The sequence below is a fragment of the Occallatibacter riparius genome (genome assembly GCF_025264625.1).
GTDB lineage: Bacteria > Acidobacteriota > Terriglobia > Terriglobales > Acidobacteriaceae > Telmatobacter > Telmatobacter riparius.
On record NZ_CP093313.1, the window covers coordinates 4,201,131 to 4,258,801 of the forward strand.

A 57,671-nucleotide genomic window follows, 5' to 3' on the forward strand; every position below is an offset into this window, starting at 1 on the left:
CATCGTAGTTGCCGGTCTGGACTTTGAACTCCTGGATGGTGTCGGGCGCTGGCACCGCAACGCCGACCTCTTCGCCATCCGATGCGGCAGAGTTCTGCGCCAGGTTGTTCGCGTCCACTCCGTTGAACTGGATGTTGTTGGCGGTCGTCTTACCTCCGTTCGCAATCACATCCTGGGTGCCGCGCCCGGGCTGGGTGGCGTCAGGCAGACCTACCGTGACGCCGGGCGAGAGGGAGAGAATCTGCGTGAAGTTGCGGTTTGAGAGCGGCAGTGCTGTGATTGCCTGCTCGTCGACGGCGCGCCCAAGAGCGGAGCTTTCGGTGGTGGCGATCTGTTCGTTGGCGGTGACTTCTACGGTCGCTTTTGCCGCTGCGAGCGCGAGCCGGATCTCAACGGAGCTTGTTTCGCTGACCACCACGGCGATGGCCTGGGAGCGGCTCTGCGCGAATCCATCAGCGCTGACGCGGACTACGTAATTCCCTGGCGCCAGTAGAGGAGCCTCGAAGGCGCCTGCCGCATCGCTGATCGTGCTGCGAAGCGCATGCGTCGCTTGCTGTTCCACGCTCACCGTCGCGTTCGGCACCGTGCGCCCTGCGGGATCGTAGATCATTCCGCGGATGGCGCCAGTGCCGGGGGCCTGGCTGTTTCCGAGGGCGCTCAGAAGCAAAATGCACGACAACAGGAAGCCACGCTGCCAATCGATCAGTCTCATGGGTCTTGTTCCTTTTCAACGACTGGCGACAGCATACGAAGGGCGCAACCGTCTGTTTGTCAGCGACTTGTCTTTCATTTGTCATTTCGGTTTGGCTGCGAGAGCGGCGTGTTTTGCCGGTTAGAGACCTGGGGCGGCGCGCTTACGACATTCACGGGCATTCGCGCATCTAAGTTCCTGTCTTTCTATCTGAAAGGGGAGTTTACGAATGCCCGAAAAGAAAGCCGATCAGGATCGCAAGAAAGCGATTGAGGATCTTATCAACGACTTGAACGAGGATCTCGCACGCGAATACCAGGCGATCATCGCCTACACCGTCTACAGCAACGTGCTGAAGGGCGCGCAGTGGATGTCGATTGCGGCCGAGTTGAAACTGCATGCTGCCCAGGAGTTGCAGCATGCATTGATCATTGCGGACCAGATTGACTATCTGGGAGGGATGCCTACCAATACGCCGAAGCCGGTGAAGCTGAGCGAGAAGCCCGAGGACATGATCCGCTTCGATCTCGACAACGAGACTGAGACGATCAAGAACTATCGCCGCCGCGTGAAGCAGGCAGAGGGTCTGGGCCACTATGCGCTGGCTGAGCAGCTGCGCACCATCATCTCTCAGGAGCAGGAGCACCAGCACGATCTGGCGACAGCTCTTGGCATCGATGTGCCTGACGTTTTCTGCGAAGGCGCCTAGCGGCGGGATTCGCGGCTGATCTCGTGACGCGCGGGATCAGCCGCGATGATTTTCAGGCCACGCGTGCCTTGGATAACGGCGCATGAGTTCGCGGCGTACCTGCGGATAGAGGCGCTCCCAAAATCCGGCGAGGTCGGTTGTTGTCTGCACCGGTCGCTGATTGGGCGCAAGCAGATGCAGCACTACCGGCACGCGGCGCGGGCCGATGCGCGGAGTTTCATCCATGCCGAAGAAGTCCTGCAGGCGGGATGCGATCCACGGGGTCTTGCCGGGCTCATAGTGGATCTTCACCTGGCGGCCGCCTCTGAGGCGCAGAGTGCGAGGTGCGTTTTCACGCAGGATGTGCGGTTCGAATCGCTGCTCGAGCCACGGCACAAAGCTCGCGCCATCTTTCTTTAACTCGGCAAAGCTGCGGCGGCCCACGCAGAACGCTCTGAAGCTCTGCTGGATTTCCGCAGGAGCAACGCCGGCGAACTCGAGTCGTCCGGCAAGGTCTTCGATGAGGTCCGCGTCGACGAAGCGGCCGATTCCTGCTTCCATGGCTTTGTCTGCCAATAGCGTAGCTGCTGCATCGGCATCTGGCGCGGCGATCGATTCCTGCAGAATTAACTCGTCATAGAGGAGCCGGCTTGCTGCATCTACGCGCTCTGCCTGGCGGTTCCAGATGACCGCTGTTTCGTCGCGAACATGCTCGGGAAAGTAGTCGAGAAGCCACTCGGGCTCTATGCGGGCGAAGAGACGAACCTGCGGCAGAGGCTTCTCGGTGCGGTCCTCTACGTCGAGCGCAACCAGCAGTTGAGAGGATGGCGGTTTGCCGACGATCTCCGCTGCTTTGCCGCTCGCGAGCATGACCTGGTTGCCGCCTTTGTGCTGCGCAACGCGATCTGGAAAGCCAAGCAATACGGCTTGCAGCAGCGGATTGTCGTCGTGCGTGTTGGGCCGGTGCGGCTTGGCGATCCGCAACAGATGCCGCAGTTGCTGCTGGGCTGCACTGCCGAGCGGCTCATCAAGGGCATCGAGAAGATCGTTGTGCTGAACGCGCTCGCCGGAAGCCAGTATCGCAGCAGCAATGCAAGCAGGGCGGCCTGCACCTCGCTCGGAGGCGGCTTCGATCATGCGCGATAAGCGCGGATGGAGGGGCAAGCGCATGAGTTCGCGCGCATCTGCCTCTGTGGCTGCAAGGCGCTCCAGCAGCTTCTCGGCGTGATCGATTGCTTCGGCGGGAGGTGCATCCAGCCATGCGATGTCGTTTGGATCACGAATCCCCATGGCGCGCAGGGCTAGGCACATCTGGGTCAGATCGCTGCGCAGGATTTCGGGAGTATCGAAATCGGCGCGCCCCTGGTAGTCCATCTGGGAGTAGAGCCGGATGACACGGCCTGGCGCCGTCCGTCCGGCGCGCCCAGCGCGTTGGCGAGCAGAGGCTTTGCTCACGCGACCCACTCGGAGAGTCGGCAGGCCGGTCCACGGTGAGTAGCTGGCCATGCGGGCCAAGCCGCTGTCGATTACGGTCTGCACGCCATCGATCGTGATCGAACTCTCGGCAACGTTCGTCGAGAGAATCACCTTGGCCTGTGTTGCGGGAGCCACTGCACGATCCTGCTCGGACGTGGGCAGGTCGCCGTAGAGCGGCAGCAACAGGCGGTTGCATGCGCGGGCAACAGGCTCACATCCCGCGGCGGCTCGGCGGATCTCTGCCGCGCCTGGAAGGAAGACGAGGACCTCGCCCGCATCCGGCTCGCGAAGGACTTGTTCCAACGCATTCCGCACCTGCTCGTGCAGCGGCGCGGCGGAGTAGTCGGTATGTTCGATAGTTAGATCGAAGACCTTTCCGCTTGATTTGAGGACCGGGCAGCCACCGAGAAACTGCGCAACGGGGCCGGTGTCGAGCGTAGCCGACATCACGACAATGCGAAGATCGGGCCGACGCTGTTGCAGCCGCCGCAGCAGAGCCAGGGCGAGGTCGGTTTCAAGATGCCGCTCGTGGAATTCGTCGAGAACGACGGCGTCCACGCCTTCGAGTTCTGGGTCGGAGAGAAGGCGACGCGTCAGCACCCCTTCCGTCAGGAAGTGGAGTCGGGTTTGCGGGCCTGCAATGCGCTCGAAGCGGACCTGAAAGCCGACTGTCTGGCCCAGCTCTTCGCCCAGTTCCCATGCCACGCGCTTTGCGGCCAGCCGCGCGGCGATGCGCCGCGGCTCCAGGACCAGCACGTCGCCGGTGACCGCGTTGAGCAAGGCTGGCGGAACGCGCGTCGTTTTGCCGGCGCCCGGCTCCGCCTCCAGGACGAGGTTTGGCGTGCGCGCGAGCGATGCGACGATTTCAGGGAGAAGGGAATCGACAGGTAAAGGAAGCTGGCGGGAGGCCATCGAGCGCGTCGGCGTCAACAGCCCTTTTTACAGCGAGCCATGATTGCGGCGTGGAGCCGCTCGCGCAACCCGGCAGGCATCTCGTAGATCTGCTGCGAACGGTAGATCTGGATGGTCTTTCGGGTGGTGTTGAGGGTGACTTCGCAGTGATCACAGGACTCGAGGTGCTGCTGCAGTTCCTGGCGCAGCTCGGGCCTGATGGCGTCGTCAAGCATATCGTCAAGCAGGGCAAGAAACTCTGAGCAGGTCATTTCTCTACCCCTTCCGTCCATCGGAGGATGCGGCCGCCCGCTTCCGCTTGAAGTAGCGGGTGAGCCGTTCGCGCAACTGAAGCCGTGCGCGTAAAAGTCTTGATTTCACTGCGGGAATACTCAGTCCCAGCGCTTCGGCGGTCTCCTCTGTGGAGAGACCCTGCACGTCGCGCAACTCGAACACGACCCGGAAGCCCGGGGGCAATCCCTTGATGGTCTTGTCGAGGATCTTGTTGAGCTCGGCCTGGCTGTAGTTCTGCTCCGGATCGGGCGCCCAGTCGGCCAGATCGCGCGGCACGCTGCCCTCTTCCGTCTCGACGTCCTCGTCGATAGAAACCATCTTGCCGGTGCGTCGCTTGCGCAACCGCATCAAGCTCTCGTTGACTGCGATTCTGACCAACCATGTGTAAAACTTCGAGTTCCCCTGAAACTGATCGAGCTTCTCGAACCCCTTCACGAACGTGTCTTGCGTAACGTCTTCGGCGTCCTCCCGGTTCTGCGTGATGCGCATCGAAATCCGGAAGATCTGCCGCTCGTACTTACGGACAAGCGTGTCGTAGGCCGAGACATCACCGGCGCGTACCCTTTCTACCAGGGCAATGTCGGGGTGCTGCTCGTTCTCTGCTATGGGTTGGATGGTCGCCATGCGAGTTGGTTGCGTAATTCCGCGGTACGGTTCACCGCAGGGGGCCGCTAGGTCCATTCTAAAGGACGGAGCTGGGGCGGGCAGGCGCATTCCGGCTGAAATGGGCAGGGAACCCACATCCCAAACCCCGCGGAAGTGACTGCGGTGATGCATGCCGCTGTCATGGGGGACGAAACCGGCATACATTGATTGTATGAGGGTGCTGATTTCCCCATTTTTCCCCTCCAGGCTCGGTAAGGCCTGCCTGGTTGGATTGATTTGTCTGCTGGTTGCCGCGGTCCCCATCTCAGGACAAGGCTCGAGTAGTGCTGGTTCGCACGGTTCTTCGAGTTCGACCAAAAAGAAGCATACTTCCACAACATCCAAGAAGAAGGCGACGGCCCGCAAGTCCCGCCATCGCGGAACGCCGGCGGAACGTCGCGCCCGGACAGCCAGGCTGAAGCAGGCGTTCGTGGCGTCGTCGGAGTTGCGGCCCATGGCCACGCAGCTCCAGACCATGCGCACTCCGGCAGCCTACGCCGGGGTGACGAGTTATGCCCAGCGCCACAGCGGGGATGCGGCGGCGGCGGCGTATCTCTCGCTGGGGCGTGCCTACCAGAACGACAAGCGTTTTGGGGATGCCGTCTCGGCCTTCACGCAGGCCAAAAAGAACGGCGACCAGCTCGACGACTACGCCGACTTCCTGGCTGCCGAGTGCTTGCACGCGCAGCAAAACGATTCGGCAGCCGAGGGGCTGCTGAAGGGTTTCAACAACCGGTATCCGGACAGCGTTTTCGAAGTGGAGGCGCCGGAACTTGAGGCCAACGTGCTGCTGGCCCAGGGCGACCCCACGGCCGCCCAACGCGCGCTTTTGACGATCGCCGACATTGCCAAGGACAAGCCGAACTACGAGCTGACTGCCGCGAAGATCGCGTTTGCGATCCAGCAGAACGATGAGGCTCTGCGGCTGTTTAAGCACCTTTTGCTGAGCCATCCGCTGACTCCAGAGGCGGAGGTGGCGCGCGCTCGCCTGACAGCCATGGGCGCTGAGAGCAGCCTGACTCCCGCCGAACTGCGCAGCCTGGGCGATGCCTATTACAACGCAGGGCGGTACCAGCTTGCGTCAGAGCAGTACCACGCATTGGCACGCAATACGCAGATCGATGCGAACCTGCGCAACAGCTTCGCGGTGGCCGCGGCAGCGTGCGATCTGAAGCTCAAGCGGCTGACCGAGGCACAGGCGCGAGCACTTCCCGACAGCAACGATGACAACGGCGCCCGACGGCTGTATCTGATGATGGAGCTGGCTCGCAGCGCGCAGAATGATGGCGAGCAGCAGCAGCTGGTTGAGAACCTGAAATCGCGCTTCCCGCAAAGCCAGTGGCTGGCAGAGGCTCTGTTCTCCAGCGGCAACATGTATATGTTGCGGCGCGATTATCCGCAGGCAATCAACTACTACTCCTATCTGGCGACGCACTTCCCGTCGAACCACAACTCCGCCGCCGCGCACTGGCGCGCCGGGTGGCTGCTCTATCGCCAGGGGAACTTTACGGATGCAGCGCGTATCTTCGACGAGCAGATCAAGCTTTTCCCGGACGATACGGAACGCGCGGCAGCGCTATACTGGCGGGGCCGGCTTTACGAGATGCAGGACAAGAAGCCTGCGCAGGCCGCGGCGAACTATCGTGCCGTGGTCTCTCGTTACCAGCACTACTTCTATGCGCAAATGTCGCGTGAGCGACTTAAGGTGCTCGGCCAGCCGGAACTGGTGTCGCAGCAGATGGATGGCTATGAGCCTCCACCGGTGCCGCACCTGGTGGATACGTTCCCGGCCGATTCACCGCACATCGCCAAGGCTCGCCTGATCGCGAATGCCGGGCTGAACGAGTTCATCGGGCAGGAACTCGCGGCTGACCCTGACTACGCTTCATGGGGCGCGCTGGCCGAGGCGCAGATTTACGCTTCGTTCGGCGAGACGTATCGAGCGATGCGCTCGCTGAAGAAGGCTCTGCCGTATGCCACTTCGGCGCCTATCAAGTCCATCCCGCTGGCGTACTGGCGAATTCTTTTCCCGGAAGCGTGGTGGGACACGGTGAAGACAGAGAGCGCGAAGAACGGGCTGGACCCGTATCTGGTAGCTTCGCTGATCCGGCAGGAATCAGAATTCAACCCATCGGTGATCTCCTACGCCAACGCATACGGGCTCATGCAGATTGAGCCCAGCGTGGGTAGGTCTCTGGCGCGGCAGGAAGGCATCTCGGGTTTCCAGACATATCAACTCCTGAACCCCGAGACGAATATCCGGCTGGGCACACGCTACCTTCGGCAGATGCTGGACAAGTTCGGTGGCGTACAGGAGTACGCGCTGGCAGCGTACAATGCCGGTGACTCGCGGGTGGTGGACTGGCAGGCAGCCGGACCATATCGCGGTATGGACGAGTTCGTTGAGTCCATCCCGTTCACGCAGACCCGTGATTACGTGCAGGCGATTCTGCGCAACGAGGAGATCTATCGCGGGATCGACGCTGCTGCCGCGGCGCAAGCCAAAATTGGCATCGCTTCGCGTAAGCAGTGATTTTGAGTCTAAGGAAACAAAAGGGGCCGCGGAGAGCGGCCCTTTATCTGCTCCCAAAGTTGAATATCCGACATAGGAACCCACCTCAGTAACTTCCCTGATGCGATTCTGATTGACGAACCGTTCGGCACCGGGCAACACTGTTTTCGACCCGGAGGCGTCCAATACTCCGGGTTGACTCTCGCAGCTGCTCGTGTTGCCTCAACGGAGTCGGAGCGGATCATCGCATCGGCTTGCTCGCATCTCAACCCTTAGGGAGGGCAGGATGTCAGCCGACTTGCAGTTCCTGGAAGAATGGATCCCCGAGAGAATGGACCCCGGCACGGTTTTCGTTCTCGAAAACCAGACCTCGCTGGGGAATGCCCAAAACCCTTACGTCGCCGTCATGTCCTGTCCGCGCTGCGGAACCATGGGGCTGATTACCCGCCGGCAGCTTTGCGGCGGCGAGCCCATGATCTGCGGCGGCGACTTCTGCTCCGCGGAGTACCAGCTTCGCGGCGAGAATATTTGTTATCGCAATCCGCAATAAAGCAGTTGTCGGTTTTCAGTTGTCAGTTTTCAGCCGTCGGCGAATCAGCTTCGCCGGCGGCTCAGTTCAGAGGCGCGGGTTGCCGACCAGTTTCGCAGGATCCGCGATGCGGTCGAAGTCTTCGGCGCTGATGAACCCGCTTTTCACCGCCGCTTCGCGCAGACTTAGATTCTCCTCCATGGCGCGATGTGCAATCTGCGCCGCCTTGTCGTAGCCGATCGCCGGGCTGAGTGCGGTCACCAACATCAGGGAGTCGTTGACGTATTTCTGAACGCGCTCGTGGTCGAGCGTGATGCCTTCCACGCCGAACTCGCGGAATCGATTACAGGCGTCGGTCAGCAGACGCGCCGACTGAAGCACGTTCCAAATCACGATGGGGCGCATGGCGTTCAGCTCGAAGTTTCCCTGCGAGCCCGCGAAGGCTACGGCCGTGTCATTCGCGATTACCTGGATGCACACCATCACCATGGCCTCCTGCTGCGTGGGATTCACCTTGCCCGGCATGATGGAGCTGCCCGGCTCGTTCTCAGGCAGGATCAGCTCGTGGAGGCCGGCGCGCGGGCCGGAGCCGAGCCAGCGCAGGTCATTGGCGGTCTTCATCAGTGCCACGGCGAGCATCCGCAGAGCCGCGCTGGCATTCACCATCGGGTCGAGCGAGGCCTGTGCCGCGAACTTGTTGCGTGCCGTGACGAACGGACGGCCGGTCATGCGGGCGATCTCTTCGGCGACTTTCGTCCCGAACTCAGGCGGCGCGTTCAGGCCCGTTCCGACTGCTGTCCCTCCGATCGCCAGCGGGTAGAGGCGGCTGATCGAATCGTGGATGATCGCCATCGAATCCTCAAGCTGCGCGGCATAGCCGGACCACTCCTGGCCTACCGTGAGCGGCGTTGCATCCTGCAGGTGCGTGCGGCCGAGCTTCACTACGTCGATCCACTCGCGTGCCTTGGACTGGATCACGTCCTTCAGGGCTTTCACGGCCGGAATCAGCTGCTCATGGAATGCGAGCACCGTGGCAATGTGCATCGCGCCGGGGAAGGTGTCGTTCGATGATTGCGATAGGTTGACGTGCTCATTGGGATGAACGGGATCTTTGCTGCCGAGTTTGCCGTCGGCCAACTGAATTGCGCGATTGCTGATTACTTCATTCACGTTCATGTTGGTTTGCGTGCCGGAGCCGGTCTGCCACACAAACAGAGGGAACTCGGCGTCGAGTTCGCCGCGGATGATCTCGTCGCACACGCGGGCGATCAGATTCGCTTTCCATTCCGGCAGGAGACCGAATTCGCCATTGACCAGCGCGGCGGCTTTCTTGACGTAGCCGTAGGCGCGGCATACCTCAATGGGCATTCGATCGGTGCCGATGGCGAAGTGATGCAGGGAACGCTCGGTCTGCGCGCCCCAGTAGTGATCGGCAGCGACGGCGATCTCGCCCATCGAATCGCTTTCAATTCGCTTGCCAATGGCGCCGGTTCCAATCGGCAGATTCTGAATGCGCGGTTCGGATTCGTTCTGTGCCATCGGCCACCTTCTTTCACTTACATCCTAAAGATGCACGCGCAGCCGACGGGGAACTCGAACCTCGCCGCCTGTGATAACTTCGGCCCATGTCGTCTGAACCGAAGCGGCTCAAATTCGACGAGCTTTCCGTAGAGATTTATCCCACCCGCGAGGCCGCCGGTGAGGCCGCCGCGCGCGTTGCCGCCGAAGCACTGATCGCCCTGCAAGAGAGCCAGGCAGACCTCGCCGTCATCTTTGCAACGGGTGCATCGCAGATTGAAACACTTGCCGCGCTGACATCCACGGAAGGCGTCCCCTGGCCACGGATCACCGGGTTTCACATGGACGAATACATCGGTCTTCCCGTCACTCACCCAGCCTCTTTTCGACGCTACATGCGCGAGAAGCTCGCGGACCGCGTGCCCCTGCGGCAGTTCCACGAAATCAACGGAAACGCGCTGGATCCTCACCGTACCGCAGCCGCTTATGCCGACCAGCTTCGCACGGCGGCTCCGCAACTCTGCCTGCTCGGAATTGGCGAGAACGGCCACCTCGCATTCAATGATCCGCCAGTCGCCGACTTCTCTGATCCGGTCGATGCCAAGGTCGTCGAACTTGATCAGCAATGCAAGGAGCAGCAGGTTGCGGAGGGCTGGTTTGAGGGCTTGGCGGACGTTCCGGAGTCGGCGATCACGCTCACTATTCCTGCGCTGATGCGTGTACCGAGGCTGATCGCATCCGTGCCCGGCATCCGCAAGGCAGCCATCGTTCGCCGCGCTCTGACCGAGCCCGTCTCGACCGCATGCCCGGCAACAATCCTGCGAACGCATCCGGGCGCGACCTTGTTTCTGGACCAGGAATCGGCCAGCGAGTTGAGCCAAAAATAATTTTCAAAGGTTGGATGGCAGGATTTCGATTTCGCGCTAGGATATGTACGACTCGACTCGCCAAGTAAGTGACCCTCCGCGCCCGACGTCTCGTGGTTTCGCGTGTGGCCAAGCGCCCGGCCCCGAGGATGGCTATCGCCTTTACAGCCGTTCTTGCGCTGATGACGGTGTTCCTTATGCTGCGGCTCACCAGCCCCACCGGAGGCTCTCTCAGCAGCCGCACCCATCAAACTCGGACGGTACCGGCGACTGCCGCGCAATCGCGCATTGCCTGGACGGACACCTTCGGCGACGGCACACCAGACTTCCTGCGCCTCAACGATGCCGCTGACCAGGCAGCCTTCCGCCGCTGGTTCACGCTCATTGCCGAATACCAGGCCATCCGTCCGCGCAATGAAGTTCCGGCGGAGATCGTCGACTGCGCAAGCCTCCTCCGCTACTCTTATCGCGAAGCTTTCCGCCGTCATGACGAGCTGTGGTTCATGGCCACTGGGATCGAAGTCGCGCCTCCTCCCGGCGAAATCCGCGCGTGGCAATATCCCAACACGCCGCTGGGACGCGGACTCTTCCGTGTGGAGCCCGGTGATTTTCAGGATTCCGATGTTACCTCGGGCGCTTTCGCTGAATTCGCCGATGCCAAGACGCTCGTGGAGCGCAACGCCTTCTTCGTCAGCCGCGACGTGCGCGCTGCGCTTCCCGGCGACTTGCTGTTTTACCGGCAACTCGGCCACTCGTCGCCGTGGCATTCGATGATCGTTGCGCAGGCTGGCCCTGACGCTCGCGTTGTCTACGACACGGGTCCAAACCACGGCGAGGCTGGCGAGCTTCGCCGGGTTGCCATCTCGGAATTGATTGACCATCCCGAACCGGAGTGGCGCCCTCTGCCCGCCAATCCTAATTTTCTTGGTGTCTACCGCTGGAATATCCTTCGAGGAACCCAATGAACCCGCGCAAGCTGGTGGTTTCCGTGCTGTTTCTCGTCCTGTGCGCCGCCGCCGCGGCCAAGGACGCGCCCCGCTCGTTCTCTCTTTCGACCTCGCGCACGTTCTCTCCGGGCGAGAGCGTCAAGATCCAGCTTTTCTCGCGCAATGTTCCGGAGTTCGAATTCCGCGTCTACAAGGTGAACGACCTGGAGAAGTTCTTCGCCGGCCTCAAGGATCCGCACAGCTTTGGCGAACACGGCGAGTCACCCGCCGAGCAGATAGACCAGCGCACGTGGCTTGAACGCATCCACGACTGGAAGGCGCACCTCTGGTGGACGGTGCGGCACTTCTTCCGCGGCCAGTTCACTGACGGCGCGCGCGACACCTTTCGCGAGCAGCAGGGGAAACTCGGCAAGCGCAGCCGCATCGTCGGCGCTACGCAGTTCGCGCAGATCCCGATCCTGAACCAGAGCCAGCTTGTCGCGAAATGGAAACTTCAAACGCCGCCAGCCGTCGTGAGCGAAACGCAGCAGTTGCCGGTCGAGGGGCTGGGCAAGGGCGTGTACCTGATCGAGGCGACGGACGGAACCTACAAGGCCTATACGGTTGCGGTGGTCACCTCCATAGCTGTGGTGGAGCGAGGCGGACAGGGAGCAAGTCTATTTGTCGCCGATCGCAAGACCGGCGCGCCTGTGGCCGATGCCGATGTAGTGATGTGGGCCGGCGGCAAGCAGCAGTCCAGCGGCAAGACGGACAATGACGGCCTCGCGAATCTCACCATGGAGGTGCGCGGCGGCGAGCAGGGCGCCGAGCCCGAAAATGTCTGGATTCTCGCACGCCACGGCGACGACGCAGCGTTGGTCACGCCCTGGGGCTATTCGTTCCATTCGCAGAACAGCAATGATCTGGATGCGTATGTCTACACTGATCGGCCAGTCTACCGTCCCGGGCACACCGTCCATATCAAAGGCATCGTTCGCCGCGATGTGAATGACACCGTCGTACTGCCGCAAGTGCCGTCCGTCACGATGACGATTGAAGGCGGCGGCAAAACTGTCTTCGAAAAGGATCTACCCGTATCGGCGCACGGAACGGTCACCACAGACCTGAATCTGGAGTCCGATGCTGCCCTGGGGTTCTATAGCATTCGCCTCAGGATGAAGGATCAACCGGCTGGCTATGGAGGCTTCGGTTACGGAAACTTCGAGGTGCAGGAGTATAAGAAGCCCGAGTACCAGGTGACGGTGAAGCCCGCCGCGCAGCGCATTGTCCAGGGCAATACCCTGCAGGCCATCATTGAGGCTCGCTACTTCTTTGGCGAGCCGGTGCCGGGCGCGAAGGTGAAGTACGTTGTCCACACTTCAACCCACTACTGGTGGGGCGAGGAAGATGAGGGAGACGACAATGCAGGCGGAAGCGAGGGAGAAGGCTCGTATCCCGAGGAAGACGACACCTACGGCGCAACGGAGCAGCAAGAGCATGAGGGTGTTCTTGATGCGAATGGGCGGCTTGCCATAAGCCTGCCGGTTTCCCTCGATCCCAAGCATGAGGACCAGAACTTCCGCATTGAAGCGCGTGTGACGGACGCTGCTAATCGCGAGGTCAGTGGGCACGCAACTGTGCTCGCCACCTACGGCTCATTCCACATCAACGTTGAGCCGGTCAGCTATGTCGTCCAGGGCGGACAGCCGGTGCGCGTGAAGGTCACGGCGCAGGACTACGACAACAAACCTGTGCAGACCGCGGTTCACCTGGTTTCCACTCTACAGAAATGGGACAGTGTCACGCATGAGTACTCCAAAACGACTGCTGCAACGCGCGATGCAAACACCGGCGCGGATGGCACCGTGCTTGTCGATATTCCGATCGGATCGAGCGGCGACTTCAAAATCGCCGCGACAGCGCAGACTCCCGAGCAGCGCACAGTAGAAGGCGATACATGGGTGTGGGTCTGGAACGGTGCAGGACAGGCCTATCAGGAGAACACGCAGATCCAGATCGTCGCCGATAAGAAGTCGTACCAGGTGGGCGACACCGCGCATCTGCTCCTCGTCACGGGACTGAAGGAGTCCTGGGCGGTCGTCACCGTGGAGGGCAACAGCGTGCAATCGCGGCGCATTGTGCATGGCAGCGGGGATTCCGCCGCTTTCGACGTGCCCATTACCGCGCAGTCGGCGCCCAACGTGGTGGTAACGGCAATCCTTGTCCACGATGACCAGGTGGCGACCGCGCAGAAGAAGCTGAAGGTTCCGCTGACTGAGCGGACGCTTACCATTACTGCTACACCCGACAAGCAGAAGTACCTGCCCGGCGAAACCGGCACATTTGATGTCTTCACGGCCGACTCGAACGGTAACCCGGTTCAGGCCGACATTAGCTTCGGCGAAGTTGACGAAGCGCTCTACTCGGTGCGGCCCGATCAGAGCGGCGACATCGTTGGCGCGTTCTATCCTTCGCGCTACGTCTACCTGCAGACGCAGTCTTCGTTCGAGTTCTACTTCTCGGGCCAGGCCGGCACGAAGAGCCCGCTGCTCGCGGAACTGAACACCGCCGCCGGGCTCTACCATCCGCGCATGTCGCAGGTGAAACCCGGTTCCGATCTCGTAATGCCCAAGGTGCGCAAGGCATTCCCAGACACGGCTTACTGGAATCCCAACGTGCGCACCGGCCCAGAGGGCCACGCGCGCGTGCAGTTCGCGTTTCCTGATGCGCTCACCACGTGGCGCACTACCGTGCGCGCTATGACAGACGATGGCAAAGCCGGCGCGATGATTACTCGCGTGCTGGTGCGCAAGAATCTTATCGTGCGTCTCGCCGCGCCGCGCTTCTTCCGCCAGGGAGATGAGACGGTGCTGCGCGTCATCGCGCATAACTACCTCGAGTCAGCAAAGGAAGTCACTTTCGCGCTCGATATGCAGGGGCTCGACATTATCAGAGGTCAGACGCAGAAGGTTACGATTCCCGCCAAGGGCGAGAGCTATGTCGATTGGCGCGTGCGATCGAAGACTACCGGCACGGCGACCCTCACTGCGAAGGCGCTAACGAATGAAGAGTCTGACGCGCTCGAGATGACGCTGCCCATTCTGCCCTTCGGCGTGAAGCAGCGCGCGGCGGGCACCGGCGTGGTCTACTCCGGCGCAGGGCAGAACCAATGGTCGTTCGCGTATCCGGCACAATCCGATGCAGGAACTCGCGGCTTGACTGTAACGATTGCGCCTTCCGTTGCCGGAACCGTTTTCGATGCGCTCGACTACCTCACCAGCTATCCGTGGGGATGCACGGAGCAGACCATGTCGAGCTTCCTGCCGGACCTCATCGTTTCGGAGGCAGTGGACAAGCTGCACCTCAAGTCGCCCATCGATCCCAAGACGCTCAACGACATGGTTTCCGCAGGCATAGAGCGTCTGCAGGATTTCCAGCATGACGATGGAGGGTGGGGCTGGTGGCCCGATGATCCCAGTCGCGTCTTCATGACTGCCTACGTTGTGAGCGGCCTCGGCCAGGCCAAGGCGAGCCACGAGATCGATAAAGACAAGTTCGACAAAGGCCGCGCCTGGCTGGCGAAGGCTCTCGCCAATCACCCCAACATGGTTCCCGATCTGCGCGCGTATGTTGTCTACGCTCTCGCAACTACGGGAGACGCACCCAAAGAGGCGATGAACCGTGCGTGGACTGATCGCAACAAGCTAACTGATGAAGGCCTCGCGCTCCTCGGCCTCGCTTTCGACGCGGCCGGTGACGCGCGCGCGAAGGAAGCTGCAGAGCTGCTGGAAAAGAAAGCCAACGTGACAGACAGCGATGCCCACTGGGATTCGAACTACGACGGCCTGCTCGAATACTGGTACGACACGTCCAGCGAGACCACGGCTTTCGCGCTCAAGCTCCTTGTGCATCAAAAGCCGCAGAGCGGCCTGCTCAGCAAGTCGGCACGCTGGCTGGCTCAGCACCGCGACGGCGATTACTGGTATACGACCAAGCAGACCGCGCTCGTCATTGAAGGACTCACAGATTATCTTGCTCTCAGTGGTGAACTGGCCAACGAGTCCGATGTCGAGGTCCTCGTCAACGGAACCAGCGTGGGCAAGCGCCACTTCGGCCCCGCGGACGCATTTGGATCGCCATGGCGCGTCAAGCTCAGCGGAGATCAGGTTGCGAACGGCGGCCAAATCACAATCCGCAAATCCGGCAACGGCATTACATACTGGTCCGCGGAGAACTCCTGGTACTCGACTGACAAGCGCCAGTACCAGAAGGGAACTGTCGCGCTCAACATCACGCGCGACTACTACATCCTCCAGAAGAAGCAGGACAAGCCAACCGATCCCATCACCTACGATCTTGCTCCGCTCAGCGGCCCGGTGCACATCGGCGACGTGATCGCGGTGCGGCTCGCTATCGGCGGCAGCAGCTTCAGCTACGTTCTCGCGGAGGACCCGATTCCTGCCGGAACCGAGTTCGTTCCCAATGCAAGCCTCTACACGCTCAACCACAAGCCGGACTGGTGGGCCGACTGGTTTACGCGCAAGGAGTTCCACGACGACCGCGCTGCTTTCTTCAACACGGAATTCAGCGGCCGGCGCGAATACGTTTATCTTCTCAAGGTGGTGAATCCCGGCAAGTTCACCATCAGCCCCGCCGTTGCGGGTCCGATGTATCAGCCCGACACGCAAACCAGCAGCGATCCCGCGGCGCTCGAGGTGCTCCCATGACTGTCCGATTCCTCTCTACTACACGAGACCTCCTCGTACTCGGCGCGCGCCGGCTGCTGGGTGCAAGGCTGTGGGCTGCGCTGCAATTCGTTGGCATCGCCGTTCTCATCTCTATCGGATTGCTCTGGACGCGCATTCCCGAGAAGAACGCGTTTGAAGTAGCCTTGACTCTTTTCGTGCCGTTGCTCGTCGCTGCGGGATTCCTGGCATTGCAGGCCGCCTATCTCCGTTCGCTTCTGCGAGAACCCGCCGAACCGGAGCAGCACGAGGTTTCGCTGGCCCTCGGGGCACTCACGCTACTCCTGTGGATCGCGATCGGATGGATTCTCTGGAACTTCATCGACCGATTCGATGCAAACGACTATCAGTGGGCGATGTATCTCAATTCGCGTTTCGATCCCGATATGCGGTCGCGCATTCTCACTTATGATCACTTATCAAAGGGTTTCGATTACGCTGCATGGTTGCTGCGCTGGGTGCTTGTTCCCGGCGTGTTGCTGCCGCTCGGCTGCACGGCCTTTTACGGCCTTCGGCGCGGTCCCTGGCGGCGTATCCTGCGTGTCTGGATCGCGTGGCGCTGGTGGCTCGTCGTGCTCCTCCTTGCGCTCATTGGCGACGTTTTGCCCAGGTATTTCTTTGTTGGCGACCCCAAGGGCTCGGTACAGGCGCAGGTCTGGCGAGTCATTCTGAAACTGATTGCCGCTTACATCGTTTCGGTGCTCTGCTGGATTCTTGCGCTCGCGTGGTCCGCAGCGCTTGTCATCAGCCCACTGGAAGCTTCACCGTCCAGCCCCGCAGCGATCATTTCGGGCCGCCTCGAAGGCCGTCCATTACCGGTGGGCAATGCCGACGAGAACCTCAGTGGGAACGCCTGATCGCAGCCACTGAAGCACCTGATCGCGTCCGAAGCGATCGACAAGCTTCGCCGCGTAAATCGCCGCTTCACGGTGGGCAGCCTCTGACTGCGCTTCCGTATCGGAATGTCTGAGGCTCGCTTCGACTGTGTCAAAACTGAACGCTGCTCTGCGTTGACGTATCGCAGCGCCCTGGTCGGATGCTGACCACAGTTCGACCAGCCCCTCGCGCAGCCACAGCGGTGCCGCTGGTCCCGTCTGCTGCTCAACCAGAGCATGCAGAAACTCATGCCGCAGGGTTGAGGCTAGCAGATTCCGCGCAGCCAGCGTGCTGAGCGGCTGCGTCGCAATCCAGTCGCCTTCGGCAAACGCCGCTACCCAACCCGGTGCCAGCGTCTCATCGCGAAAGGCGCTGATCGAAGCGAATGCCCGCACCGTAATTGGCGCGCTCGCGTTCAGCCCCGATCGATGCGAAGCCTCTGCGCGGGCCCGTGCCACGTCATTCAGAAACCTGCGATCGTCGCCCTCCAGTGTCTCCAGCAAGAACCCTTCGCCTGCGCGCGCAATCCACGGTTTCCCAGTTGACTCGTCTGCCGCTTGCGCGCCGGGAAAATACTGCGCGAGAATCTCGGCCGCGTTCCTGCCCTTGTCTCCCATCACAGCAGCGCCGCGTTGGCAAAGGCCGACTCCGTGTCCCCATCCGCGGCCGTGGACGTGAAGCCTGTCGCCGTTCTGGCTCACCTCAAACCACGTGCTGGGAATCTTGTTCCATCCCAGTGTTTCGCCAACGGCGATGCGAAAATCTTCCGCCGCCACCGTGGTGCCGTCAAGGCGCACCGTAACCACGCGCCCCGACTCCGCGCGGCGCTCCACCGTGAGGCGCTGCCATCCCGGTGATGACAGGCCCTTCTTTGCAAGCGCGGCCGCAACCTCATCTCGCGTCAATTCCGTGGCCCACTGCTGTCCGGTACCGGTGCACCAGCGATCCACACGCGCACTCAGATAGGGAATTGCAGCAGCCTTCGGCCACACTTCGTTCATCGCAGCGCTATGGCCACCACAATCCTTGTTGAAGTACGCCAGGGCGCGCCTGCCATGAAACCAAAGCGTCTCGCCTGCCGTCTCCAACGTCGCCCGGTGCGCGACCGCCCTGCGCGGCAAAGCTTCGTTCCAGTGCAGCAACTGGCAATGAGTCGAATCGCACACATCATACTCTGCGTGTCCATGAGACTCATGCAGCGCGTACGAGCGCACCACAATTGAGAGCGCCTTCAGCGACTCCATTGTGTCGGCAGGCCCGCTCTCACTCGCCACCACCTGCTCCACGTAGCGCTCCACCGGCAGCGTGACGGCTATGCGCAGCGAGCCGCTGCTCGCGGTAATTGTCACGGGATATGGCAGCGTCTTCGTTTCCCCATGTGCCGAAAGCGTGATCGTGCCTGAGAGCCGTAGCGAGCCCATGACCTCGGTTCGATCCGCATTCGCAAGTTTGATCCGATCGGCGCCATCCACACGAACCACAAGCGGCCTTGCAATTGGCCTGCACGCTCCGTTCCCGCCGACGCAGAGGCTTGCCTTGCCCCCTGTCGTTAAATGAACTTCCTTGTCATGCCACAGCGTCCACATGCCCACATGGAGTGTTGCGCGTGCCGGCGCAGCAATCAGGCGCGGTGCGGCAGCGATTGCAAGAAGCGCACAAGCCCACCCGAGCAAGCCCGCTATCCTCATTTCCGCTCCACGGGCGCGTGCGCAAGCACTTCGCCCGCGACCGCTGCTGCATCGGCTCCATGCCCCACCGGAAGATAAACCACCACGACGAACTCCGGCGTCAGAGCCGGCGTTAGCCCGACAAACCATCCGTGCGTCTGCGGTGAATCGGCGCCCTCGGCCGTCCCTGTCTTTCCCATCACCGACGCCCCGAGAGCCGTTGCACCTTTCGCAATCCCGAAGGTCGCCGTTTTAGCCAATCCGCCTCGTACGGTTCTCGCGGCCACGCTCCCGGCGTTTGCCTCCAATTCCCGAGCGAGCCATCGATACGCCGCGGCCAATTCCAGAGGGGTCACGCGAATTCCATCCACTCCGAGCACCGTGAGCTGCGCCTCTTCAGTTGTGCGCGGTGCGCGGAACTCCGCCGTGGCCTCGCCGCTGGTCAATCCAGTCTGCGCGAGCAAGCCTGGGGTTTGCAGCATCTGGGGAAGCTTGCTCGGCACAACGGCTCGCGCCGCCTGCGCGAAATAAGTGTTGCACGACCACGCCAGCGCCTCCTGCGCATTGAACGGCCGCGCAGAGGGATGCGAGCACGCCAGCCGCCTTCCTCCGATCTCAAGATCGCCGGAGCAGGGAACTCGCTGGTCCGCACTCCACATACCAGCCGTGAGCATCTGATAAAGCACAATGGGCTTCAGCGTCGACCCCGGCGCTGCCAAGGTCCTAGCCGCCTCCTCGAGATGACGCGACGCGACCTGATGCCCATCGCTGATCCGTACCACTACGATCCGGGCCTGTGGTGCTATCCTCGCCGCGGTCTGTATTGCTGGTCGCCATGCGGGATCCTGCTGCTGTGCACAGACGAAGACGTGCGCAGTCAGAATTCCCGCGATCAGAACCGCCACCTTGAGCTTGGAGGACACATTGAGAGTATCCACCAAGCGCCCGCCGGCGGCGACATCGCGCGCCAAACCGGTGCGGCCGTTTCGCATTTCCCCCCGCCGGTTAGAATGATTGAAGATCGGCTGAGCAGACCAAATTGGCATAGAAGCCAGGCCCGGATGGCGAAACTGGCAGACGCAGCGGACTTAAAATCCGCAGGCCGCAAGGCCGTGGGGGTTCAAGTCCCCCTCCGGGCACCACTCTTCCAAGACTCGAAATTATCGAACCTGAAACTCCAAATCCACTGGAACCTGCAGTGCATTTGCCAGGGCGTTCGTCTCGGCGGCCATCCCCAAAATGGAGAGCAACTCCGCATATTGCTCATCGCTCATGCCCTTCGCGCGCGCCGCGGCCGTGTGAGAGTGGATGCAATACTCGCAGCCGTTAATTGTCGAGACCGCGATGTAAATCAACTCGCGGGTAAGCGGATCGAGCGCGCCCGGCGCAAACATCACCTGTTTGAGGTTGGACCAGGTGCGTTCTAGAACTGCCGGTTGATTGGCGAGCGCGCGCCAGAAATTATTGATGAAGTCTGATTTGCGCGTTGTCCGGATGTCGTCAATCACGGCCTTTACGCGGGGGTTAGCTGATATTTCCTCATCCGTCCAAAGCTTCGTAGTCGCCATGCAATCGTGCCTCGCCGTGCATCAGATCCCGGACCTCCGCTGTGTTCTCGCAAATCCATCCACATGCAGAGGCCCTCCGAGATTCAATCACCTGGCAACCCGCACCCGCAAGATTGTCGCTCTCTCTGGCAGTGAAACATGGCGCTCATCCCCATTGAGGCGGCGAGATGGAATCCATTTCTGTTCCTGAAACGTTCCCTCCTCAATCGAGATAAGCTGAGCATCACGCAGAGGCCCATCCAGTTCGCGGAAAGTGACATCGAATCCGGTTCCCATTACAACAAAGTCGTCGGGCGCGAGTTCGATGATCATGCCAGATGCTCTGCCCTTGGCTGGATCGAACGAGGCCGTGAAATCGATATTGGCAGCGAGCCCATCACCCACACGAATCGACTGCTTCCAATCCTCGCCGTTGCCCAGTCCCTGCAACACGGGGTGGAGCTTGCCTGTGAATTGATAGCGAGCGATCGTTGGAAGCATCGGGCGCAGTATTCGGTAGGTGTCTTCGAACCCTGCACCGATCGCCGCTCCCGTCGTGTTTCTCACAACGTCATCGATGCCGAATGGGCTAAAGCCGATGCCGTTGAACTGGCCGAAAGTGGTGTAAGCAAAACCGATGAAATAAGGGTTGAAATTCGTTTCGGGCACGAACAGCGGATTGTCTGGCCGCGTGTATTGAACGGCGACATCGTAGAACTTGGGGTAGTAGATGTCGGGCGCCAGAACGTCGATGGAAGAACCAGCCGCCTTCCAGACATCGAACGCATTGACTGTAGCGCCACCGCTTGGCCAGCGGCCGGCTCGTTCCACGCCTTCAATGAGCCACACATTCACATACATTGGCAGCGGGTACTCGTGCTTGCCGGCACCTGCGACTGTATTGACATAGTTCGAGATCATCCAAGCGCTGAAGGTCTCCGGCGCCAGATCGTCGAAGACCTGCTTCCAATTGCCGGCCTTCGTCGATTTGCTCCAGACCCTGGCCATGGGAGCCGCGAGCTGCTGATGATGACTCTCAAGAGAGCTCAACAACTCCTTCGGTACCGGTTGATTGAACTCGCGGTTGGCCGCATCTGAATAGTCGCGGTCCGTGCCAAGCTGGCCCGGCTCATTTTCCACCTGCATCATGAGGACAGTGCGTTGGGCTTCATCGACGCTCTTGATGTGGCGCATCACTGCGGCGAATGCGCGCGAGTCTGCTTCCATGGCCGCATGGCACAAAGGGGAAACGATCTCCGTCTCTTCACCATGCGAGCCCTGCACGCGTGTGTACTTCTGCTTGTCGCGCTTGACCCATTCGGGCACATAGTGGCTCTCGCCGTTCTTCCACGTGCCGAACCACAAAAACACGAGATGCAGCTCGCGCTTGCGAGCAGCCTCAATCGCGAGATCGACTGAGCTGAAATCGAATTGCCCTTCTTTCGGCTCGATCGCCTCCCAATAAATGGGTACCTCGGCAGTGTTCGAATGCCAGCTGGCGAGCACGTCGAGCGCCTTGTTTAGATCGTCATCGTTCGACGTGTCGGAGTTATGGACCTGGCCGCCAAGCATCAGGTAGGGTGCGCCGTCCACAAGAAGCCGGTAGGAATCGCCATTCTTCTGGATGGCAGGAATGGGCTTGGTAGATTGCGCTCCGCCAAGCACGGGTAAGACGAGCAGCAGACCACACATCAGGCCTGCAGTCTTTATTGATCGTGGAGAGATCATCATCAAGCGTATCCTTCGTAACTCATCAATCATCGGTCGTGGATCAGAACTCAAGCCGCATCGACACCTGGCCCGTACGGTTGCCGCCAAAGTCAGACCCGCGTGCCGAGGTGATCTTGCCGAAGTTCGGATTTGTGAAGTCCAGCAGCGGATCGTTCAGGTTCGTGTGATTCAGTACGTTCGTGAAGGTCCCTTCAGCGCGCAGGAAGACACGTTCGGTGATCTCGATGCGCTTGCTGAGGCCGCCCGACAAGTTCACGGTTCCCGGACCTTCAATATCTCCAACATGCTCGCTGCCAAAGCGTCCAATGGGACTCGACGTCACGCCCACGCCGCAGGCATTGCCCGCGTAGGACGACTCCGTGTAGCCGCTGTTGCTGGGGCAGGCAAACGCGCGCGGGTTCACCCATTGGTTTCTGTTAGGGTGCGCAGGACGAATGTTGCCGACGATATCAGGCCGCTGGTCCGCGCCGTAGAGAATGCCGGATCCTGTACCCGAGGGGTCCGCATTGCTCTGCGGAATATGAGCCGAGAGATACGGACCGGTCTGCCATAGGAAGATGCTGCTCAGTTGCCATCCCCCAATGAGCGCGTTCTCAGAGCGGTTTGCATGCGCGGCGAATGTGCGCCCGTGGCCGAACGGAAGTTCATAGACGCCTGTGCTGATCCATCGCTCGCGCCGCGTTCCGTTCACGTTGCCATAGTCCAGCATCGGGTTATGCAGATAGGTGGTCGGGCTGGAACCGCCGCCGTTTTCTGCTACGAACGACGAGGAGCCAGAGCCGGCATTGTCCGCAAGATTCTTAGCCCACGTGAATGACGACTCAAGCGTGAGACCGTGCTGAGTGCGATGATTGGCCTCCGCCTGCAGAGAGTTGTAGTTGGAGACTCCCCCCGGAAGATGCGAGTTGATCGAGCCCCAGTTCGGGAAGGGACGATCGGTCAGCGGCCGCTGCAACGCCGGAGTCGTGCTCGAATACGACATGTCGTTCAGATCAGGGGTCAGTACCAGATCGTCGGTCTTCATACCGATGTAGGAGACGCGCATTCCGATATCGCCCGGGAACTTGTGATCCACGGAAAGGTTCCACTGCATCGAATACGGATCCTGCCAGTCGATCTTGTCGGCTGTGTTGAAGCTCGACGTGCCGTAGACGGGAGCGGACGATCCGGTGCCGGGGCTGGTATTCGGCCACAGGTAGGCCAGCCCATTCTCGGTCATCGAGTTGAAGTAGTTGAGCGAGGCAGCCTGCAGCGAGTCGGTCATCGCGAAGAAAATACTGCCCAGCAGGGTCGTGTTATACATGCCAAACCCGGCCCGCACCGCGGTCGTGTCATTGTTGAAGGGTCTCCATGCGACTCCCACGCGTGGCAGGAAGCGGTTCCACTGCGAACGCCGCAGGCTGCTCGGCAGATGCGCCTCGCTGCTGGAGAGAACCGGTGTGCAATTCGCAGGAGCGGACGCGTTCGGATCGCCATATCCGCACGCATTGAAGCTGGCGAGGAAGGTCGGATCGAGCAGATCCTTGTGCCCCGCAGGATAGATGACTGACCCAGTGGTGGCCGTGCTCGGATCGAAGTTGCCGATCGCGCCGTACTTGTCGTGATACGCGGGATGGTATTCGTAGCGCAGCCCATACGACAGCGTCAGCTTGGGCGTAACGTTCCACTGGTCCTGTGCGAAGCCGCCGTAATAGGTCGTGGTCCCGGCATTTTTCGGAACCAGCGTGTAATACTGCGTCTCCACCGGGGCGCCGCCCAGCATATCCGCAAACTGTGCCACGCTGCTATTCGGAAGCAGCGCACCCGTCACCTGGCCAGTGAATGCGAACACTTCAACGTTGTTGATGCCGAAGCTTCCCAGCGTGGTGACCGCTTGCATCGAGCGAATATCGGCACCGAGCTTCGCCGTGTGCCTCCCCTTCGTCCAGGTCACGTTATCGGCATATTGATACAGATGGCTCTGCGAAGTGTTGCTGAGGTCACCGGCCTTGACCATCGTCATATTCGGGAACCACAGCGCGGCCATGCCATTGACCGGATAATTCTCACTCACCGGCTGGAAGCCCGCCGCTGCGGTGTAGGGCCTGCCGTCGATCTGATCGCGCAGACCATTCTTTTCAACCGTGAATCCGAAGCGGAACTCGTTCAGTAGAGTTGGCGAAAATACGTATACAAGCGAACTGGCTAGGATCCTGTAGTCGTCGAACGCAGTGACCGACGGAACGTTCAGGTCCTGCGGATTAAGGCTTGTGACGTTCTTGAACGTGTAGCGCGCAAAGCCCTGAAGCTTGTCAGTGAAGCGATGATCCGCGCGGGCGTCGAATTGGTTCGAGTGGTAAGCGCTGTCCCGATTGGCCGTGTAGTTGTAGCCAAGACCTTGCTCCGCCTCAATCACGGTTTTGTAGTTAGCGACGTTCGGCGCTGGGAACAGGCTCAGAAACGGATTCGCCGAAGCGTTGATCGGCGACACAACGTTGCCATCGTAAATGCCCCCGGTCGACGGATTGAACATCCACGTAGAAGGATCCGCCGGGTTGAACGGGACCTCCTGGCTGAAGTCTCCGCTCAGCATAGGCGGAGTCGGCACCAGGTTCTGAATCGTCGATTGCTTCGGGAAGTGGAAGCCCTCATACGTGCCGAAGAAGAAGGTGCGGTCGTGTCCATTGTAAAGGTGCGGAATAACGAGAGGTCCACCGGCGCTGGCCCCAAAATCGTTGCCGATTTTCTGTGGCCGCTCCACGCTTCCGGTGACGGGATCGACCGGCGTGCCGTACGCCACCGCGTCGAAAGTCCGGTTCTGGTGATACCAGAAAAGCGATCCATGCAGCTGATTGGTTCCGCTCTTGCTCACCGTCGTGATCTCGCCCACGGGGCCGAACTCGGCATTATTACTCACACCGTCCACGCGGATCTCAGCAATCGACTCCGTCGAAGGGAATGCGTCCGAGAGCGGCGAGTTGCTGTTGACGTTCTGCGTGGAAATGCCGTCGACCGACGTCTCCGACTGAAACGGAAGCCCACCCTGCACCGAGAAGTTGAGCCCGTTGTCCGACTGCACGCCCGGAAGGGCCTGAACCATGTTCAGCGGACTGGTGCTGCCGCTGGCCCGTGTGTTCACCGGCAAATTCACCACGCTCTGCGTGTCCAGCGAGGAAGCAATCGAGGGAGTCTCGGTTTCGATGGCTCCGGCGGCGCTTGCATCCACCCGGACCTCCTCCTGCGTGCTGCCGATGATCAGCGTCACATCCACGCGAAGCTGCTGGCGCGCCGAGAGCACGATATCCGAAACCCGCTTGGATTGAAAACCATCCTTCGAGATCGCAACCTGGTAATTTCCTGCGGACAGGTCCGTGGCCTGATAGTTGCCGCTCGCGTCCGTTTTGTAGCTTGTCGAGATCCCCGTATCCGTGTTGGTGATAACGACACGAGCATCGATAAGTACCGACTCCCCCTGATCCTTAACGGTTCCAAGGATGGTGGACTGTACGGATTGGGCGGTCAGTGCGACCGAGGTCAACAGGAACAGCAGAATGAGTGCAGAACAGCGCGAACGCCAGCGAAACATTACATCACCTCAACAGAATCACGCTAGAATATATGAGCGATGCTCATGTTCCGTCAAGAGCGGCCGGCTATCCAGGTTTCGATCTAGCGCTTCGAATCGACCGCCACCACTATCTTCCGCCACGCTGGAACGCAGATGGTTGATGTGGAGCAATCAAGCTCGGCTAAATTCAGCAGGCATGGAGAGGGTGCCGTGCCCGGACCGGATCAGGATTCTTTTTAGCAATCGTCGATATAAGCAAGCGACAGATTCCGCCTGCAAATGAAAGCTCATCCCATACCATGGTGTTTTGAGGTAGCCGATGCTGGAATCAGAGGACAGAACACAGGTAAAGCGGATACCCCGCCAGGAGCGCAGCCAGGCTCGATTTGAACAGGTGCTCGAAGCGTCGCTTCGCCTCTTCGCGGCCCGCGGATATGAAAGCGTCTCGATGCGCGAAATCGCGCGCGAAGCGAAGATGCCCATCGCCTCGGTCTACCAGTACTTCCCCATGAAGCTCGCAATCGTTCGCGAGATGTGGAGCCGTTACACGTCCAGCATCACGCAAGCGCTCACCGACGGGATCAAGCGTTCGCTGGCAGAAGGGGAAGACCACTCAGACGAGTTGATCGGGAGCATCGTCGACCGCATGGCGCAGCTTCAGGCCTCCAATCCCGCATTCATCGAGATATGGAGCTGTGTCGCTGCTTCCATGGAACTTCGCGAACTCAACGTAGAAGACACGCTTCACAATGCGCGCTCCATCGCGGACTTTCTGCACAAGATGCATCCGAGTGTTGCCGCCAGCTCGCTCTATGATCGCGCGTTGATCGCAATCGAAATGTCGAGCTCCACCACGCGCCTCGCTCTATGTCTGCCTGAGCCGCATCGGGCGCGCATTCTGCAGTCTCTGAAAGCCGCTATCGCATTGCTGATCAACCCTGCGACGCTCGAAACTCAAACCGGTCCTCCTCGCGGCAAGGCCAAAGCTTCCAAAAAGCCGGCGGTTTCCAATCGAAAGCCTGTCAGGAGATGAGCCACCGCAGGATGCGATCTTTCATCCCCGTGAACGGTGGGTAGCGCGCGTCGAGATCGGCGCGGAATGATCGGTGCAGAACCGCCTTTGGGCGGGAGAATGCTTCGAACGTGTAGCGACCGTGAAACGAGCCCATTCCGCTATCCCCTACTCCCCCAAATGGCAGGTCCGGGACTATCTGACTCACAATCGAATCATTCACAACGATCGTGCCTGCACTCATCGTGTTGACTACTTGGTGCTGAAGTCGCCGGTCTTTCGTGAACAGGTGAAGCTGAAGCGGCTTGGGCCTGCTCCGAACAAACGACAGCGCCTGCTCGAGACTGTCATAGCCAATCACCGGAAGTATGGGGCCGAAGATCTCGTCCCGCAGGACGGTTGCGTCGTCCGGGATATCGGTCAGCACGGTTGGAGCGATGTATCGATCCTTCTCGTCTGACTGCCCCCCGATCACAACTCGGCCTTCCTTCAGAAATTGCTGCAGCCTCGCAAAGTGCGTCGCATTCACGATGCGCCCGTACGATTCGCTGCGCTGGGGATCGCTTCCATAGAAGCGCACTATAGCCTCGCCCAGTGCTTCAATCAGCGGGATGCGCAGGCGCTCCGGAACGAGCACGCAATCGGGTGCAACGCAAAGCTGCCCGCAGTTCATGAAGCGGCCCCAGGCGATGCGCCGCGCCGTGATCTCAATCGGTGCATCCTCTGCAACGATGACAGGATTCTTCCCGCCGAGTTCCAGAGTCACCGGTGTGAGATTCGCGGCGGCCGCCGCCATCACAATCCTCCCAACTCGGCTGGATCCGGTGTAGAAGATCTTGTCGAACCGAAGTTCGAGAAGCTGCGATGCGGTCTCAGGCCCACCCGAGATGACGATCACTGCTTCCGGATCGACGTATCGCTCCAGGTGCGCGGCCATCAGCGTCGACGAATGCGGCGCGCTCTCCGGCAACTTCATCACCGCTGAATTGCCTGCAGCCAGCGCACCGGCAAGGGGTATCAGGATCTGCTGAAATGGATAGTTCCACGTGCCGAGAATGAGTGCAAGACCGAATGGTTCCGGTTGAGTCCAACTCCTCCCGGGCTGCGCTGCTAGCGGCGTGCGCACTCTCCGCGGGCGCAGCCATCGGCGCAGGTTCTTCTGCATCAGCCGAATCTCCGCCCGGACCATCGAGACGTCGGCCATCCGCGCATCTGCGCGGCAGCGGCCTAGATCGGCCTTGAGAGCCTCGAGCATCGCCTCTTCCTGCTCGTCCACGAAGCGCAACAGTCCGCCGAGCTGCGCGAGTCGCCAGGCGAGCGGGCGCACGATTCCGGAATCGACACTCTGCCGCAGTTGGCGCAGTCGCTCGTGAGGAAGACTCACGTCCTGAGCGGCAGCAGATTTAACCGTGGTGGACTCATCCATCTGCATCGTTCCTTGTCTCGCGTCAGGTCAGCGATGGCGTCATCTGCGACTCATCTACGAACCGCATCATCACAATGCCGTAGAGAGCCAGAGCAACTCCGTTCAGCACCAGGGTTGCGGTTGCAACCGCGGCGACGCCCAGAGTCGCGGCCAGCGCAGGGCCGATGCCATTCCCCAGTGTGACCAGTGCCGTGCTTGCAGCAACGGTTCGACCGTGGCGGTCCATGCGAGCGGAGAGCCCCAGTTGGTAGATCACGCACGAAAGGTTGGTGATCGCCTGCACTACGTTCGCCGCAACGTAGACCCAGTGCACAGCTATCGTGGACGCCAGATACATCGCTACAGCATTCGCGAAAAGCAGTCCGAACAGCGTTGTGAATCGGCCGTAGCGCTCCCCGGCCCATGCCGCTCCCATCGCGCCGAACAAAAGAAGCAACGTGGAGACAGCGAGAATCACGCCGATGCCATGGTCGTTGAAACCTGCAGCTCTTCCGTAGAATTCCTCCATCGACCAGAATGCCCCCTGGCCCAATTGAGTGAGGAACACAGCCGCAACAACCAGCAGGGAAGGCAGCGTATTCGTCGACATTGAGGCATGCGCTTTCCGCCTTCTGTATCGCATTCCAGGCAGGCGCAGTAGCAGCGCTGCGCCGATCAGGCCGACAATTAGCAGGCAAATATACGGAGCGCGATATCCCAGCCGGTCAACCATGTAGGGAAGCAAAGCCAGCCAGATCGCTGCATCGAGAATGGAAGAGAGGGTGACGACGGCAATGATCCTCTCCTTATCGAACGCTCGCGACAGAAAGCACGTGCCTCCCGCTCCCACCATACCCGCGCCAACGCCTGCCGCAAGACGAGACGCGATGAGGACCGTCGGCGCGGATGACGTGAGCGTTCCAAGAGCGGCAAAGACGTTCAACGTCGCGCCCGCAATGGCGAGGGACCGCACAGAATGCCGCGATGAGAATGCTGAGAGGACGACCGTGGTGATCGCAGCAACCGCCAGCTCCATGCTCACCAGCAGTCCCGCTGATCTTCCTGTGAGTCCAGCACGGCCCTTCAGCGTGTCAACCAGCACCGGCAGAAGGAACAGGCTCGTTCCGATGACGAGCTGCGCGCCGACAAGAGGTAGTACAAGGATTTGATCCCGATCGCGGGGGAAGAGCGTTCTGAGCATACACACGTTTCTGGAACACTTGAGCCGGCGGATCGTCATCGCCTCGAGCCGGCCACTGCCAATGCCATGATTTAGCAGTTGATCGCCCTATTAAAGAGGGCGCCAAATTGTACTGTCAAGCGCAGCTGAGTTAAGACCTTTTGGCCATTGCGGGAGAATTGACAAAATGTGACTGATGCTCATATTATCCCGATGAGCATAGTGTCCGGGCCCCTAGCCTGGGCTGCAACCGACCGAACCGACGAGGGAAGGACAGGAGCGATGATTGCGCAATCCGGCGAATTCGTTCTTGCGGTCGACCTCGGCACGTCGGGATGCAAGTGCGCCTTGGTTGCGCCGGACGGCACAGTCAATTCCTGGGCATTTCGACCTGTTGCGCTTCACATCGTTGATCAGCTAGGCGCCGAGCAGGATCCGGAAGACTGGTGGAACGCGCTGGTCGGCGCAGCCCGTGAGGCGCTGTCAGCTTTGCCAGCGCAGGCACGAGTTATCGCGGTCTGCTGTTCCAGTCAGGGCGAGTGCACCGTTGCCGTCGACAAATCAGGCAAGCCCCTGCATCGCGCGATGTTGTGGCTCGATATGCGCGGAGCCCAGCAGATCAGGCGCCGAGCAGGCAGCGGGCTCCTCTCCATCGCCGGATACGAGCCACTCAGACTGATGCGCTGGATTCATCGCACCGGCGGAGCGCCTGCGCTGTCCGGAAAAGACCCTGCAGCACACATGGCCTTCATTCAGGAAACGCGTCCAGAGATTTACGAGAAGACCTACAAATTCCTGAATGCTCTTGATTATCTGAATCTCCGCCTCACCGGGCGCTTCGTCGCCACCGTCGATTCCATCTTGACCTCATGGGTAACGGACAATCGCGACATTGCCAACGTCCACTACGATCCCAAGCTGATCCGTCAATCCGGAATCGACGCAGACAAATTTCCCGAGATTGTCCGCTGCACCGATCTGCTCGGCCCGCTCACGCCGGAAGCTGCGCAACAACTCGGTCTGCCGCAATCCACGCCCGTGGTCGCAGGAGCAGTCGACAACTCAGCAGCTGCCCTGGGCGCCGGCACCATCGTGGATGGCGAAACGCACATCTACATCGGCACATCCTCCTGGATCGGCGCGCACGTTCCCTTTAAGAAGACCGACCTCTCCGCGCAAATCGCATCCGTCCCTTGCGCCCTGGACGGCCGCTATCTCGCAACGGCCCTGCAATCCTCCGCCGGCTCCAACCTTTCATATCTATCGAACAAGCTGCTCTTTCCCGACGATGAGTTTGGCACTCCGCAGCCCGCGGATTTCTACGCCGTTGTCGAGCGGATCGTTGCTTCCTCCCCTCCCGGTGCGTGCGGCCTGCTCTACACGCCGTGGATCTTCGGAGAACGCAGCCCGGTCGATGACTCCAGTCTCCGCGCAGGACTGCTCAATCTGTCCCTCCACCACTCCCGCGCCGACTTGATTCGCGCGGTCCTGGAAGGAATCGCGTTGAACACGCGCTGGATGCTGTCGCCCTTCATTCGCTTCCTCGGCCACCCCATCAAGCAGGTAACACTCGTGGGTGGCGGCGCAACTTCTGATGCCTGGTGCCAGATCTTTGCCGACGTCCTTGGCGTACCTGTCCGGCAACTTGTCTCATCGATCCAGGTCAACACGATCGGTGCGGCCTTCATCGGCCATGTAGGCCTCGGAAAAATGAAGTACAACGACCTTACCACCATCACCCGAATCCGTCGCACATACACGCCAGATCCCGCGACTAGAAACCTGTACGACGAGCGGTTCGAAGAATTCCAGCTTGCTTACAAGCGCCTCGCACCCTTCTATAAGCGCATCAACTCGAAGGAGAGTCGACCATCATGACCTTCGAGTCTGTTCGTCGCGATCTGATTGCCGCATGCCTGCATCTGGCCGACAAAGGCTATCTCGCCGGCACAGGAGGAAACGTTGCATGCCGCATCGATGAGGAGCACTTCGCCATCACGCCGTCTGCATCCGACTACTATGCTCTGAACGCAGCCGACATTTGCGTTCTTAGATTGAGCGATCTCCAGCAAGTCGCTGGGGACAAGCGCCCATCGGTTGAGCACAAGCTGCATGCCCATTTGCTGCGTGCGCGGCGCGACTGCGTTGCGAGCATCCACACGCACCAGCCCATCGCCAGCGCATACACATTGCTAGGCAGGGATCTGGAGTTCGATCTTCCTGCGTATCGAGCAGCCCTGGGGCCGAAGGCACTTTGCGTCGGCTATGCTCCTTCAGGTACAGCTTGGCTCGCGTCGAAGCTTCGCAAAAGCCTCCGGCCAGATATCAATGCCTATTTCCTGCGCAACCACGGCGTGGTGTGTTGCGGACCCTCGCTCCGCGAAGCAGCCCAACGAGTCGACATGCTAGAACGCGCCTGCAGCGAGTTCTTCCGCAGCGCAATCCAGAATCGACAGATCTCTGGTGCTGAAGCTTGGACTCGCGAAGCACTGAGCTTGCTTGTCCCGAACCCGGAACTGGAGAACCGACCATGAGTATCACGGCGCCGAACCCGGCTATCCCCTCCGCAAGCTCCGCATACGGCATCTCAGAGTGGCCGGACACGAATGCGCTCTACGCGCGCCTCAAGGAACTGGTTCAGCAGCCGGTCCGTGCCATCCGCCCTGAAAACATGGCGACGGTGCTCAGGTACTTCGACGAAAAATGCCGGCGCTCTAAACAGCTCGCGCGCGCCGCAGCCGACGTGATCCCTGGCGGCATCCAGCACAACCTTGCCTTCAACTATCCCTTTCCCCTCGCCATGTCCAGTGCGAAGGGCGCCTACTTCACTGATGTTGACGGCAATCGCTACATCGATTTCCTCAAAGCCGGCGGTCCCACTCTGCTGGATTCGAACAACGAAGTCGTCCGGCAAAAGGTGCACCAGGTGCTGGACAACTGCGGTCCTGTCACCGGCGTTTTGCACGAGTATGAAGTCAAGCTCGCGCAGCTCGTTTGCGAAGCAATGCCGTCCATCGAGATGTTCCGCATGCTCGGCTCCGGAACTGAAGCCGTAATGGCGGCCATTCGCCTCGCCCGCGCCCACACCGGCCGCAAATGGATCATCAAGATCGGCGGCGCCTACCACGGCTGGAGCGATCAGATGGTGTACGGCATGCGCATTCCCGGCACCGGCCGCAGAGAAGCCGTCGGCATTCCGCGCCAGGCCACCGCATTTATTCAGGAGAGGTTCCCGAACGATCTTGATGCGCTGCGCCGCACTCTGTGGCTCAATCGTCTCCGCGGTGGAACCGCGGCAATCATCGTTGAGCCCCTCGGCCCCGAGAGCGGCACGCGCCCGGTCTATCGCGATTTCAATCGCGAGCTTCGCAAGCTCTGCGATGAGTTCAATGCGTTGCTGATCTTCGACGAAGTCGTTACGGGATTCCGCGTAGGCATGGGTGGCGCGCAGGGCTACTTCGGCGTTAAGCCAGACATCACCGTGCTGGGCAAGTGCCTCACCGGTGGTTATCCAATGGCCGGCGGTATCGGTGGCAGCCGCGATGTGATGATGCTGCTCGCGGGCGGCATCGGCACCACGTCGAAGCGCGCATTTGTGGGTGGTACGCTAAGCGCCAATCCGCTGTCGGCCGCGGCTGGCTACTTCTCTATTCAGGAGATGCAGCGGACCCATGCGGCAGTTCATGCCGGGCGCGCTGGTGACCGGCTGCGCAGGGGGCTTGATGAGATCATCCGCCGTCTCAATCTGCCTTACGTCGCCTACAATCAGGGCTCCATCGTTCACCTCCAAACGTCGGCTGTAATGCTCATGAGCATGCGCAATCCCATCAAGGTCATGCGCGAAGCCACGACACGCAAGCACGTTATGGAAGAAATGGGCGCGGCATTCAGCGCTCACGGAATCATCACCATTGCTGGAAGCCGCATTTACACCGGCCTTGCTGACACCGATGCAGTCATTGACGACGCGCTGAATCGCTTTGAAGACGTTTTGAAACTCGTGTAGATAGGAACTTTGTGCAACGACTGGAGCTTGAGACACACTTGACCGCCGGCTTCCGGCGGCTTGAAGACAAGGAGTTTCTTAACACTCGATCAGATAGTCTGTCGGTTCGAATACCAGGTACAGACGAGATGTTGTTGGCCACCGGCTTCGATAATCTGGATGACCATGCAAGCGCGGTCGAGGCGGCAGATGCATTTTCAACTGAAGCCATTGTTGCCCTGCATAGCTGCATTTACAAAGAGCGCCCAGACGTTGGCTCCATCGCTATCTCGAGCCCGAAAGGTGCGCGGATTCTCGCGCAGAGCGGCGCCAATCTCCCCCCGCTCTTTGACGAACAACTTCGCCATATCGGCCCTCCGGGCGTGGCCCGCTTGGAGAAAGTAGAACTCTGCAGCCAGTTGGTTAAAGATGCTTTTCGCCGGGGGCGCAACGCGGCTCTGCTTGGAGCGGGACTCATCTGTCTAGGCATGACCTGCGAGCGGGCCGTTTTCAACGCGGAGCTCTTCGAAAAGTGCGCTCAGGCATTTGTGATCTCCAGGGCGACAGGCGTCCGCGCGAGCATCATCCCCCGGTGGGTGCAAATCGTCGCCACTCGCCGCCTCAGGAGGGACCAGCGCAAAGCGGCCGCAAGCCTCCTGAACGGCCAAATTCCCGATCAGCTTTCCGCATATTGATCGCATCGGGAACTGTGCATCCTCTGACCTCCGCCCTGGCTAAGCCGAATGGCCATTGACCGTCGATTTATGATGCGTCATATGACCCTCCGCGCTGAGCAGATCTCCAATTATGCAATGGAGTACGTGGGGCGACCGCTTGCTGTCGCGGTCTTCTTTGTGCTGCTCGCGCTCCTGTGGACCTTCGCACTTCAACACATCTTCGCCTATCCATTCATCTTTTTATTTCTTGGCGCGGTCATGTGCAGCGCATGGTTCGGCGGATTCATCGCAGGACTCATCTCCGCCGCCATGTCCACCTTCCTGGTCGAGTTCTTCTTCATGCCGCCGCTGTATTCACTCTCGGTCGGCCCCCAATATCGCAGCTATCTCACCGCGTTCATTGTCTGTGCCATCGCCATCACAGGCGTCAGTGCGGCGCGTAAGCGCATCGAGTCGGCGATTCGATCGTCGCGCGATGAACTCGAAGTCCGCGTCGAAGAGCGCACCGTGGAATTGCAGCAGTCCAATGCCGAAATAAGGGAACGCGAGCACGAGTTGCGGCTCCTGACCGAAGCAATCCCCCAGCAGATTTGGCGAACCGACAGGACTGGTTCCATCGAGTATGCAAACCGTGATCTCCTCGAGTATCTCGGCAAGTCAGTCGATCAACTTGCAGGGGAGAGGTTCTACGACATCATTCACCCTGATGATGTGGCTGCGGTGATAAGTCAGTGGGATGAAGCTCGGCTCTCTACCACGAAGCTCGAAGTGAAAGCCCGCGTCCAAGGCGCGGATGGATCTTTCCGATGGTTCATTCTCCGCGCCAATCCTCACTTCCAGGAGTCCGGAGCCCTCGCTTGTTGGTACGGGGTGCACATTGACGTTGAGGATCAGGAACGAGCCCAGCAGGAGCTTCTCGTCTCTCAGGAGCGGCTATCCCGCTTCTCGCGCACACTGAGCATGGCTGAGTTGTCCGCCGCGATCGCCCACGAACTCAATCAGCCTCTCACGGCAATTCTCACCGATGCGCACGCGTGCCGAAGATGGCTCCAGATGCAACCGCCCAATTTGAGTCGCGCCGAAGCCACCGCAGATCGGATCGTGCGCGACAGCACAAGAGCCAGCCAGGTTGTGAGTCGCGTGCGCTCGCTCTTCAGCAGAACCGATTATGTCCGCGAGCCAGCCGATATGAATGACATCATCCGCGAAATGGCTCGTCTGCTGCGAGACGAAGCCATGCGGCGGAAAATCGGTATCACTCTGCAGCTTTCAGATCCCCTGCCCTCCGTCAGCATTGATCGTGTTCAGATTCAGCAACTGCTCCTGAACCTTGCCGTGAATGGAATGGAGGCGATGGCGGCAGGTGCATCGATCCCGTTCCTGGAGATTTCCACCACCGTGTCAGCAGAAACGGAAATCCAGGTGACGGTCAGAGATCATGGGGCCGGCTTGAACGAGGAGAGCCGAGCGCACATGTTTGAACCGTTCTTCACCACCAAGCAGGGAGGCACAGGCATGGGTCTCGCAATCTGCCGTAGCATCATTGAAGAACACGACGGCAGCATCTGGGCGGAATCCCTCGGCGACGGCACAGCAATCCACTTCACACTGAGGACAACCGCGTGACCGACCCTGGCCTCCAGCCGCTGCTCCAGACCGTGTATCTGGTCGAAGATGATGCGGCCGTGCGAGAAGCCCTCTGCGATCTGCTCGAATCTGCTGGCATGCGAGTGGAGCGCTTCGCATCGGCGGAAGAACTCCTCGCCTCGTTGCATGCGGACATGCCCGGCTGCCTGGTCGCCGATGTGCGTCTGCCCGGGCTCAGCGGAATGGAACTGCAGGCGAAACTCGCCGAAACAGGACTGACCATTCCCATCATCATCATGACCGCCCACGGCGATATTCCCATGGTTCGCAAAGCGCTCAAGGCCGGTGCTGTCGAGTTCCTCACAAAGCCATTTCAAGACAGCGAACTGCTCCAGGCAATCGACCAGGCATTCGCCGTCGACAGAGCGCGACGTCAGGCAGAAGGCATCATGCGCTCTCTTGCCGCACGCTACGACAGCCTCTCCGCACGCGAGCGCCAGGTAATGGAGCTCGTCACCGACGGCATGATGAACAAGGAAATTGCCGACGAGATCAGCCTGAGCATCGTCACCGTAAAGCTATATCGAAAGCAGGTTATGGAAAAAATGCAGGCCGATTCTCTCGCAGATCTCGTGAAAATGCGCCAGAAGCTCGAGTCCCTGGAGAAATAATCCTGCGCCGTCTTGGCAATATCAGTACGCCTCGAACTGATTCAGCGGCAGCCGCACGCGGAACCGCGTATTTCCCGGCTCCGAGCGTACCTCCAGATACCCACGGTGCTTCCGCACCACGCGCATCGCGTGATCAAGGCCCAGCCCCAGCGCATGTCCCGGCGGCTTGGTCGTGAAGAACGGCTCGAACACCCGGTCCTGCAACTCCGGAGGAATCCCCGGCCCGTTGTCGCAGATCTCCACCAGCAACAGCTCGCCCTCAACCCTGCAAACCAGTTTCAGCGTTCGCGGGCCACTCACCTCGGCCATCGCATCCAGCGCGTTCTCAATCAGCGCCGTCCAAACCTGGTTCAGTTCCGCGCCATACGCGCTGATCAATGGCACATTCGCCTGGTAATCGCGCTCCACCGTCACGTTGCGCATGCGCGACTGCAGCATCTGCACCGTGGCATCCAGCCCCGCCGGCACATCCACATCCAGAATCGCCGCGCGGTCCATGTTCGAATACGTCTTGATCGCGCTGATCAAATCAAAGATCCGCGCCGTCGATGCAATCAGAGTTTCCACTGACCTCGTCGACCTGAGGTAGCGCGCAAAATACTGCAGCGTCACGCACGTCCCGTTCGCTTCCAGAATCGTATGCAACTTATCGAGCTCAGCGATCGTGACCCCATGCTCAGCCAGGTTGGGCGCGAGGTCCCATGCATCTTCGCAGGGCAGAGCGTTCAGCCACTTCCGCAGCGCTTCCTCATGCTGAATCAGCTCGCCCGCGTCGCGGTGTTCCACCGGCTCGCGCTCGAAGATGTTGTGTTCCCACTCCTCCACCGCGCGCGTCTGTTCTTCCGTCAGGCACAGATTCACCAGCTTGAACCGGTTCCGCCGATTGGCGCGCAACTCCGTCATCAGACCCGAAGCCGCTCTCTGCGCCGCTGACGCCGGATTGTTCAACTCGTGCGCCAGGTTTCCCGCCAGCTTACCCAGGGCGGTCAGCTTCTCCGCCTGCTGCTCAATGCGCGTCACTTCGCGCACCCTGTCCAGTAGCGTCGAAACCACGCGCTGCGACATGCTCGGAATCGCTTCCAGCATCTGCGGAAAGAGCGATTTGTGCACGATCAGCGCCCAAACCTTGGTCGCCGCCACGCCGTGCCCGCCGAACGTCTTCATCCGCGAGTACGGCAGCAATCCCGTCATCTGTCCCGTGCGCCCGATGAAAATCGGTATCGTTCCGCTGCGCGACCGATGCACATGAATCTCGCCCTTCAGGATCATCATCATCCGGTCGGCCGGGGTCGTCTCCTCGAACAGCACGTCGCCAGGAGACGCAACGACCTCTTCGCCGTGCTGTGCCAGCCACAAGCGGTCTTCAAACGGCATCCCCTGCAGTGGATTGACATGCTGAAGCGCGTCCGCAATCTTTTCGACAGGGGTAGGGGTGGCAGGCGGAGAAGCAATGGACGAGACCATAGGCGAAACCTCCGGGTGGGGACCCACTCTCAGAATATCTGATATCCAGTCAGCCGCCCCTCCCTCATTCGGACGACGTTCTACTCAGGCATCTACGGACGTCCACGAGGGAGATCCGCGCTCTGGTCCGGCACATCGAATACTACCCAGGTAACCTGATGACCTCCCGCAAGGTGTTTCCGGTCTTGGTAGGTCCGGGCTTTAGCACGGACACCTCCAAAGCCGAAGCATCAGGCCTTCAGGCCTTGAGGTATGGATTTCTGAACTGGCAACTGGCCCCGAAAGATTCCTCGGGCCAACCCGTGCCCGTCGCGCGATAGTATCAGGAACGAGGCTTCCTCAAGAGGAAAACAGGCAATGATGAAAACGCTTCCAGCGGTTCTGCTGATCTCTGCTGCATCGTTCCTTGCACCGGCAACACTGCTCTCCGCCCAACCCTCCCCTGCGAGGTGCAACGTGAGCACGAAGGACTTCCGCCTCAGCGGCGGCAACGTTACCTATGCCTTCGGCGTCAATGCCTGTGGCGAACTCCAGCAGGTCTACTGGGGCGGCCGCCTCGCCGACAACGACAAGCTCCCCCCCGCCCGCCGCAACCGTGAAATGGCCTCCTTCGACACGCCCTACACCACCACCCCCCAGGAGTACGCCGGCTGGGGCGAGGGCCTCTTCGTCGAGCCCGCCCTCAAAATCACCTTCGCTGACGGAAACCGCGACCTAGTCCTCCACTACGACAGCTCCACTGAAAAGCCCAACGGCCTCGACGTCGTCCTAAAGGACATCACCAAACAGATCTACGTCACGCTCCACTACTCCATCGATCCTCAGACCGGCATCCTCGCCCGCTCCGCCACCATCGAAAACCGCGAGTCCGACCCCGTCACCATAGAGCAGGCCGCCGCGGCCGCCTGGGCTCTCCCGCACGGAAACTACACCCTGAACTACCTCACCGGCCGCTGGGCAGGCGAATACAACCTCACCCAGGAGCCCCTCCAGCACGGCGCGCGGGTCATCGAAAGCCGCCGCGGCTCCACCGGCCATCAGGCCAACCCCTGGTTTGCGATTCAATCCGGCTCGCCCGACGAGAACAGCGGCGAAGTCTGGTTCGGCGCGCTCGGCTGGTCCGGCTCCTGGCGCATCGTCGTCGAACAGGATCAGCTCGACGCCGTGCGCATCACCGGTGGCTTCAACCCATTCGACTTCGGCTACGTCCTCAAGCCCGGCGAAAAGCTCGAGACCCCTACCTTCTATGGTGGCTACTCCGCCCACGGCCTCGGGGGCGCATCCCGCCTGCTCCACTCCTTCGAGAACCACAACATCCTCCCGCGCACCGCCAAAACCGCGGGCCAGCCCACACCCAAACCGCGTCCCGTCATCTACAACTCGTGGGAAGCCACCGAATTCCGCGTCACCGAAGGCGGCCAGATCGCGCTTGCCGAAAAAGCCGCCGCCCTCGGCATCGACCGCTTCGTCATGGACGACGGCTGGTTCGGCCAGCGCAAAACCGACAACGCCGGCCTCGGCGACTGGTACGTCAATAAGGAGAAGTTCCCCAACGGCCTCAAGCCCCTCATCGATAAGGTCCACTCCCTCGGCATGGACTTCGGCCTGTGGGTCGAGCCCGAAATGGTTAACCCCGACTCCGACCTCTACCGCGCGCATCCTGACTGGGTCCTCAACTTCCCCGGCCGCCCGCGCACTGAGGCCCGCCAGCAGCTCGTCCTCAACCTCGCCCGCACCGACGTCCGCGACTACGTCTACGGCTTCCTCGACAAGCTCCTCAACGAAAACGACATCGCCTTCCTCAAGTGGGACTACAACCGCAACTGGAGCGAGCCCGGCTGGGACCAGCTCCCCCCCGCCGAGCAGAAGAAGGTCTACGTCGCCTTCACCCAGAACCTCTACGGCATCCTCGCCGAGCTGCGCAAGCGCCATCCCAACGTCGAAATCGAGTCCTGCTCCGGCGGCGGCGGCCGCGTCGACCTCGGCATCCTCCGCTACACCGACGAGGTCTGGCCCTCTGACAACACCGACCCCTTTGACCGCCTCACCATCCAGGACGGCTTCTCCTACGCCTACACCCCGCAGGTCATGATGGCCTGGGTCACCGACTCGCCCCACTGGCTCAACAAGCGCACCACGTCGCTCTCCTACCGCATGCTCAGCTCCATGCAGGGCTCGCTCGGCATCGGCGCCGACATCTCCAAGTGGACCGCCGACGATGGCGCCCTCGCCAAGCGCCTCATCAAGGCCTACCACGAAGTGCAGCCCACCATCGTCCAGGGCGACCTCTACCGCCTCATCTCGCCCCGCAACGGCAGCGAGTTCTCCGCCACCCAGACGGTCAACCACGAAAAATCGCAGTCCGTAGTCTTCGCCTTCGTGCACTCCACCCAGGAGGGCAGGGGATTCCCGGTTCTAAAACTGAAAGGCCTCGACCCCGCCGCCCAGTACACCCTCACCGCCATCGAAGGCAAAGCGAACCCGCGCGAACCAACCACCGCCACCGGCGCCTACTGGATGAACCACGGCCTCGAGCTAGACGACAACTTCCGCGGCGACTTCCAAGCCTCCGCCTTCCGCCTCGACCGCAAGTGACACCCGGGACACACGTGACAGGGTGACAAGTGACAGGGTGACACACCATCCCTCACTTGCCACCCCGAGACACAACGTCCCTCACTTGCCATGAATTTGTCATCCTGAGCCAAAGGCGAAGGACCTGCTTTTGCCTTTGCATTTCTTTCTGTCATTCCCGGAGGGAATCTGCTGTTGTGTAAGCGTTCGAAGTTCCCATCTTGACCGGAGGAGAGTGTCCAACAGTCCAACAGGTGTCCCCATATTTTTAAGCGGACACCTGTTGAGTGGTCTAGGCGGCCTGGGAAGATCGGGTCTTGAGATGTAGACGAATTATTTAGGGTATGTAGCGCCTCTTAAGATATACCCGTACTCGAAGACCATCGGCTCCAATGCGATGCCTCCAGTCAGCGGATGGGTACCGTGAAGGTCCAGCGACGAACCGTCTCCGCATTCCCGTTCGCGATGCCCGGCGAACGCCACGCGAATGACATTCTTTACCGACGACGAAAGGGGTGGGAAAATCGTCTGCGTCCCGGCCGATCGCGTACCACCGCTGACTGGTCCGACCGGCATGCAAGCGGCGGCCACTTCTAGTCCATCGGCTTTGATCGTCCCTCGCCAGGTTCCATCGGAATCCTGAAGAAGCGTTGCTTCACCGTACGTGGCGGAATAACCCTTCTCACGCATATAAGCCACGTAAGCGCTATCAGGCATCCAGAATTCCAAGGCCAGATACGGCCGCCCCGGTCCGAGGTTCGCGGCCGGGTCCGATGGCGCAACCCGGGCGAACCACAATGCCGCAGCTCCGTCTTTCGGCCAATTAGGAGTGCGTCCATCAATGATGAAGGTTCCCATCTGAACGATTTCAAGAAATGATATGGCCCAGTTGCCTTGGGCTGGATGCTTGGCCAGATAGTCCGCCGCCCAAGGGATTCCCGCCGTGGCCAGTTCCCTCAGGTTGATAAACCGCAAGCTTTGCGGAAGCTCGCGTTTTGCCACAGCGGGATCGAACACAACATAAGCGACGATTTCCTGCGGCTGACTTACCACCCAGCGCGTTTGAGAACCTTCGGGCAGATTGGGAACTTGGGCGGGCGCTTTTGCCGACAACACGGACAAAACAATCGCGATCGCAAGCAGGACACTGCGCATACACCTTCCCATATTAGGCCTCGTGTGGGCTTTGTTCTACTGATGAAACGAGTACACGGACCCAGTGGGCAACCTCTTGAAAGATCACAAGTGCCCCATTCATTCACGTCTTTACAGTGGATGAGTGGGAAACCACGAACCTCTCCCCGCCGTCTTCGAGGAGCCCCATCACCTTCCACACCAGCCGCAGAAAGTGACACCGCCGGCTGCCGGGCAGCCGGCGGTGCGGAGGTTAAGCGCAGCTTGGTTTCTACTTCTTCAGAATGCCGGTCTCTAACTTCGTTGGTGGCGTGGACTGTGATTGCCCGGGCCGATTCGGAGCGGGAACTGCCAGTGACCCTCCTGAACCCGGCGTAATACAGAACGCGCCGAAGCTCATGGTACGAGTTACGCTTCCGCGGTTCACAACGGCGCATCTCCACGCATTTGCATTACCCGGATCAGGACCGGAGTAACTCACACTCACGTCGAAAACTCCTACGTCGAATGCCGAATAACCGCAGGAACCTGTGAGAGCGATTTGGCCCGAGGGACAACTCTTGACGTCCGCAGCACCATTGCCGGCGGGAACGTCGTAACTGCCAAATACCCATTCATTCCCATAAGCTGGGCCGGCCGGTCCCTGAGGTCCTTGCGGGCCGGTAGCACCCTGAGGCCCCTGCGGACCAGTAGCGCCCTGCGGACCGGTGTTTCCCTGTGCCCCTTGCGGGCCGGTATTGCCCTGGGGACCTGTCGCGCCCGTATCACCCTTGGGGCCTTGTGGACCCTGGGGCCCCGTCGGACCTGCTGGCCCTTGAGCCCCGGTCGCACCCGTATCGCCCTTAGGTCCTTGCGGTCCCTGCGGACCTGCAGGGCCTGCCGGTCCCTGTGGCCCTGTCGGCCCTGCTGGTCCCTGTGGACCCTGAGGGCCGGCGGTGCCCAGCGCGATTTCGAGTTCGGGTTCGTGGCTGGTATCCCAGGATTCCTTGCTGTCGAAGCTCCAATTGCCGCTGTCGGTGGTCTCGAGAGCGAAGCCAGTATTGGGCGACGTGCCGGAAAGCCACTCCTGAACGGCCATGGTTACGTCGATCTGCACGAATTGATCCACGTTGCTGGCATCTAGCCGGATCGGCGTGGTCCCCGGGACCATCCCCGAGGTCGTGGGAGCGTTATTCCACGTGAGATTGGTCTCGGAAAAGGTGTCAGACAGCATGTACACGGCCAGGTCGCCACCTGCCTTGGCACGATTGACAAACAGCCGCAGGGTGGCCTTCTGCACTGTCGCGCCGGCGGGAATGGCGCTGAGATCGAAATGGAGATAGCTTTTGGCGCGCGGGCTCACAGTGAGGGTTGGCTGATAGCCTAAGTTTCTTTCGTCACGGTCCACAAAGATGCTTGCATCTTTGGTCACCGGAACGTTCTGTGCGCTGGCTGCAAGGCAAAAAACCGCGAGGACGGTCGCCGCCACGGAAAGCAGGCGAGAAGCATGGTACATGGAAAGCTCCTGAAGGAGGATAGGAACTACATGGATTTGAGTTCTTGATTCGCGGCGATGGGAAATCGCCCCCAGGGAAGTTACGTCCACTTTTGGGTGCGCTGCGCCTTCATGTCAAGTAAAAAAATCGCGGTGCCCCCTGGCCAACGGCGGGCGCCCGCATCCCGCAAACAGGCTCCTCTACCGCAATGAGGGTGCCCAGGTCCCTCGCCCTTGCGGAGGGGGGAGCGATCCGGGCCCACGGGATCCGAAGCCCCCGTGCATTTCTGACACGGGTGTCATCCAGAGCGAAGCGAAGGATCTGCGGGTATCTTTCAGGTGGATGCCCGTGTCTCCTGATTAGGAGAGCTGCGAAGGATGTGTCTCAAGCATCTGATCCCGTCGACAACCGAGATAGCGTCGCGATTCTCTCTGGCATAAGGGGCGAACCGCTGTCTCCGGCCCAAAAGATGGTAGCTTTGTGCTGTGGCCGGTGAACTAACCGTAGAAGACTAACTACGGACGCAAGAGGACTTCCTGATTTAAAAGATGCGAAGAATTGTGATTACGGGGGCGGTCTTGTCCTCCAAGCAACCATTTTCTAAGTTGCGCAACCATTTTCGGGGCTCGAGCTTCAAATAACTAGCGAAGAGTCGAGAAACTCGACTCAGGCTTTGTCACCCACCTTTCGGCTTAAACTTAGCCGTGCTCTTGCTCATTTCTATTTGAGTAATTACCCCTTCCTGTTCGCGCTTACTGAATTGCTGTCTTGCAGCTTGTTCTTTCCCCGTTCTGTCGATCTTCGGGAGGGCCTCCAATCCATGGCAGCATGCTAATCCGATAAGATTCTGCTCTATCTAGTGCTCGAGGCGTCCCGGATCTATCCAATCTCCGAGTTGCTTCCCCCAAGCGCTCGCAGGATATTTCGGCACTCTCGTGTGCGTAAACCGTGAATGTCGTGCCTAGCCAACCGACTCCTTTCGCAATTGCAGTAATCACTCCGAAGTTGCATTGATTTACCGCCAGCTGCGCATCGTGCGCGGAATGGACGCTCCCTTTCTGCGCCTAAACGCTCCTCGCTCGATCGCCACAGTGTACGAACTTCCACCATCCATACGCCGCGGTGCGGCATTCCCAGGAGGTTTGATTATGCAGCCGAATTGTCTTGTGCAGACTACTGTACCCATCCATGCACAGTTCATCGAGATCCCCATCGACTTGCAACCTTCACGACGTGACCTGACGCACGGAAGGATCTACGTGCGCGGTAAGGACAAAAGAGTCGCGTTTGACAGTCCAGCCAGGCTCAATCCGAGTGCTCGGCGGGTTCTATGTGCCTCATTGTTCGCGATACTCTGCGCGATACTCTGGACCGCGGAGGCCAAAGCTCAAGTCCAAGTGCCAGGCCCCGGAATCATCAATACGGTTGCCGGGATGAATCCTGGGAACGGTGGGTGCAATGGGACGGCAAAGGGCTGCGACATTGGGATTATTTATGGCGTGGCACTCGATAACTCGGGGAACGTTTATATTGCCGGGCAGTTTGCGGAGCTGCTGTGGAAGGTTACCGCGTCTACAGGAGCAATACAGGTAATTGCCGGAAATGAAAATGCCAGTGGTTACGTGGACGGCATTCCGGCAACGCAGAGCAACGTTACCCCCTACGGCGTGAAGGTGGACTCCCAAGGAAACGTGTTCATCTCGGATAACGGAGCTAACCGGATCCGGATGATCTGTGCAAATACGACGAGCCCCATTCATGGAACCACGTGCCCGGCGGCTGGCGATATTATCACCATTGCGGGGAACCGCACCTATGGCTTCTCCGGCGACGGCGGTCCCGCCACCTCCGCGGAGTTGTATAACCCCTATGGCCTAGCGCTGGACAGCGCAGACAATATCTATTTCGTGGATTCAGGGAATAATAGGATCCGGAAGGTCACCGCATCGACGGGCTATATCTCAACGGTGGCGGGAACTGGCACAGGCGGTTACACCGGAGACGGCGGATTGGCCACAAGCGCCGAGTTATGGGGGCCAATGGATCTCGCTATGGATCCCCTGAGCAATCTGTACATTGCTGATTTTAACAACAGTGTGATTCGCAAGGTGACAGCCTCGACGGGCATTATCTCGACTGTGGCGGGAAATGGGACGCCCGGATACGTTGGCGATGGCGGACCAGCGACGGCGGCGGAGCTTAATTATCCGCTGGGAATCGCCAGCGACGCGGTAGGGAACCTGTTCATCACGGACTACTACAGCGACCGGATTCGGGAGGTCTCGGCAGCGACGGGTATCATCACGACAGTCGCTGGGGACGGTACAGGGGGATACTCGGGCGATGGCGGCCAGGCGACCAGCGCTGAAATCGGCAGATCGTACGGAATGGCTCTGGACTCGGCAGGCAATCTGTTCTTCTCCGATTCCCGTAACTACGTAGTTCGTGCGGTCGGTACCGCGCCGGTGCGATTCTCACTTTCGTCTGGGACTTACACCGGTTCGCAGACCGTCTCGCTCAGTTGTACCCCGTCCAGCGGGACGTCCATCTGGTATACGACAAACGGCTATCCCGCCAATACGGCAGCGACCTTGTATACAGGGCCGATTACGGTATCTGCTTCGGAGACCATCCATGCGATCTGTGCCTATACCGGCGTTACAGACATCAACTCCCAGACATCCAGGACCGGCTGGAAGTGCAATGCGCCGCCGGGGAACACCCAAGAGAATCCGAATTGGGTGTGCAATACGAATTCGAACAACGGGACGAGCGGCAGTCTGAGCTGGTGGGATTTCCAAACGGGATCGACCGCCTACCTGGAGGCTTCCACCACAAATTCGAGTCCAACGAACGCCATTCTCTTCATTCATGAAGCACCCACGACATGCGACGGGTGCACGACAATCACCCAACATCTGGTTATTGAGCCGGACCAGGGCACCTCGGTGATCACGCGAAACGAGATGGACATGGAGCACTGCTGTGATACGACGACGGGTGCATTGCACCAGGCCAGCCTGCAATGCAATGGCTCAGTTTGGGAAATCAACGCGTCGGGGAGCTGGTTCCCTACCACTATCGCCTGTAATTTACCTACCAGCAGCCATACCGATGTTGTGTACGAGGCGCATTGGATCAAGGGCGATACCGCTGGCTGTGGCAAGGGCACGGGCTGCATGTACATCGATAGCCTGACCGTAAATGGGACGAAGTATTCGCCGATGTCGAATTACTGCAGTTCCAATCCTCTATACGCGCAATGTGGCGCTTTCGCGATGACTACCCATGCAACCTGGAAGCACTTTGGGGCCGGCAATCAGCACCAAATTGGCTTAAACGGAACCACAGGCTGCGGGGCCAATCCGTGCACGGGCGGCCGACACATCTACACCAACAACGTAACCACCACGATGGGATCGATTGGGATCGCGTCGGCCACGTACACAATTCACTAACTGTGCGGAATAGTCGGGGCCGGAGTGTAACTCGGTCCCCGTGTTCTGCACAGAAATCGACGGGCACCCCCCGGTCCCTCGCATTCGGGATCGGGAGGGAAGCCCAAACCATCACCAGATTGAGGGCGCGGTGCCTTTCGAACAAACCTGGGAATCCTAACCACGACGCGCAAGAGGGACTTCAGAATGTCAGAGACCGCAGATGGCCCCGGTCAAGAGATCGCCAGAAACCTCGGTGCCCCATTCATCCACAGCCCTATCGTGGATGAGTGGGAAACCACGAACCTCGCCCCGCCGTCTTTAAGGAGTCTCAAGTTACACCCACGGGCGGGCGCCTCAGGTCTCCGGTTTTGGACACCTGGGTGGATGCCACGATCCGCCGAACCTCCAATACGCAAAACCGCCGCAGAGCTATTCTCTGCGGCGGTTTCTGCTGATCACTGAAAGCTGATGGCTAATGGCTGTCTCAATGAGCGGCGAACAGGTCCGAGATCAGTCGCACATTGCTATCAGCTGCGTGATTGAGATAGTCCAGTCCGAAACCGGCTTCAACGGTCTTCAACAGCGAGAAGTGGTTGTACTTCACGTTGCTCGTTTTGCCCAGAGGCCCGTAGTTCGTCTCCACCGTGAAGGGAACCTGGTTCGGAAAGGAACTGTAGTCGTTTTCGTCCCAGACAACCACGATAGCGTTGTTGCCGTGCCGCCATGCCGGCGAGTTCTTGATGGCCGGAATCAGAACGCTCAGCGCCGCATCGCCCTGGGCAATCGCATTCTGGTCGACCGAGCAGCCCGTGCCCACTTCGCTCGACCCGCGCCCATGCTGGTCGTGGCACTGGTTGGGCGCAATGAACGCGTAGTTCGGCACGTCGCCGGTCTTCAGGTCGGCAAACAACACGTGGAAGTCAACCATCTGCTTGAGGCTCAGATCGTGATGCCTGCCCTCTTCCACATCCGCGAAGTACGCGAACGGGTTGTGCTTCACCGCATACAGCTTGGGCATCCCGGGCTCGGACTGCGTCACTTCTGAGATCAGACCGTCGCTGTAGTTCACCCTATCTGCGCCATAAGGAGGAAGGTTCTCCTGGTAGGACTTCCAGGTGAGCCCGTGCTCCACAAGCTGATTGGCAATCGTGATTCCCACAGTCGGCGCCGCTGGAAGGGGATCGTTGTAGACAGGCTCCGTCGGTGTGCCTTCGTTGGTCGTATCCACTGCCGGAGTTGCCGCATCCATGCCGGCGCCGGAGATCGGGCAGCTCACCGGGGCAGAGGACTCGTCTACAGGGACCGCCAGCGTCGAAACGCAGTTGGTGTTATGCCAATCCGGCGGATTGTCGTTCTGGATGCCGAAGTTGGAACCCCCCACGGTCTCGAGATAGTTGGTGAGGCTCGGGTGTCCCACCCCGAAGTAGTTATTCGAGTAGTTCACAGTCGGCACGTAGTGGTTGAAGTAGGGCGCATTGGGATTTCCAATAATCTGCCCGACGTAGTGATTCTCCATCATGATGATGAACACGTGATCCAGGTGCGGAATGGATCGATGCTTGTCGTCGTCATGGTCTTTGGCCACGGCCTGAGAAACGGTTAAAGCTGCAATGCTGAGACAGGCTGCTGCTTTCCTGAAATTCATTTCGATCGACCTCCAGATTTGGGGACAGCGGTTGAAATTGGCGAGCCCTGCGGACACACGACACCTGTGCGGTGTCGTTGAAGCACCGCGGTGGACATTCGAAAAATTCGGATCAGGGCCCGACGGGAGAAGTGAGGCGATTGCTGGCCTCAGTACCCGGGCTGAACTATAGGGCCCGAACGCATGGTCATGCGTTAGAGGGCGATGAATTTTCAATCCCCGTTTGACGCAATCGAAAAACCAGCATGAGGGTGCCCCCGGTCCCTCGCATTTGGGGACCGGGGAGGGATGCTTCATCCCCCCGGTAGCGCCGGCGGGTGGGCAGGTGGCCCGGTCAAGAGATCACCCGAAACCTGAGTGCACCATTCATCCACGGCCTTATCGCGGATGAGTGACAGGAATGCAAGGAGCCGTTGAAATCGAATCGCAGTGGACGTCGTTTCGTCGGGGGAATCAACTGCCGGCTGGAGTGCAGGTGGAATATACGTTGAACCGGGTAACTTCCGCGCCCACTCATCGCAAAAGCGCGATGAACGGGGCACAACTTCGGATTTCCGCAATACATTGCGAGGGCATTCGAAAATATGACCGGGCTACTAGCATGCTGAGATTCGATGAGAAGCCGCTAATAGATCTCCTGGACGCTTCCACCGAGGATGCGTGTCGCTTTTGCAGCGGCAGCAGCCTTTCGATGATCACAGGTTCATCCGGCGAAGGACTCCTTGAAATTCGGCACGCGGACGAAGCGGATCCCAAATTGGGTCGACGTTCAGCCAATGTATTCCCACGTTCCTTGAAACACGCGCCTGGTCAAGGCTTTCGATTGCTGCTTCTTCGTGACCAAAAGCTAGCTTCAGGATTGCGATTTGAAGCGCCAACCCGGGTGAAGCACGGTTCTCCAAATCCTCCATCATTTGATTGGCCTTGTCGCGGTACCCGGCTCCCAAGTAACTTCCGCCGAGCAACCCGCAGCCGAATACAGGTGTTTCGATCCTCTCCAAAGTGTCGGCAGCTTGTTTATACATACCCTTCAACAGATAGGCTTCGCCAAGCCATCGCAAGGCCCAGGGATATGTCGGTTCCAAGTCGAGAGCCTGGCGACATGCGGAGATGGCGGAGTCATATTGACGCTGAAACATCCAGTCGGCTCCAAATCCGCCCGCCACAACCGGGGACATCGGGTCGAGCTCGGCGGCGAGCTGCTGGTGAAAATCGGCCTCGCGCAGCCTGCTGGTTGGCGCAAGCACGATACCGGCATAAAACAAATGAGCGCGGGCATCATCGCGATTCAGCGCGAGCCCCTTTCGAAAATGGTGCTCTGCACCCGCCCAATCGTAGTGATGGTATGCACGTATGAACCCAAGAGTGACGTGAGCTTCGCCAAGGCGTGCATCCAAGTGCAGGGCTAATTCCGCCTCACTGGAAGCCCTTCGTGCTTGTTTCTCTGCTGCACCTCCGCCGAAGGCGGCCATCATCGCGCAACAATCGGCCAGCGCCGCATGCACTCGCGCAATCCCGGGTGACCGTACAACCGCTGCCTCGAAGAAATCGGCTGCAATCTCAAGCTCATGCGGCAGCCGCTTATTCCAGTGGTATCGTCCTCGGAGATAGAGTTCGTAGGCCTCAACGTCTCTTGATAGAGCTCCTCTTTGCATCTTCTCGCCCGCACAGACCAAACGTCCTTCGAGAGCCGCTACGGTTTGTCTGGTGATTTCATCCTGCAGTTCGAAAACATCTTCGAGCCGGCAATCAAAGCGCCGCGCCCACAGATGACAACCATCCTCGACGTCGAGCAATTGCGCAGTGATGCGCATGCGCTTGCCCTGGCGGCGAACACTACCTTCGAGCACGGTACGCACCCCGAGTTGGCGCCCGATGAGGCGAACATCCTCCGTTTTGCCCTTGAAGTGGAAGGAAGAAGTGCGCGCGACAACCTTCAGACCTTGGACCTGCGCTAGAGCCGTGATGAGTTCTTCCGTCAGGCCATCGGTAAGAACCTCATCGGTGGATTTGCCACCCAGATTTACAAACGGCAGCACTACGATGGAAGGCGTGCGAGTACTGAGGTGCCCTGAATGCAACAGGGGCTGTGGCCGGCTATTCCACCACTGCTCCAGCTCCGTGCGATATGCATAGACCGATGCTTCGTCTTTATGGTGATGGCGGCGAGCCGGGAGATTCTCCGTTTGTTCCCATCTTTGCGCGGTGCGAACAGAGACCTTAAGGAAGGCGGCAATTTCCTTCCACGAACCGAGACGTTCGTCTGTTTGAGCGGCGACTGCCACGGCTTCACCCCTTTGTGGCATAGCTCGATATGAAGAGATTTTCGAGATGAATTATAGACCCACCTGATTCAACAAGCCGGATTGCATGACAAAGAACGTCACGCCTTCCTGACCAGCAATGTCGCTTGCTGGATTGCAAGATGCGCTTTACGGTAACAGGGCAGGAGGTGCAGTATGAGTCTACGGCTATTCATAACGTCAATTCTGGCCTCGATTGTCTTGCCGGCGGCAAGCGGCGCGATGGCCCAAGTTACCATGTCTCAACATCAAGCACAGCCGCGACCATTCTGGGGCACGATGACGGGAGAGGTAACCTTCGTCATGTCTTCCGAATGCTCGACGCAACCTGTGCAGACAGTCTCCACGAACGAAGGCAGGGTTAGTCACCTCGGGAACAGTACCCTCACGACAGCGCATTGTGCTTCCAGTGACGGAACGCAAGCCATCGATGGACATGCAATCTTCACCGGGGCCAACGGGGCTGATATTAATGCCACCTATACCGCGCATACGGTCGCGGCATCCGCGCAGGTGATCGTGCAGGAGGGTGAACTGACAATCATTGGTGGCACTGGCCGGTTCCAACATGCAGCGGGCCGTGTGCCGTTCACGGTATACATCAGTCCAGTCTCTCCGCCAACTCTTGAGGCGAAATGGCCTGTTCGTTTCGTCTTCGCAGGCACAATTAGCTATTGATTCGGTCGGCGAGGGTACTCTGGCGGGCCGAGTGTGCCGGGGTACCCGATACCAATGAAGCAAATTTGAGGGCATCTCGGTAGGAAACTGTGTCTGTATCCGGTTCTCAATCAGACCATTGACGGTTGGCATCGAACGTCGGGTTGCCCTCAAGCTATTGTGCGATTCAGCTTCTCGGCTTGCGCGCAAGATAGACCGTGCGGCCGCCGCGATGGACGAGCGGATTGCCTTCGAAGAAACGCGCGCCGTCCAAAGATCGTATCCAATCGAAAGCGGCGTTGAGGAGAGTGCGACGGATCTCATCCGAACTCCAGCACATCTCCTCAACGTGCTCTTGCTTCCGTTGCCAGTTCCCTCAGTTTTGAATAAACCAATCCACTGGATGAGGCAGCCGACCCCGCGCTGTAGGCGCGACGTTCGTCAGCGCCGCGTTTCACATCGGAAACCCAGCCCCAATAGCCTCCCCACCATCGTGACCGCCATCACATACGCAGCAAGTCCAACGTCCTATCATCGGAGAGCCTTTCAGAAGGCAGGGAGTAGTGTCTGATCTCCCAGGTGACTCATTGAAAGATCACAGTAATCTGGGCCGCGCATCACCACAGGAAGGGTAGAAGGCTTGTTAACTAGCATGTAACTGGGGTTACTAGAAAATTAGCTACCCCTCCCCCTGTTTTTACTTCTCCATATCTTCGCCAAAAACCGACCTAATGAACACAAGCAATTAGGCTTGTTGATCTTCCAAATCCCATAGCCTCAAAACAAGTCGTTGTAACATGGAATGCCTGATTGTACTTATCAGTTAATAGGGCTATTCCGCCGACGTAGGTGCCACGTAAGTCTTTCCTATGCAGCACCTTACCCGCAGAACAAAGAGCTCCTGCGCGTAAGCGCAGGAGCCCTTCTGAAACGCCAGCCTTACCGGTTCTTCGCCACTTCCTCGACAGTCACCGGATCGAGGAACGGCATCGACGCGCGAAGCTGCTTGCCCACAATCTCGATCGGGTGCTTCGCCTCGGCATCGCGGAACGCCTGAAACTCCTTCCGCCCTGAGTTCTGATCCGCCAGGAACCGCTTCGCAAACGTCCCATCCTGAATGTCCTTCAGAATGTCCTTCATCGCCTGCTTGCTGGTCTCATTGATTACCCGCGGCCCGCTCACGTAATCGCCCCATTCAGCCGTGTCGCTGATCGAGTAGCGCATATAAGCCAACCCGCCGCGATAGATCAGGTCCACAATCAGCTTGAGTTCGTGCAGCACTTCGAAGTACGCGCTCTCCGGCTGATAACCCGCCTCGACCAGCGTCTCGTAGCCAGCCTTGATCAGCGCGCTCACGCCGCCGCAAAGCACCGCCTGCTCGCCAAAGAGATCGGTCTCGGTCTCTTCCTTGAACGTAGTCTCGAGCACGCCTGCACGGGTGCAGCCGATGCCCTTCAGGTAGCTCAGCGTCAGCGCATGCGCCTTGCCCGTCGCATCCTGGTGGATGGCAATCAGTCCCGGAACGCCGCCGCCCTCAGTGAACACCTCGCGCACGCGATGGCCCGGCGCCTTCGGCGCTGCCATGCCCACGTCGATGCCTTCCGCCGGCGTGATCGTCTTGAAGTGAATGTTGAATCCATGGGCAAACAGCAGCAGCTTGCCTGCGGACAAGTTCGGCGCAATCTCCTCGGCATACAGCTTCGCAGCGGTCTGATCCGGAACCAGCACCATCACCACGTCGGCCCACTTGGTGGCCTCGGCAACCGTTGCTACTTCAAGCCCGGCCTTCTGCGCCTTGGCGATCGATTTGGATCCGGCGGCAAGACCCACCTTCACCTGAACACCTGAATCCTTCAGGTTGAGGCTGTGTGCGTGCCCCTGCGAGCCGTAGCCAATGACGGCCACTTTCTTGGCCTGGATGAGGGAAAGGTCTGCATCGTGATCGTAGTAAGTCGTTGCCATTGCGTTATCAATCTTCCTTTGTCTGCAAGGTTTGCGTTTGAAATTCGTCGGGCTTTACACCCACTGTGAATCCTGCTTCAACTCCGGGATCATCGATCACTAACCACTGATCACTGACCACTGTTTGCTATTCCGGCTCGACGACCGCGCCTTCTTCGGCTTGCTGTGTCTGGCTGGCGCCATCTTCCGGTTCGATTGCGCCAGCTCCGAGTGCCTTCAGAACCCGGCTGGTGTGGTGCCCGCGGCGCATCGTCATCTTGCCGCTGCGGCATACCTCCAGAATTTCATTATCGCCTTCCGTCAGCACCTGGATGAGTCCCTCGATCTTGCTCTCCACGCCCGTCATCTCGATCATCAGCGACTCCGGCGCAAGATCGACTATACGAGCTCTGAACACCTCGACCAGCTCGAAGATAGGCGAGCGTGTATCCTTCGTGGCCGCAACTTTGATCAGCGCCAGTTCGCGCGTGACCGCGGGCGCCCCGGCAATATCGTCCACGTCGAGCACGTTTTCCAGCTTGTACATGCTCGCGCGAATCCGGTGTCCCGCTTCCGCCGACGCCTCACAAACGATCGTCATGCGCGACAGCCCTGGCCGCTCGCTGCGCCCCACCGTGAGCGAGATGATGTTGATGTTCAGACGCCGAAACAGCGACGACACGCGCGTCAACACGCCGGGCTTGTCATCCACGTACGAAACAAAAGTATGAATCATGATCGTCGTCTCGCTTTCTAGATGTCGTCGGGCCGCTCAACAAGCGGGTTCTTGCCGGGACGGCGAATCATTTCGTGCAGTGCAGAGCCGGCCGGGATCATCGGATAAACCGAGTCTTCCTTCTCCACAAGGAAGTTCAGCAGATATGCACCCTTGTGTGCGCGCGCCTCTTCCACAGCGCCTGCGAGTTCACCGCGCGTGCGCACTGCCTTTGCCGCGATACCATGCGCATCGGCCAGCTTCACGAAATCCGGGCTCACCAGCGGCGTCGACTCGTAGTTCTTGTCATAGAAGAACTCCTGCCACTGCCGCACCATGCCGAGATATCCGTTATTGATCACGGCGATATTGATCTTCAGCTTTTCCTGAACAATCGTCGCGAGCTCCGGCGAAGTCATCTGGAAGCCGCCGTCGCCAGCAACCACCCATACTTCCTTGTCGGGGCACGCGACCTTCGCTCCAATCGCCGCGGGCAGTGCGAATCCCATCGTGCCCAGCCCGCCTGAAGTAATCAGCGTGCGAGGATGCTCGTGATGGAAGTACTGCGCTTCCCACATCTGGTGCTGACCAACGTCGGTCACTACGATCGCGTTGCCACCCGTGATCCGCCACAGATCATGCATCACGTGCGCAGCGTACAGATGACCCGAGTCCGGCAGGTTCTTGATATCGCGCACCGCGACGGCGCCCTTGCTGGCATCGATCGTCTTCAACCATGCAGAGCCGTCTCGGCCGGAAATTTGCGGCAGCAATTGTTCCAGCACCTCGGCGAGATCGCCCACCAGCGCAACGTCCACCTTGATGTTCTTGTTGATCTCCGCCGGGTCGACTTCGATGTGAATCTTCTTCGCTTTCAGAGCGTAGGTGCTAGGCGTGCCAATCACGCGGTCGTCAAACCGCATGCCGCACGCAATCAGCAGGTCGGCTTCCTGAATCGCATGATTCACCCAGGACTCGCCGTGCATGCCCATCATGCCCAGGTTCAGCGGATGGGACGCAGGGAAGCCGCCCAACCCAAGCAGCGTGAGCGCCACAGGAATCTGCGCGCGTTCTGCGAGAGACCGAACCTGCTCCATCGCGCCCGATTGCATCACGCCATGTCCAGCGAGAATCACCGGTCGCTTCGCATTGCGGATCAGCTCCGCCGCTTCCTTCAGCCCGTTCTCTTCCACCTTGAGCATCGGATGCGGCCGGTACGGCGCCGGCTTGGCAGCGTCGAAGTCGAACAGTGCGGTGGCCTGTTGCGCATCCTTCGTGATGTCGACGAGCACGGGACCCGGCCGCCCCGAACGCGCAATCTGGAATGCATGCCGCAGCGCCGGCGCAAGGTCCTCAGCGCGGCTCACTAGGAAATTGTGTTTCGTCACCGGCAGCGTCACGCCGGTGATGTCCACTTCCTGGAACGCATCGGTCCCCAGCACCTTGCTCGACACCTGACCCGTCACGCACACCATCGGAATCGAATCGAGCATTGCCGTTGCGATTCCCGTCACCAGATTCGTCGCGCCCGGTCCGCTCGTCGCAACCGCCACGCCAACCTTGCCGGTTGCACGCGCGTATCCATCGGCCATGTGCGATGCGCCCTGTTCGTGACGCACCAGCACGTGCCGGATCGGAAACTTCCGCAGCGCATCATACGCCGGCAGAATCGCTCCACCCGGATAGCCGAAGACGTCCGTAACGCCCTCGCCGACGAGAGTGGCCCAGAGAATCTCCGAGCCCGTCAACCGTGTGGGCGTGGTGATGGCTCCATTGGGGGAAGGCGTGTTGACGTTGGTGTTCATAGGGCTCTCCTTCGTATGACCTACAACTGCACTTCAGACTGCGGCGATCCCGGGCCGCCTTTTCTGATAACTACTCGCGCGTTCTTGCAGAGCGGATAATCCTTCAGTACTGGTTCCACAACATCGTAGAGTCGGTTCGCATCGGGCCCGTAGAGATAGATTGTGGTCACTGAATCTCCGGTCTCGTGACCATCCAACTCTCCAGCGCGATTCGTCTCGATCTCTTCGATCAACTGATCTTCGAGTGTGGCGACGTCATACTTCGCATACACCTCGTCGGGTAAATTCACTCCATCCAGACGGATGAGCACACACTCCTGGGACTTCGGCTGCGCATTCTTTTTCAAGAACTTGTCGAAAATGCCCATCGATCTACCTTCCTACGTCGTCGCACCCTGCGAAGCCGAGTTCACACGGTCCACATATTTTCGGAATACACCCTGCGGCCAGCGCAGCGCCGGTGGCGCAAAGCCTTTGAGCCGTTCCGCCATCTCCGCATCGCTGATCTCCAGCGTCAGCGTGCGGTTGGGAATATCGAAGCGAATCATGTCGCCCTCGCGGACCGCGGCAATCGGTCCACCAACGAATGCTTCTGGAGCAACGTGCCCCGCTGTGAATCCGCGCGTCGCTCCGGAGAATCGTCCGTCCGTCAGCAGCGCAACTGTGTGGCTAAGGTCCGGATGCCCGCTGACTGCGGCCGTGACCTGCAGCATTTCGCGCATGCCCGGCCCGCCTTTGGGACCTTCATAGCGGATCACCAACACATCGCCGGGCTTGATCTTGTCGCCTTGCACCGCCGCGAAACAGTCGTCTTCGCACTCGAACACCCGCGCTGGCCCGCGATGCTCCACGCGATCGGCCGCGGCGATCTTCATCACGCACCCTTCAGGCGCGAGGTTGCCCTTAAGGATGACGAGTCCGCCCGTAGGCTTGATCGGCTGCTCGAATGTTTTGATGACTACCTGTCCCGGCGTCTCTTCCGCCAACCCGGCCTCTTCCGCCAGCGTCTTGCCGCTGATGGTCAGCGTTGATCCATCCGCGTGACCCGCGTCAATCAGTCGCTTCGCCAACAGACGCGATCCGCCCGCTTCCTGGAAGTGCGAAGCCATGTACTTGCCCGCCGGAACCAGGTCACAGATGAATGGCGTACGCTTCGAGATTGCGTCGAAGTCATCAACCGAAAGTTCAATCCCCATTTCCTTCGCAATGGCGATCAGGTGCAGCACAGCGTTCGTGGACCCGCCGCTCGCTGCCACGCTGGCAATCGTGTTCTCCAACGCCTTACGCGTGATGATCTGTGAGGGCCGGCGGTTCGCCCGCACTGCATCCATCAACATGCGGCCAGCTTCCCGCGTGGCTTCCAACTTGTCTTTCGCAGTCGCGGGAACGCCCGACAAATGCATCGGTGAGATCCCCAGCAACTCGCCGCTCATTGCCATCGTGTTCGCCGTAAACTGGCCGCCGCAGGCTCCCGCGCCAGGACACGCATTGGCTTCGAGCGCCTCGAGCCCCGCGTCGTCAATCTTGCCCGCCGCGTATGAGCCGATGCCCTCGAACACGTTCTGAATCGTAATGTCGATCTTCTTGCCATCGGGGCCGTCAATCTTGCCCGGCGCGATCGATCCACCGTAGAGCATCATCCCCGGAATATCCAGGCGGCACAGCGCCATGATGATGCCCGGCATGTTCTTATCGCAGCCGCCGATGCCCACAAGGCCGTCGAACAGGTTTCCACGCGCTACCAACTCGATGGAGTCGGCAATCACCTCGCGTGACACGAGAGACGCCTTCATGCCCTGCGTCCCCATCGTGATCCCGTCGGAGATCGTGATGGTGTTGAATTCCATCGGCGTGCCGCCCGCCTCTCGAATACCCTGCTTCAGCGCATCGGCCACTTCACGCAGATGAACATTGCAGGTGCCGATCTCGGTCCAGGTGTTGGCGATACCGATAATCGGCTTATGCAGATCGTCTTTCGCAAAGCCGGCACCCCGCAGATACGAACGCGCGGCTGCACGGCTGGGACCCTCGGTCAACGGAACACTATTGCGCTTGCCTTCTACAGTCATATCTTCCCTGAATAGCAGTGCTAGCGTCGCTCGCGGTGCTGGCGGAGCTAGTTCTTGGTCTGTGCTGGCTTTGCCGTTCACCTGCGCCGCCAGTGTCAAATTGTCCTGCTAGCGCCGTTAACTCCGCTAGCTCCGCTGGCTTACTTCGGCTGCAACCAGCTCGCTTCATCATGCTGCTTCTCAAACTTGTCCAGCGCATCCGCATGCCGCAGCGTCAGCCCGATATCGTCCAGGCCTGCCAGCAGGCAATACCGTCGGAACCCATCGACCTCAAAGCTCGCCGAGAAGCCTTCTCCGTCGGTCACGGTCTGGTCTTCAAGAGAGACATTGAGCTCGTATTCCGGGATTGTCTGCGCTCTGTACATCAGTTCGGCCACTTGCTCTTCGCTCAACTTCACCAGCAAAATGCCGTTTTTGCCCGCGTTCGAGAAGAAGATGTCCGCGAACGTCGGTGCAATCACGCAGCGAAACCCATAGTCGCTCAGCGCCCACGCGGCGTGCTCACGGCTTGACCCGCATCCGAAATTCTTGCCAGCGATCAGAATCTGCGCGCCCTTGAAGCGCGGATCATTGAGCACGAACTCGGGCACCGGCTCGCCCTCCGGCGTCTGTCGCCAATCGAAGAACAGGAAATCGCCATAGCCTGTGCGCTCGATGCGCTTCAGGAACTGCTTAGGGATGATCTGGTCGGTATCGATATTGGTGCGATCGAGAGGTGCCGCCAGTGATGTCAGAGTTGTGAATGCTTGCATTAGGCAGTTACCTCCTCGCGAACTTCCCAGT

General features: G+C 59.8%; 41 protein-coding genes and 1 tRNA gene (2 of these 42 cut by a window edge). 18 read left to right on the forward strand and 24 right to left on the reverse strand.

Features of this window, described 5'->3' with window-relative positions; all coding sequences use genetic code 11:
• Positions 1-712, reverse strand: the beginning of a protein-coding gene (locus MOP44_RS17055) for a TonB-dependent receptor (protein WP_260791430.1). Its footprint begins 2,762 nt before the window's first position; only the first 712 of its 3,474 coding nucleotides appear in the window; it begins with the start codon at positions 710-712; the stop codon falls past the left edge of the window.
• 208 nt (positions 713-920) lie between these two features.
• On the opposite strand from MOP44_RS17055, the gene MOP44_RS17060 reads away from it, so the two are divergent.
• On the forward strand, positions 921-1,400 hold the full coding sequence (locus MOP44_RS17060; RefSeq protein WP_260791432.1) for a ferritin-like domain-containing protein: 480 nt from the start codon (positions 921-923) through the stop codon (positions 1,398-1,400).
• Between the two features lie 36 nt (positions 1,401-1,436).
• Here MOP44_RS17060 and MOP44_RS17065 read toward each other — a convergent pair whose 3' ends face one another.
• From MOP44_RS17065 to MOP44_RS17075, 3 genes are read right to left on the reverse strand one after another with little or no spacing between them, the layout of a single operon-like run.
• Complete coding sequence (locus MOP44_RS17065; RefSeq protein WP_313901014.1) at positions 1,437-3,785, reverse strand: ATP-dependent RNA helicase; 2,349 nt, start codon at positions 3,783-3,785, stop codon at positions 1,437-1,439.
• Positions 3,782-4,018, reverse strand: coding sequence for an anti-sigma factor family protein (locus MOP44_RS17070; protein ID WP_260791434.1), 237 nt, complete (start codon positions 4,016-4,018; stop codon positions 3,782-3,784). Before MOP44_RS17070 ends, MOP44_RS17065 begins: the two co-directional genes overlap by 4 nt.
• Positions 4,019-4,022: 4 nt before the next feature.
• The gene (locus tag MOP44_RS17075) at positions 4,023-4,664 is read right to left on the reverse strand and encodes a sigma-70 family RNA polymerase sigma factor (protein ID WP_260791435.1); all 642 of its coding nucleotides are present in this window, start codon (positions 4,662-4,664) and stop codon (positions 4,023-4,025) included.
• Between the two features lie 475 nt (positions 4,665-5,139).
• Between MOP44_RS17075 and MOP44_RS17080 the strand changes: the two genes are divergently transcribed.
• Complete coding sequence (locus MOP44_RS17080) at positions 5,140-7,218, forward strand: transglycosylase SLT domain-containing protein (RefSeq protein WP_260791437.1); 2,079 nt, start codon at positions 5,140-5,142, stop codon at positions 7,216-7,218.
• Between the two features lie 265 nt (positions 7,219-7,483).
• Complete coding sequence (locus MOP44_RS17085; protein ID WP_260791439.1) at positions 7,484-7,747, forward strand: hypothetical protein; 264 nt, start codon at positions 7,484-7,486, stop codon at positions 7,745-7,747.
• A 66-nt stretch (positions 7,748-7,813) separates the two neighbouring features.
• Here the strand turns inward: MOP44_RS17085 and fumC are convergent, their stop codons facing one another.
• The gene (gene fumC, locus MOP44_RS17090) at positions 7,814-9,265 is read right to left on the reverse strand and encodes a class II fumarate hydratase (RefSeq protein WP_260791442.1); all 1,452 of its coding nucleotides are present in this window, start codon (positions 9,263-9,265) and stop codon (positions 7,814-7,816) included.
• An 86-nt stretch (positions 9,266-9,351) separates the two neighbouring features.
• On the opposite strand from fumC, the gene MOP44_RS17095 reads away from it, so the two are divergent.
• From MOP44_RS17095 to MOP44_RS17110, 4 genes are all read left to right on the forward strand, one after another.
• A complete protein-coding gene (locus MOP44_RS17095) occupies positions 9,352-10,131 on the forward strand; it encodes a glucosamine-6-phosphate deaminase (RefSeq protein ID WP_260791444.1) in 780 nt (259 codons plus the stop codon).
• 68 nt (positions 10,132-10,199) lie between these two features.
• Entirely contained in the window at positions 10,200-11,075 is an 876-nt protein-coding gene (locus MOP44_RS17100; RefSeq protein ID WP_260791446.1) for a DUF1175 domain-containing protein, read from the forward strand.
• On the forward strand, positions 11,072-15,763 hold the full coding sequence (locus tag MOP44_RS17105) for an alpha-2-macroglobulin family protein (protein WP_260791448.1): 4,692 nt from the start codon (positions 11,072-11,074) through the stop codon (positions 15,761-15,763). Before MOP44_RS17100 ends, MOP44_RS17105 begins: the two co-directional genes overlap by 4 nt.
• Entirely contained in the window at positions 15,760-16,638 is an 879-nt protein-coding gene (locus MOP44_RS17110) for a hypothetical protein (RefSeq protein ID WP_260791450.1), read from the forward strand. The genes MOP44_RS17105 and MOP44_RS17110 overlap by 4 nt, the downstream gene beginning before the upstream one ends.
• Here the strand turns inward: MOP44_RS17110 and MOP44_RS17115 are convergent.
• Together MOP44_RS17115 and MOP44_RS17120 are read right to left on the reverse strand one after the other, a co-directional pair.
• On the reverse strand, positions 16,594-18,345 hold the full coding sequence (locus MOP44_RS17115; protein ID WP_260791452.1) for a SpoIID/LytB domain-containing protein: 1,752 nt from the start codon (positions 18,343-18,345) through the stop codon (positions 16,594-16,596). The genes MOP44_RS17110 and MOP44_RS17115 overlap by 45 nt on opposite strands.
• Positions 18,342-19,316: a penicillin-binding transpeptidase domain-containing protein gene (locus MOP44_RS17120; RefSeq protein WP_260791454.1), complete on the reverse strand. Its 975-nt coding sequence runs from the start codon at positions 19,314-19,316 to the stop codon at positions 18,342-18,344. The genes MOP44_RS17115 and MOP44_RS17120 overlap by 4 nt, the downstream gene beginning before the upstream one ends.
• A 63-nt stretch (positions 19,317-19,379) precedes the next feature.
• On the opposite strand from MOP44_RS17120, the gene MOP44_RS17125 reads away from it, so the two are divergent.
• Positions 19,380-19,466, forward strand: a tRNA-Leu gene (locus MOP44_RS17125).
• Positions 19,467-19,484: 18 nt separating this feature from the next.
• Here the strand turns inward: MOP44_RS17125 and MOP44_RS17130 are convergent.
• The 3 genes from MOP44_RS17130 to MOP44_RS17140 all read right to left on the reverse strand — a co-directional run bounded on the left by MOP44_RS17130 (position 19,485) and on the right by MOP44_RS17140 (position 25,167).
• Positions 19,485-19,892, reverse strand: coding sequence for a carboxymuconolactone decarboxylase family protein (locus tag MOP44_RS17130; protein ID WP_260791456.1), 408 nt, complete (start codon positions 19,890-19,892; stop codon positions 19,485-19,487).
• Between the two features lie 87 nt (positions 19,893-19,979).
• Entirely contained in the window at positions 19,980-21,563 is a 1,584-nt protein-coding gene (locus MOP44_RS17135) for a GH35 family beta-galactosidase (protein WP_260791458.1), read from the reverse strand.
• Positions 21,564-21,642: 79 nt separating this feature from the next.
• Positions 21,643-25,167, reverse strand: coding sequence for a TonB-dependent receptor (locus MOP44_RS17140; protein WP_260791460.1), 3,525 nt, complete (start codon positions 25,165-25,167; stop codon positions 21,643-21,645).
• Between the two features lie 301 nt (positions 25,168-25,468).
• Here MOP44_RS17140 and MOP44_RS17145 point away from each other — a divergent pair, with 301 nt between their 5' ends.
• Entirely contained in the window at positions 25,469-26,182 is a 714-nt protein-coding gene (locus tag MOP44_RS17145) for a TetR/AcrR family transcriptional regulator (RefSeq protein WP_260791462.1), read from the forward strand.
• Here MOP44_RS17145 and MOP44_RS17150 read toward each other — a convergent pair.
• Together MOP44_RS17150 and MOP44_RS17155 are read right to left on the reverse strand one after the other, a co-directional pair.
• Positions 26,172-27,587 (reverse strand): aldehyde dehydrogenase family protein, encoded by a 1,416-nt coding sequence (locus tag MOP44_RS17150; protein ID WP_260791464.1) that lies wholly within the window; start codon positions 27,585-27,587, stop codon positions 26,172-26,174. The two genes, MOP44_RS17145 and MOP44_RS17150, sit on opposite strands and share 11 nt — an antisense overlap.
• 22 nt (positions 27,588-27,609) lie before the next feature.
• Positions 27,610-28,767, reverse strand: coding sequence for an MFS transporter (locus tag MOP44_RS17155; RefSeq protein ID WP_260791466.1), 1,158 nt, complete (start codon positions 28,765-28,767; stop codon positions 27,610-27,612).
• Positions 28,768-28,959: 192 nt separating this feature from the next.
• Here MOP44_RS17155 and MOP44_RS17160 point away from each other — a divergent pair, with 192 nt between their 5' ends.
• The 6 genes from MOP44_RS17160 to MOP44_RS17185 all read left to right on the forward strand — a co-directional run bounded on the left by MOP44_RS17160 (position 28,960) and on the right by MOP44_RS17185 (position 35,666).
• Entirely contained in the window at positions 28,960-30,624 is a 1,665-nt protein-coding gene (locus tag MOP44_RS17160; RefSeq protein WP_260791468.1) for a xylulokinase, read from the forward strand.
• A complete protein-coding gene (locus MOP44_RS17165) occupies positions 30,621-31,280 on the forward strand; it encodes a class II aldolase/adducin family protein (RefSeq protein WP_260791470.1) in 660 nt (219 codons plus the stop codon). The genes MOP44_RS17160 and MOP44_RS17165 overlap by 4 nt, the downstream gene beginning before the upstream one ends.
• Positions 31,277-32,752, forward strand: coding sequence for an aspartate aminotransferase family protein (locus MOP44_RS17170; RefSeq protein WP_260791472.1), 1,476 nt, complete (start codon positions 31,277-31,279; stop codon positions 32,750-32,752). Before MOP44_RS17165 ends, MOP44_RS17170 begins: the two co-directional genes overlap by 4 nt.
• Positions 32,753-32,880: 128 nt before the next feature.
• On the forward strand, positions 32,881-33,426 hold the full coding sequence (locus MOP44_RS28115) for a class II aldolase/adducin family protein (RefSeq protein ID WP_390905498.1): 546 nt from the start codon (positions 32,881-32,883) through the stop codon (positions 33,424-33,426).
• Between the two features lie 81 nt (positions 33,427-33,507).
• A complete protein-coding gene (locus MOP44_RS17180) occupies positions 33,508-35,034 on the forward strand; it encodes an ATP-binding protein (protein WP_260791476.1) in 1,527 nt (508 codons plus the stop codon).
• Positions 35,031-35,666, forward strand: coding sequence for a response regulator transcription factor (locus MOP44_RS17185; protein WP_260791478.1), 636 nt, complete (start codon positions 35,031-35,033; stop codon positions 35,664-35,666). The genes MOP44_RS17180 and MOP44_RS17185 overlap by 4 nt, the downstream gene beginning before the upstream one ends.
• Before the next feature lie 21 nt (positions 35,667-35,687).
• Here MOP44_RS17185 and MOP44_RS17190 read toward each other — a convergent pair whose 3' ends face one another.
• Positions 35,688-37,130, reverse strand: a complete 1,443-nt coding sequence (locus MOP44_RS17190; RefSeq protein ID WP_260791480.1) for a sensor histidine kinase — start codon at positions 37,128-37,130, stop codon at positions 35,688-35,690.
• A 357-nt stretch (positions 37,131-37,487) separates the two neighbouring features.
• Between MOP44_RS17190 and MOP44_RS17195 the strand changes: the two genes are divergently transcribed.
• Positions 37,488-39,725, forward strand: a complete 2,238-nt coding sequence (locus tag MOP44_RS17195) for an alpha-galactosidase (protein ID WP_260791482.1) — start codon at positions 37,488-37,490, stop codon at positions 39,723-39,725.
• A gap of 312 nt (positions 39,726-40,037) precedes the next feature.
• Here the strand turns inward: MOP44_RS17195 and MOP44_RS17200 are convergent, their stop codons facing one another.
• Together MOP44_RS17200 and MOP44_RS27885 are read right to left on the reverse strand one after the other, a co-directional pair.
• On the reverse strand, positions 40,038-40,859 hold the full coding sequence (locus MOP44_RS17200; RefSeq protein ID WP_260791483.1) for a hypothetical protein: 822 nt from the start codon (positions 40,857-40,859) through the stop codon (positions 40,038-40,040).
• Positions 40,860-41,109: 250 nt separating this feature from the next.
• Entirely contained in the window at positions 41,110-42,333 is a 1,224-nt protein-coding gene (locus MOP44_RS27885; RefSeq protein WP_313901015.1) for a DNRLRE domain-containing protein, read from the reverse strand.
• Between the two features lie 1,377 nt (positions 42,334-43,710).
• On the opposite strand from MOP44_RS27885, the gene MOP44_RS17215 reads away from it, so the two are divergent.
• Entirely contained in the window at positions 43,711-45,771 is a 2,061-nt protein-coding gene (locus MOP44_RS17215; RefSeq protein WP_260791484.1) for a chitobiase/beta-hexosaminidase C-terminal domain-containing protein, read from the forward strand.
• A 466-nt stretch (positions 45,772-46,237) separates the two neighbouring features.
• Here MOP44_RS17215 and MOP44_RS17220 read toward each other — a convergent pair whose 3' ends face one another.
• Together MOP44_RS17220 and MOP44_RS17225 are read right to left on the reverse strand one after the other, a co-directional pair.
• A complete protein-coding gene (locus MOP44_RS17220) occupies positions 46,238-47,398 on the reverse strand; it encodes an alkaline phosphatase family protein (protein WP_260791485.1) in 1,161 nt (386 codons plus the stop codon).
• A gap of 695 nt (positions 47,399-48,093) precedes the next feature.
• Complete coding sequence (locus MOP44_RS17225) at positions 48,094-49,683, reverse strand: tetratricopeptide repeat protein (RefSeq protein ID WP_260791486.1); 1,590 nt, start codon at positions 49,681-49,683, stop codon at positions 48,094-48,096.
• A gap of 174 nt (positions 49,684-49,857) precedes the next feature.
• On the opposite strand from MOP44_RS17225, the gene MOP44_RS17230 reads away from it, so the two are divergent.
• Complete coding sequence (locus MOP44_RS17230) at positions 49,858-50,379, forward strand: hypothetical protein (RefSeq protein ID WP_260791487.1); 522 nt, start codon at positions 49,858-49,860, stop codon at positions 50,377-50,379.
• A gap of 918 nt (positions 50,380-51,297) precedes the next feature.
• On the opposite strand, the gene ilvC is transcribed toward MOP44_RS17230, so the two are convergent.
• The 7 genes from ilvC to leuC all read right to left on the reverse strand — a co-directional run.
• Positions 51,298-52,320, reverse strand: a complete 1,023-nt coding sequence (ilvC, locus tag MOP44_RS17235) for a ketol-acid reductoisomerase (protein WP_260791488.1) — start codon at positions 52,318-52,320, stop codon at positions 51,298-51,300.
• A gap of 127 nt (positions 52,321-52,447) precedes the next feature.
• Positions 52,448-53,035 (reverse strand): acetolactate synthase small subunit, encoded by a 588-nt coding sequence (ilvN, locus tag MOP44_RS17240; protein WP_260791489.1) that lies wholly within the window; start codon positions 53,033-53,035, stop codon positions 52,448-52,450.
• Positions 53,036-53,052: 17 nt separating this feature from the next.
• Positions 53,053-54,819: a biosynthetic-type acetolactate synthase large subunit gene (gene ilvB / locus MOP44_RS17245; RefSeq protein WP_260791490.1), complete on the reverse strand. Its 1,767-nt coding sequence runs from the start codon at positions 54,817-54,819 to the stop codon at positions 53,053-53,055.
• Positions 54,820-54,839: 20 nt separating this feature from the next.
• Complete coding sequence (locus MOP44_RS17250; RefSeq protein WP_260791491.1) at positions 54,840-55,187, reverse strand: hypothetical protein; 348 nt, start codon at positions 55,185-55,187, stop codon at positions 54,840-54,842.
• A 12-nt stretch (positions 55,188-55,199) separates the two neighbouring features.
• Complete coding sequence (gene ilvD, locus MOP44_RS17255; RefSeq protein WP_260791492.1) at positions 55,200-56,888, reverse strand: dihydroxy-acid dehydratase; 1,689 nt, start codon at positions 56,886-56,888, stop codon at positions 55,200-55,202.
• Positions 56,889-57,028: 140 nt separating this feature from the next.
• Positions 57,029-57,640: a 3-isopropylmalate dehydratase small subunit gene (gene leuD, locus MOP44_RS17260; RefSeq protein WP_260791493.1), complete on the reverse strand. Its 612-nt coding sequence runs from the start codon at positions 57,638-57,640 to the stop codon at positions 57,029-57,031.
• Positions 57,640-57,671: the end of a 3-isopropylmalate dehydratase large subunit gene (gene leuC, locus MOP44_RS17265; RefSeq protein ID WP_260791494.1), read on the reverse strand. 1,399 nt of this gene lie beyond the right edge of the window; 32 of the gene's 1,431 nt are visible here — the last part of the coding sequence; its start codon lies beyond the right edge, outside the window; it ends in the stop codon at positions 57,640-57,642. Before leuC ends, leuD begins: the two co-directional genes overlap by 1 nt.

Excerpts from the sequence above, each read along its gene's own strand:
- MOP44_RS17110 (WP_260791450.1), top strand. The coding sequence starts at position 15,760 with ATGACTGTCCGATTCCTCTCTACTACACGAGACCTCCTCGTACTCGGC.
- ilvB (WP_260791490.1), bottom strand. The coding sequence starts at position 54,819 with ATGAACACCAACGTCAACACGCCTTCCCCCAATGGAGCCATCACCACG.
- MOP44_RS17170 (WP_260791472.1), top strand. The coding sequence starts at position 31,277 with ATGAGTATCACGGCGCCGAACCCGGCTATCCCCTCCGCAAGCTCCGCA.
- MOP44_RS17085 (WP_260791439.1), top strand. The coding sequence starts at position 7,484 with ATGTCAGCCGACTTGCAGTTCCTGGAAGAATGGATCCCCGAGAGAATG.
- MOP44_RS17230 (WP_260791487.1), top strand. The coding sequence starts at position 49,858 with ATGAGTCTACGGCTATTCATAACGTCAATTCTGGCCTCGATTGTCTTG.
- MOP44_RS17160 (WP_260791468.1), top strand. The coding sequence starts at position 28,960 with ATGAGCATAGTGTCCGGGCCCCTAGCCTGGGCTGCAACCGACCGAACC.
- MOP44_RS17195 (WP_260791482.1), top strand. The coding sequence starts at position 37,488 with ATGATGAAAACGCTTCCAGCGGTTCTGCTGATCTCTGCTGCATCGTTC.
- MOP44_RS17080 (WP_260791437.1), top strand. The coding sequence starts at position 5,140 with ATGGCCACGCAGCTCCAGACCATGCGCACTCCGGCAGCCTACGCCGGG.
- MOP44_RS17105 (WP_260791448.1), top strand. The coding sequence starts at position 11,072 with ATGAACCCGCGCAAGCTGGTGGTTTCCGTGCTGTTTCTCGTCCTGTGC.
- MOP44_RS28115 (WP_390905498.1), top strand. The coding sequence starts at position 32,881 with ATGTTGTTGGCCACCGGCTTCGATAATCTGGATGACCATGCAAGCGCG.
- ilvD (WP_260791492.1), bottom strand. The coding sequence starts at position 56,888 with ATGACTGTAGAAGGCAAGCGCAATAGTGTTCCGTTGACCGAGGGTCCC.
- MOP44_RS17150 (WP_260791464.1), bottom strand. The coding sequence starts at position 27,587 with ATGGATGAGTCCACCACGGTTAAATCTGCTGCCGCTCAGGACGTGAGT.
- MOP44_RS17220 (WP_260791485.1), bottom strand. The coding sequence starts at position 47,398 with ATGAATTTCAGGAAAGCAGCAGCCTGTCTCAGCATTGCAGCTTTAACC.
- MOP44_RS17135 (WP_260791458.1), bottom strand. The coding sequence starts at position 21,563 with ATGTGTGGTCTGCTGCTCGTCTTACCCGTGCTTGGCGGAGCGCAATCT.
- MOP44_RS17060 (WP_260791432.1), top strand. The coding sequence starts at position 921 with ATGCCCGAAAAGAAAGCCGATCAGGATCGCAAGAAAGCGATTGAGGAT.
- MOP44_RS17115 (WP_260791452.1), bottom strand. The coding sequence starts at position 18,345 with ATGAGGATAGCGGGCTTGCTCGGGTGGGCTTGTGCGCTTCTTGCAATC.
- MOP44_RS17180 (WP_260791476.1), top strand. The coding sequence starts at position 33,508 with ATGACCCTCCGCGCTGAGCAGATCTCCAATTATGCAATGGAGTACGTG.
- MOP44_RS17130 (WP_260791456.1), bottom strand. The coding sequence starts at position 19,892 with ATGGCGACTACGAAGCTTTGGACGGATGAGGAAATATCAGCTAACCCC.
- MOP44_RS17095 (WP_260791444.1), top strand. The coding sequence starts at position 9,352 with ATGTCGTCTGAACCGAAGCGGCTCAAATTCGACGAGCTTTCCGTAGAG.
- MOP44_RS17165 (WP_260791470.1), top strand. The coding sequence starts at position 30,621 with ATGACCTTCGAGTCTGTTCGTCGCGATCTGATTGCCGCATGCCTGCAT.
- fumC (WP_260791442.1), bottom strand. The coding sequence starts at position 9,265 with ATGGCACAGAACGAATCCGAACCGCGCATTCAGAATCTGCCGATTGGA.
- MOP44_RS17140 (WP_260791460.1), bottom strand. The coding sequence starts at position 25,167 with ATGTTTCGCTGGCGTTCGCGCTGTTCTGCACTCATTCTGCTGTTCCTG.
- MOP44_RS17075 (WP_260791435.1), bottom strand. The coding sequence starts at position 4,664 with ATGGCGACCATCCAACCCATAGCAGAGAACGAGCAGCACCCCGACATT.
- MOP44_RS17250 (WP_260791491.1), bottom strand. The coding sequence starts at position 55,187 with ATGGGCATTTTCGACAAGTTCTTGAAAAAGAATGCGCAGCCGAAGTCC.
- ilvC (WP_260791488.1), bottom strand. The coding sequence starts at position 52,320 with ATGGCAACGACTTACTACGATCACGATGCAGACCTTTCCCTCATCCAG.
- leuD (WP_260791493.1), bottom strand. The coding sequence starts at position 57,640 with ATGCAAGCATTCACAACTCTGACATCACTGGCGGCACCTCTCGATCGC.
- MOP44_RS27885 (WP_313901015.1), bottom strand. The coding sequence starts at position 42,333 with ATGTACCATGCTTCTCGCCTGCTTTCCGTGGCGGCGACCGTCCTCGCG.
- MOP44_RS17120 (WP_260791454.1), bottom strand. The coding sequence starts at position 19,316 with ATGCGAAACGGCCGCACCGGTTTGGCGCGCGATGTCGCCGCCGGCGGG.
- MOP44_RS17145 (WP_260791462.1), top strand. The coding sequence starts at position 25,469 with ATGCTGGAATCAGAGGACAGAACACAGGTAAAGCGGATACCCCGCCAG.
- MOP44_RS17200 (WP_260791483.1), bottom strand. The coding sequence starts at position 40,859 with ATGCGCAGTGTCCTGCTTGCGATCGCGATTGTTTTGTCCGTGTTGTCG.
- MOP44_RS17190 (WP_260791480.1), bottom strand. The coding sequence starts at position 37,130 with ATGGTCTCGTCCATTGCTTCTCCGCCTGCCACCCCTACCCCTGTCGAA.
- ilvN (WP_260791489.1), bottom strand. The coding sequence starts at position 53,035 with ATGATTCATACTTTTGTTTCGTACGTGGATGACAAGCCCGGCGTGTTG.
- MOP44_RS17070 (WP_260791434.1), bottom strand. The coding sequence starts at position 4,018 with ATGACCTGCTCAGAGTTTCTTGCCCTGCTTGACGATATGCTTGACGAC.
- MOP44_RS17155 (WP_260791466.1), bottom strand. The coding sequence starts at position 28,767 with ATGCTCAGAACGCTCTTCCCCCGCGATCGGGATCAAATCCTTGTACTA.